71 protein-coding genes and 1 riboswitch (2 of these 72 running past the window's edge) are annotated in these 56700 nt (G+C 27.2%); of the genes, 43 read left to right on the top strand and 28 right to left on the bottom strand.

Annotated features, from left to right (window positions below; all coding sequences use genetic code 11):
- Nucleotides 1-263, top strand: partial view of a hemolysin family protein gene (locus tag KXZ80_RS16745; protein ID WP_021431888.1) — the 3' portion only. Its footprint begins 1066 nt before the window's first position; the window shows 263 of its 1329 coding nt (coding positions 1067-1329); its start codon lies off the left edge, out of view; it ends in the stop codon at nt 261-263.
- Nucleotides 264-338: 75 nt separating this feature from the next.
- Here KXZ80_RS16745 and KXZ80_RS16740 read toward each other — a convergent pair whose 3' ends face one another.
- Nucleotides 339-1766, bottom strand: coding sequence for a pyridoxal phosphate-dependent decarboxylase family protein (locus KXZ80_RS16740; protein WP_021431887.1), 1428 nt, complete (start codon nt 1764-1766; stop codon nt 339-341).
- A gap of 583 nt (nt 1767-2349) precedes the next feature.
- Between KXZ80_RS16740 and KXZ80_RS16735 the strand changes: the two genes are divergently transcribed.
- From KXZ80_RS16735 to KXZ80_RS16700, 8 genes are all read left to right on the top strand, one after another.
- Nucleotides 2350-3108, top strand: coding sequence for a SagB/ThcOx family dehydrogenase (locus KXZ80_RS16735; protein WP_021431886.1), 759 nt, complete (start codon nt 2350-2352; stop codon nt 3106-3108).
- Nucleotides 3109-3298: 190 nt separating this feature from the next.
- Entirely contained in the window at nt 3299-3973 is a 675-nt protein-coding gene (locus tag KXZ80_RS16730; RefSeq protein WP_021431885.1) for a Crp/Fnr family transcriptional regulator, read from the top strand.
- 145 nt (nt 3974-4118) lie between these two features.
- Nucleotides 4119-5129, top strand: a complete 1011-nt coding sequence (gene asrA / locus KXZ80_RS16725; protein ID WP_021431884.1) for an anaerobic sulfite reductase subunit AsrA — start codon at nt 4119-4121, stop codon at nt 5127-5129.
- A complete protein-coding gene (gene asrB / locus KXZ80_RS16720) occupies nt 5130-5921 on the top strand; it encodes an anaerobic sulfite reductase subunit AsrB (RefSeq protein WP_021431883.1) in 792 nt (263 codons plus the stop codon). It abuts the gene before it with no gap.
- Between the two features lie 11 nt (nt 5922-5932).
- Nucleotides 5933-6901, top strand: coding sequence for a sulfite reductase subunit C (gene asrC / locus KXZ80_RS16715; RefSeq protein ID WP_021431882.1), 969 nt, complete (start codon nt 5933-5935; stop codon nt 6899-6901).
- Nucleotides 6902-6920: 19 nt separating this feature from the next.
- Nucleotides 6921-7691, top strand: a complete 771-nt coding sequence (locus tag KXZ80_RS16710; RefSeq protein WP_021431881.1) for a formate/nitrite transporter family protein — start codon at nt 6921-6923, stop codon at nt 7689-7691.
- Nucleotides 7692-8200: 509 nt separating this feature from the next.
- Nucleotides 8201-8389, top strand: coding sequence for a hypothetical protein (locus tag KXZ80_RS16705; protein ID WP_021431880.1), 189 nt, complete (start codon nt 8201-8203; stop codon nt 8387-8389).
- 617 nt (nt 8390-9006) lie between these two features.
- On the top strand, nt 9007-9996 hold the full coding sequence (locus KXZ80_RS16700) for a CPBP family intramembrane glutamic endopeptidase (protein ID WP_021431879.1): 990 nt from the start codon (nt 9007-9009) through the stop codon (nt 9994-9996).
- Between the two features lie 82 nt (nt 9997-10078).
- Here the strand turns inward: KXZ80_RS16700 and KXZ80_RS16695 are convergent, their stop codons facing one another.
- Nucleotides 10079-10309, bottom strand: coding sequence for a hypothetical protein (locus tag KXZ80_RS16695; protein WP_021431878.1), 231 nt, complete (start codon nt 10307-10309; stop codon nt 10079-10081).
- Nucleotides 10310-10609: 300 nt separating this feature from the next.
- Between KXZ80_RS16695 and KXZ80_RS16690 the strand changes: the two genes are divergently transcribed.
- Together KXZ80_RS16690 and KXZ80_RS16685 are read left to right on the top strand one after the other, a co-directional pair.
- Nucleotides 10610-10795: a hypothetical protein gene (locus tag KXZ80_RS16690; protein WP_021431877.1), complete on the top strand. Its 186-nt coding sequence runs from the start codon at nt 10610-10612 to the stop codon at nt 10793-10795.
- A 39-nt stretch (nt 10796-10834) separates the two neighbouring features.
- Nucleotides 10835-11068, top strand: a complete 234-nt coding sequence (locus KXZ80_RS16685; RefSeq protein ID WP_038284892.1) for a BhlA/UviB family holin-like peptide — start codon at nt 10835-10837, stop codon at nt 11066-11068.
- Nucleotides 11069-11122: 54 nt separating this feature from the next.
- Here KXZ80_RS16685 and KXZ80_RS16680 read toward each other — a convergent pair whose 3' ends face one another.
- Entirely contained in the window at nt 11123-11326 is a 204-nt protein-coding gene (locus KXZ80_RS16680; protein ID WP_021431875.1) for a hypothetical protein, read from the bottom strand.
- A gap of 99 nt (nt 11327-11425) precedes the next feature.
- Here KXZ80_RS16680 and KXZ80_RS16675 point away from each other — a divergent pair, with 99 nt between their 5' ends.
- The 7 genes from KXZ80_RS16675 to KXZ80_RS16645 all read left to right on the top strand — a co-directional run bounded on the left by KXZ80_RS16675 (nt 11426) and on the right by KXZ80_RS16645 (nt 16294).
- A complete protein-coding gene (locus tag KXZ80_RS16675) occupies nt 11426-12085 on the top strand; it encodes a VanZ family protein (protein WP_021431874.1) in 660 nt (219 codons plus the stop codon).
- A 170-nt stretch (nt 12086-12255) separates the two neighbouring features.
- Entirely contained in the window at nt 12256-12549 is a 294-nt protein-coding gene (locus KXZ80_RS16670; RefSeq protein WP_021431873.1) for a YciI family protein, read from the top strand.
- A 129-nt stretch (nt 12550-12678) separates the two neighbouring features.
- Nucleotides 12679-12852 carry a hypothetical protein gene (locus KXZ80_RS16665; protein ID WP_021431872.1) on the top strand — a complete coding sequence of 58 codons (174 nt, stop codon included), beginning with the start codon at nt 12679-12681 and terminating at the stop codon, nt 12850-12852.
- Between the two features lie 73 nt (nt 12853-12925).
- The gene (locus KXZ80_RS16660; protein WP_038284889.1) at nt 12926-13573 is read left to right on the top strand and encodes a hypothetical protein; all 648 of its coding nucleotides are present in this window, start codon (nt 12926-12928) and stop codon (nt 13571-13573) included.
- A gap of 112 nt (nt 13574-13685) precedes the next feature.
- Complete coding sequence (locus tag KXZ80_RS16655) at nt 13686-14195, top strand: GNAT family N-acetyltransferase (protein WP_021431870.1); 510 nt, start codon at nt 13686-13688, stop codon at nt 14193-14195.
- Nucleotides 14196-14355: 160 nt separating this feature from the next.
- Nucleotides 14356-14655: a hypothetical protein gene (locus tag KXZ80_RS16650; protein ID WP_021431869.1), complete on the top strand. Its 300-nt coding sequence runs from the start codon at nt 14356-14358 to the stop codon at nt 14653-14655.
- Between the two features lie 472 nt (nt 14656-15127).
- Entirely contained in the window at nt 15128-16294 is a 1167-nt protein-coding gene (locus KXZ80_RS16645) for a YkvI family membrane protein (protein WP_021431868.1), read from the top strand.
- 237 nt (nt 16295-16531) lie between these two features.
- On the opposite strand, the gene KXZ80_RS16640 is transcribed toward KXZ80_RS16645, so the two are convergent.
- The 5 genes from KXZ80_RS16640 to asrA (KXZ80_RS16620) all read right to left on the bottom strand — a co-directional run bounded on the left by KXZ80_RS16640 (nt 16532) and on the right by asrA (KXZ80_RS16620) (nt 21151).
- Nucleotides 16532-16771, bottom strand: a complete 240-nt coding sequence (locus KXZ80_RS16640; protein ID WP_021431867.1) for a hypothetical protein — start codon at nt 16769-16771, stop codon at nt 16532-16534.
- Between the two features lie 22 nt (nt 16772-16793).
- Nucleotides 16794-18044 (bottom strand): Glu/Leu/Phe/Val family dehydrogenase, encoded by a 1251-nt coding sequence (locus KXZ80_RS16635; protein ID WP_021431866.1) that lies wholly within the window; start codon nt 18042-18044, stop codon nt 16794-16796.
- Between the two features lie 218 nt (nt 18045-18262).
- Complete coding sequence (gene asrC, locus KXZ80_RS16630; RefSeq protein ID WP_021431865.1) at nt 18263-19312, bottom strand: sulfite reductase subunit C; 1050 nt, start codon at nt 19310-19312, stop codon at nt 18263-18265.
- A 12-nt stretch (nt 19313-19324) separates the two neighbouring features.
- Nucleotides 19325-20119 carry an anaerobic sulfite reductase subunit AsrB gene (gene asrB / locus KXZ80_RS16625; RefSeq protein WP_021431864.1) on the bottom strand — a complete coding sequence of 265 codons (795 nt, stop codon included), beginning with the start codon at nt 20117-20119 and terminating at the stop codon, nt 19325-19327.
- Entirely contained in the window at nt 20120-21151 is a 1032-nt protein-coding gene (asrA, locus tag KXZ80_RS16620) for an anaerobic sulfite reductase subunit AsrA (RefSeq protein WP_021431863.1), read from the bottom strand.
- A gap of 287 nt (nt 21152-21438) precedes the next feature.
- Here asrA (KXZ80_RS16620) and KXZ80_RS16615 point away from each other — a divergent pair, with 287 nt between their 5' ends.
- Entirely contained in the window at nt 21439-21942 is a 504-nt protein-coding gene (locus KXZ80_RS16615) for a site-2 protease family protein (protein WP_021431862.1), read from the top strand.
- A gap of 521 nt (nt 21943-22463) precedes the next feature.
- Here the strand turns inward: KXZ80_RS16615 and KXZ80_RS16610 are convergent.
- Nucleotides 22464-22781 (bottom strand): hypothetical protein, encoded by a 318-nt coding sequence (locus KXZ80_RS16610; RefSeq protein WP_021431861.1) that lies wholly within the window; start codon nt 22779-22781, stop codon nt 22464-22466.
- Nucleotides 22782-22982: 201 nt separating this feature from the next.
- Here KXZ80_RS16610 and KXZ80_RS16605 point away from each other — a divergent pair, with 201 nt between their 5' ends.
- On the top strand, nt 22983-23303 hold the full coding sequence (locus tag KXZ80_RS16605; RefSeq protein ID WP_021431860.1) for a DUF3784 domain-containing protein: 321 nt from the start codon (nt 22983-22985) through the stop codon (nt 23301-23303).
- Between the two features lie 123 nt (nt 23304-23426).
- On the opposite strand, the gene KXZ80_RS16600 is transcribed toward KXZ80_RS16605, so the two are convergent.
- Nucleotides 23427-23963, bottom strand: coding sequence for a GNAT family N-acetyltransferase (locus KXZ80_RS16600; protein WP_021431859.1), 537 nt, complete (start codon nt 23961-23963; stop codon nt 23427-23429).
- Between the two features lie 304 nt (nt 23964-24267).
- Between KXZ80_RS16600 and KXZ80_RS16595 the strand changes: the two genes are divergently transcribed.
- The 3 genes from KXZ80_RS16595 to KXZ80_RS16585 are packed head-to-tail and all read left to right on the top strand — an operon-like array spanning nt 24268 to nt 25673.
- Entirely contained in the window at nt 24268-24708 is a 441-nt protein-coding gene (locus KXZ80_RS16595) for a LytTR family DNA-binding domain-containing protein (protein ID WP_021431858.1), read from the top strand.
- Complete coding sequence (locus KXZ80_RS16590) at nt 24705-25118, top strand: hypothetical protein (RefSeq protein ID WP_021431857.1); 414 nt, start codon at nt 24705-24707, stop codon at nt 25116-25118. Before KXZ80_RS16595 ends, KXZ80_RS16590 begins: the two co-directional genes overlap by 4 nt.
- Before the next feature lie 30 nt (nt 25119-25148).
- Nucleotides 25149-25673, top strand: a complete 525-nt coding sequence (locus tag KXZ80_RS16585) for a GNAT family N-acetyltransferase (RefSeq protein ID WP_021431856.1) — start codon at nt 25149-25151, stop codon at nt 25671-25673.
- 219 nt (nt 25674-25892) lie between these two features.
- On the opposite strand, the gene KXZ80_RS16580 is transcribed toward KXZ80_RS16585, so the two are convergent.
- From KXZ80_RS16580 to KXZ80_RS16565, 4 genes are all read right to left on the bottom strand, one after another.
- Nucleotides 25893-27017: a C40 family peptidase gene (locus KXZ80_RS16580; RefSeq protein WP_021431855.1), complete on the bottom strand. Its 1125-nt coding sequence runs from the start codon at nt 27015-27017 to the stop codon at nt 25893-25895.
- 258 nt (nt 27018-27275) lie between these two features.
- Nucleotides 27276-28685: a sensor histidine kinase gene (locus KXZ80_RS16575; RefSeq protein WP_021431854.1), complete on the bottom strand. Its 1410-nt coding sequence runs from the start codon at nt 28683-28685 to the stop codon at nt 27276-27278.
- On the bottom strand, nt 28675-29349 hold the full coding sequence (locus KXZ80_RS16570) for a response regulator transcription factor (protein WP_021431853.1): 675 nt from the start codon (nt 29347-29349) through the stop codon (nt 28675-28677). The genes KXZ80_RS16575 and KXZ80_RS16570 overlap by 11 nt, the downstream gene beginning before the upstream one ends.
- Before the next feature lie 141 nt (nt 29350-29490).
- Nucleotides 29491-29802, bottom strand: a complete 312-nt coding sequence (locus KXZ80_RS16565; RefSeq protein WP_021431852.1) for a hypothetical protein — start codon at nt 29800-29802, stop codon at nt 29491-29493.
- Nucleotides 29803-29995: 193 nt separating this feature from the next.
- On the opposite strand from KXZ80_RS16565, the gene KXZ80_RS16560 reads away from it, so the two are divergent.
- Genes KXZ80_RS16560 through arsM form a run of 4 tightly spaced genes read left to right on the top strand, consistent with a single transcriptional unit; the run spans nt 29996 to nt 33005 of the window.
- Entirely contained in the window at nt 29996-30376 is a 381-nt protein-coding gene (locus KXZ80_RS16560; RefSeq protein WP_021431851.1) for an ArsR/SmtB family transcription factor, read from the top strand.
- A gap of 23 nt (nt 30377-30399) precedes the next feature.
- Nucleotides 30400-31143, top strand: a complete 744-nt coding sequence (locus KXZ80_RS16555; RefSeq protein ID WP_021431850.1) for a metallophosphoesterase family protein — start codon at nt 30400-30402, stop codon at nt 31141-31143.
- A 19-nt stretch (nt 31144-31162) separates the two neighbouring features.
- Nucleotides 31163-32215: an ACR3 family arsenite efflux transporter gene (arsB, locus tag KXZ80_RS16550; RefSeq protein ID WP_021431849.1), complete on the top strand. Its 1053-nt coding sequence runs from the start codon at nt 31163-31165 to the stop codon at nt 32213-32215.
- A gap of 31 nt (nt 32216-32246) precedes the next feature.
- Nucleotides 32247-33005: an arsenite methyltransferase gene (gene arsM / locus KXZ80_RS16545; protein WP_156344330.1), complete on the top strand. Its 759-nt coding sequence runs from the start codon at nt 32247-32249 to the stop codon at nt 33003-33005.
- 61 nt (nt 33006-33066) lie between these two features.
- Here the strand turns inward: arsM and KXZ80_RS16540 are convergent, their stop codons facing one another.
- The 4 genes from KXZ80_RS16540 to KXZ80_RS16530 all read right to left on the bottom strand — a co-directional run bounded on the left by KXZ80_RS16540 (nt 33067) and on the right by KXZ80_RS16530 (nt 36379).
- Nucleotides 33067-33789 (bottom strand): DUF5714 domain-containing protein, encoded by a 723-nt coding sequence (locus KXZ80_RS16540; protein WP_021431847.1) that lies wholly within the window; start codon nt 33787-33789, stop codon nt 33067-33069.
- A gap of 397 nt (nt 33790-34186) precedes the next feature.
- Entirely contained in the window at nt 34187-34321 is a 135-nt protein-coding gene (locus KXZ80_RS17790) for a hypothetical protein (protein ID WP_021431845.1), read from the bottom strand.
- Nucleotides 34322-34420: 99 nt separating this feature from the next.
- Nucleotides 34421-34621, bottom strand: coding sequence for a cold-shock protein (locus KXZ80_RS16535; RefSeq protein WP_021428710.1), 201 nt, complete (start codon nt 34619-34621; stop codon nt 34421-34423).
- Between the two features lie 132 nt (nt 34622-34753).
- A complete protein-coding gene (locus KXZ80_RS16530) occupies nt 34754-36379 on the bottom strand; it encodes an EAL domain-containing protein (RefSeq protein ID WP_021431844.1) in 1626 nt (541 codons plus the stop codon).
- Nucleotides 36380-36623: 244 nt separating this feature from the next.
- On the opposite strand from KXZ80_RS16530, the gene KXZ80_RS16525 reads away from it, so the two are divergent.
- Complete coding sequence (locus KXZ80_RS16525) at nt 36624-36962, top strand: cupin domain-containing protein (protein ID WP_021431843.1); 339 nt, start codon at nt 36624-36626, stop codon at nt 36960-36962.
- 3 nt (nt 36963-36965) lie between these two features.
- Nucleotides 36966-37301, top strand: a complete 336-nt coding sequence (locus KXZ80_RS16520) for a cupin domain-containing protein (protein WP_021431842.1) — start codon at nt 36966-36968, stop codon at nt 37299-37301.
- Nucleotides 37302-37343: 42 nt separating this feature from the next.
- Here the strand turns inward: KXZ80_RS16520 and KXZ80_RS16515 are convergent, their stop codons facing one another.
- The gene (locus tag KXZ80_RS16515; RefSeq protein ID WP_021431841.1) at nt 37344-38054 is read right to left on the bottom strand and encodes a Crp/Fnr family transcriptional regulator; all 711 of its coding nucleotides are present in this window, start codon (nt 38052-38054) and stop codon (nt 37344-37346) included.
- 668 nt (nt 38055-38722) lie between these two features.
- On the opposite strand from KXZ80_RS16515, the gene hisS reads away from it, so the two are divergent.
- Nucleotides 38723-40018 carry a histidine--tRNA ligase gene (hisS, locus tag KXZ80_RS16510; protein ID WP_038284921.1) on the top strand — a complete coding sequence of 432 codons (1296 nt, stop codon included), beginning with the start codon at nt 38723-38725 and terminating at the stop codon, nt 40016-40018.
- A 113-nt stretch (nt 40019-40131) separates the two neighbouring features.
- Here hisS and KXZ80_RS16505 read toward each other — a convergent pair whose 3' ends face one another.
- Both KXZ80_RS16505 and KXZ80_RS16500 read right to left on the bottom strand, forming a co-directional pair.
- On the bottom strand, nt 40132-40284 hold the full coding sequence (locus tag KXZ80_RS16505) for a hypothetical protein (RefSeq protein WP_156344284.1): 153 nt from the start codon (nt 40282-40284) through the stop codon (nt 40132-40134).
- A 111-nt stretch (nt 40285-40395) separates the two neighbouring features.
- Nucleotides 40396-40791 (bottom strand): DUF1648 domain-containing protein, encoded by a 396-nt coding sequence (locus KXZ80_RS16500; protein ID WP_082435270.1) that lies wholly within the window; start codon nt 40789-40791, stop codon nt 40396-40398.
- 292 nt (nt 40792-41083) lie between these two features.
- On the opposite strand from KXZ80_RS16500, the gene KXZ80_RS16495 reads away from it, so the two are divergent.
- The 3 genes from KXZ80_RS16495 to bsh all read left to right on the top strand — a co-directional run bounded on the left by KXZ80_RS16495 (nt 41084) and on the right by bsh (nt 42886).
- Nucleotides 41084-41362: a hypothetical protein gene (locus KXZ80_RS16495; RefSeq protein WP_038284917.1), complete on the top strand. Its 279-nt coding sequence runs from the start codon at nt 41084-41086 to the stop codon at nt 41360-41362.
- Between the two features lie 254 nt (nt 41363-41616).
- Nucleotides 41617-41769 (top strand): hypothetical protein, encoded by a 153-nt coding sequence (locus KXZ80_RS16490; RefSeq protein WP_021431994.1) that lies wholly within the window; start codon nt 41617-41619, stop codon nt 41767-41769.
- 127 nt (nt 41770-41896) lie between these two features.
- Nucleotides 41897-42886 carry a choloylglycine hydrolase gene (bsh, locus tag KXZ80_RS16485; RefSeq protein ID WP_021431993.1) on the top strand — a complete coding sequence of 330 codons (990 nt, stop codon included), beginning with the start codon at nt 41897-41899 and terminating at the stop codon, nt 42884-42886.
- 133 nt (nt 42887-43019) lie between these two features.
- Here the strand turns inward: bsh and KXZ80_RS16480 are convergent, their stop codons facing one another.
- The 3 genes from KXZ80_RS16480 to KXZ80_RS16470 form a co-directional block, all read right to left on the bottom strand.
- Complete coding sequence (locus KXZ80_RS16480) at nt 43020-43532, bottom strand: DNA topology modulation protein (protein WP_021431992.1); 513 nt, start codon at nt 43530-43532, stop codon at nt 43020-43022.
- 234 nt (nt 43533-43766) lie between these two features.
- On the bottom strand, nt 43767-43952 hold the full coding sequence (locus KXZ80_RS16475; RefSeq protein WP_021431991.1) for a hypothetical protein: 186 nt from the start codon (nt 43950-43952) through the stop codon (nt 43767-43769).
- Nucleotides 43953-44145: 193 nt separating this feature from the next.
- A complete protein-coding gene (locus tag KXZ80_RS16470; RefSeq protein WP_021431990.1) occupies nt 44146-44391 on the bottom strand; it encodes a hypothetical protein in 246 nt (81 codons plus the stop codon).
- 205 nt (nt 44392-44596) lie between these two features.
- Here KXZ80_RS16470 and KXZ80_RS16465 point away from each other — a divergent pair, with 205 nt between their 5' ends.
- The 5 genes from KXZ80_RS16465 to helD all read left to right on the top strand — a co-directional run bounded on the left by KXZ80_RS16465 (nt 44597) and on the right by helD (nt 48440).
- Nucleotides 44597-44821, top strand: coding sequence for a hypothetical protein (locus KXZ80_RS16465; RefSeq protein ID WP_021431989.1), 225 nt, complete (start codon nt 44597-44599; stop codon nt 44819-44821).
- A 17-nt stretch (nt 44822-44838) separates the two neighbouring features.
- Complete coding sequence (locus KXZ80_RS16460; RefSeq protein ID WP_021431988.1) at nt 44839-45021, top strand: PspC domain-containing protein; 183 nt, start codon at nt 44839-44841, stop codon at nt 45019-45021.
- A 355-nt stretch (nt 45022-45376) separates the two neighbouring features.
- Complete coding sequence (locus KXZ80_RS16455; protein WP_021431986.1) at nt 45377-45739, top strand: DUF3796 domain-containing protein; 363 nt, start codon at nt 45377-45379, stop codon at nt 45737-45739.
- A 4-nt stretch (nt 45740-45743) separates the two neighbouring features.
- Nucleotides 45744-45953, top strand: a complete 210-nt coding sequence (locus KXZ80_RS16450; RefSeq protein ID WP_021431985.1) for a helix-turn-helix transcriptional regulator — start codon at nt 45744-45746, stop codon at nt 45951-45953.
- 249 nt (nt 45954-46202) lie between these two features.
- Nucleotides 46203-48440 carry an RNA polymerase recycling motor HelD gene (gene helD, locus KXZ80_RS16445; RefSeq protein WP_021431984.1) on the top strand — a complete coding sequence of 746 codons (2238 nt, stop codon included), beginning with the start codon at nt 46203-46205 and terminating at the stop codon, nt 48438-48440.
- A 117-nt stretch (nt 48441-48557) separates the two neighbouring features.
- Here helD and sugE read toward each other — a convergent pair whose 3' ends face one another.
- Complete coding sequence (gene sugE, locus KXZ80_RS16440; protein WP_021431983.1) at nt 48558-48878, bottom strand: quaternary ammonium compound efflux SMR transporter SugE; 321 nt, start codon at nt 48876-48878, stop codon at nt 48558-48560.
- A gap of 75 nt (nt 48879-48953) precedes the next feature.
- A riboswitch (guanidine-I (ykkC/yxkD leader) is annotated at nt 48954-49056 on the bottom strand.
- 250 nt (nt 49057-49306) lie between these two features.
- Here sugE and KXZ80_RS16435 point away from each other — a divergent pair.
- Nucleotides 49307-49876 (top strand): HD domain-containing protein, encoded by a 570-nt coding sequence (locus KXZ80_RS16435; RefSeq protein ID WP_021431982.1) that lies wholly within the window; start codon nt 49307-49309, stop codon nt 49874-49876.
- 286 nt (nt 49877-50162) lie between these two features.
- Nucleotides 50163-50954, top strand: a complete 792-nt coding sequence (gene modA / locus KXZ80_RS16430; RefSeq protein ID WP_021431981.1) for a molybdate ABC transporter substrate-binding protein — start codon at nt 50163-50165, stop codon at nt 50952-50954.
- Between the two features lie 98 nt (nt 50955-51052).
- On the opposite strand, the gene KXZ80_RS16425 is transcribed toward modA, so the two are convergent.
- Complete coding sequence (locus KXZ80_RS16425; RefSeq protein ID WP_021431980.1) at nt 51053-51598, bottom strand: helix-turn-helix domain-containing protein; 546 nt, start codon at nt 51596-51598, stop codon at nt 51053-51055.
- A gap of 188 nt (nt 51599-51786) precedes the next feature.
- Between KXZ80_RS16425 and KXZ80_RS16420 the strand changes: the two genes are divergently transcribed.
- Complete coding sequence (locus tag KXZ80_RS16420; protein ID WP_021431979.1) at nt 51787-53043, top strand: GntP family permease; 1257 nt, start codon at nt 51787-51789, stop codon at nt 53041-53043.
- A gap of 102 nt (nt 53044-53145) precedes the next feature.
- On the opposite strand, the gene KXZ80_RS16415 is transcribed toward KXZ80_RS16420, so the two are convergent.
- Nucleotides 53146-53814 carry a P-II family nitrogen regulator gene (locus KXZ80_RS16415; RefSeq protein ID WP_021431978.1) on the bottom strand — a complete coding sequence of 223 codons (669 nt, stop codon included), beginning with the start codon at nt 53812-53814 and terminating at the stop codon, nt 53146-53148.
- Nucleotides 53795-55297 (bottom strand): DUF1538 domain-containing protein, encoded by a 1503-nt coding sequence (locus tag KXZ80_RS16410; protein WP_021431977.1) that lies wholly within the window; start codon nt 55295-55297, stop codon nt 53795-53797. The genes KXZ80_RS16415 and KXZ80_RS16410 overlap by 20 nt, the downstream gene beginning before the upstream one ends.
- 376 nt (nt 55298-55673) lie before the next feature.
- On the opposite strand from KXZ80_RS16410, the gene KXZ80_RS16405 reads away from it, so the two are divergent.
- Nucleotides 55674-56204, top strand: a complete 531-nt coding sequence (locus KXZ80_RS16405; protein WP_021431976.1) for a sigma-70 family RNA polymerase sigma factor — start codon at nt 55674-55676, stop codon at nt 56202-56204.
- 4 nt (nt 56205-56208) lie between these two features.
- Nucleotides 56209-56700: the beginning of a DUF4179 domain-containing protein gene (locus tag KXZ80_RS16400; RefSeq protein ID WP_021431975.1), read on the top strand. The gene runs 540 nt beyond the window's last position; only the first 492 of its 1032 coding nucleotides appear in the window; its start codon is at nt 56209-56211; its stop codon lies beyond the right edge, outside the window.

The raw sequence follows: 56700 nt of genomic DNA, 5'->3' as shown, positions 1-56700 counted from the left end.
CTATAACACAAATTGATGCTAGTAATTTTATTGTAAAAGGATATTTGACAATAAGTGAATTTAACAATAAATTTGATATAGATATAGAGCAAGGTGACTATGACACTTTAAATGGATATATACTTACATTGTTAGGTGATTTTCCAGAAGAAGGTCGAGAAATTGAATTAGACAATTTTACATTTTTAATTGAGAATGTAAATAAAAGAAGAATTGAAGATATAAGAGTAAGTATAAAAAACAGATGTGCGCAAATATCATAATGAGTTTTTATACACTTGAAATTTAAACAAAAATGAGTAAATCCCTATATTTAAGGGTTTACTCATTTTTTTATATTATACAGCACTTAAACTAAAGTTATTAGTTAATAAGTGTTTTGCAAATTCATCTAGTTTGCTTATTGTTTGTTTTATATCATTTTCTGTTGTTTCATGATTAATAGCACACATTCTTAAAACAACTTTACCATTTAAAACTGTTGTAAATATTCCTGCATAGTTTTCTTGAAGTGCTAAATGTGAAATATTATTATTAAGTGTATCTATATCTTGTTCAGACATTCCAGATGGAGCATATCTAAAATTGATAATTGCTAATTTAGGATCAGATATTATTTCCCAATTCTCAAATCCTAATAATGTATTCTTAATATATTCTGCAAGATGAATACCATATTCAATTCTTCTGCTCATTTCACTAGTTCCTAGAGTTTGTAATGTAAACCAAAGTTTAAGCCCCCTAGTCGGTCTTGTTAATTCAATACCTACGTTTCCATAGTTTATTTCATCGTCATTTATATCTAAGTCTCTTAAATACTCTGGATTTTCACTAAAACTTCTTGCTAAATCATTTTTGTCTTTTACAAGAACCATTGCACAACTATATGTTTGGAATAACCATTTATGTGCATCCCAACTTAAACTGTCAGCATTTTCTATTCCTTTTAATAGATGATTATAGTTTTCAGATAATAATATCGATGCTCCATAAGCTCCATCAACATGCATCCATAAACCATATTTTGAACATATATCAGATATTTCTGGTATTGGATCAATACTTCCAGTATTTGTAGTTCCCGCACTAGCTATAACAACAAAAGGATGTAACCCGTTTGTTATATCATTTCTTATTGCTTTTTCTAGTTCATCTATCTTCATTCTATAATTTGAATCTGAAGGTATTTTTCTGATATTCTTAGGAGATATTCCTGATATTTTAAGTGCCTTTTTAATTGAACTATGAGTTTGATCAGATACATAAGCAGTTCCTAAATGTAATTTATCAAATGAAAGTTTGTTATCTCTTGCAGCTACCATTGCTGTAAGATTTGCCATAGATCCTCCTGAAACAAATAGTCCACTCGATTGTTCTGTGTTATATCCAGCTTTTTCAGATAGCCATTTAATTAATGTTTTTTCAATGAAACTAGCAGCTGATGTTGTCATCCAGCATCCTGCATGCAAGTTATAAGCACTTGACATAACATCTCCGATCCAAGAATTCAAATCTGCTGGCCCAGGTATAAATCCAAAAAATCTTGGATGGTTTACTCTTGCTCCATACTCATAAACCTCTTTCATCATTTCTTCCATAACTTCTTGTACCTGTCTCCCCTGACTAGGTATATTTATGTTTCTAAGTTTATTTATTTGATTAGAATCAGCTACTTTTACTACTTCATTAGATTCTAACGATTCAAGTCCTTTAAAGTATTGATCAATAAAATAATTTAAAGAATCTTTAAGTTCTAAATTGTTCATGTTGCTTTACCCCCATTTCTACGCAATTGTCCTTATCTTTTTTAAGCCACGTTCATGATATCATCAAAATATATATTAATCAAACTACGGTTTCTGTATTATAATTAAATTACGCGCTTGCAAATCGTAAAATTTAAGCTTATATAACCAAAAATTGGAATAAATTAATTAAAATTAAATTTAATAATTGCATAAATAGTTCAAAAGATTAAGAAAATAATAAAAAAATAGTTAAAAAATAAAGTAACTGTATGTTTATTTCGATAAATAATTTAATTTACTTTAGATTATTTGAACTTACATATATATGCTAAAGGTATATATAATTTAAAATAAGTACATTTTTTGAGCTATGGTTATATAGGTAAAGTAGAAAAAGCATATATTTGAATAACCTATTTAATTTAAATATAAATTTTAAAGTGTAACATATGTTACAGTGTATTTGATAAATTTTAGGTATAATTTTTATTGTTCTAATCATAAAAATTCAAGAACAAATAAAAACTTAATTTACAATCTATATAATTATAAAACATTAATTTTAATATATAAATATATAGATGTTAGTAAGGGGACACCTATGGATAAAATTAAAAGAAATCGTGAATTTTTTAAAGCTGACTTCGAAATATTAAAACAAATAAGAACTGATAAACAAAAAGGTATTTTACCCTTACCTTTTCAAAAAGAATATGATAAAAATTCTGAATTAATAGATTTACCATCTATAAATAAAAGTATTTTAGTCAAATCTAATGTATTAGACTGCATACAAGATAGAAGAAGCATTCGTAAATATAGTAATAAAAAAATAACTTTAGATGAGCTTTCATATCTACTTTGGGCTACTCAAGGTATACAGAGTGTAAAAAATAATTTCAGTGCATTAAGGACAGTACCTTCTGCTGGATGTACTCATCCTTTTGAGACATATTTAATAATCAATAATGTTAATGATTTAAATCCTGGAATTTATAGATACTTACCATTAGAGCATAAACTTTTATTTATAAAAAACTTAAATAATATAACTGATGAAATAAATAAGGCTACTCCAAATCAACCTTTTGTACAAGATTTTGTATCTAAAAGTGCTGTTGTTTTCGCTTGGAGTTGTATTCCCTATAGAAGTGAGCATAGATTTAGTATAACTGCTCATAAAAAAATACTTATAGATATTGGTCATGTTTGTCAAAATCTTTATATAGCATCAGAATCTCTTAATTGTGGTACTTGTGCTATTGGAATTTATGATCAAAATATCATTGATGATATGCTAGATTTGGATGGAGAAGATGAATTTATAATTTATATGGCTTCTCTGGGGAAAAAGCTTTAGCATTATCAAAATCTAATTAATATCGTTAGTAATAATCTAATTATATATAAAAAGGTCACTCTTATTGCCATTTGAGTGATCTTTTTTCATAAAACAAACAAATACAATGGTTAATATATTTTTGATGTAGTAAAATAAATTGTAAAGATTGAAATTCAATAAAAATTAAGTATATAAGGATTTGTAAAATATGATGAAAATAAATAGCATATCAATATTTGATAATATAAAACCAGAAAGTAAAGAACAGTTAGAGAAGATAATGACAAGTTTTCAAGCACAAAGAAGAGAAACCTTATTCTTAGAAAAAGAATTTATTGATAATTTGTATTTTATAGAAAAAGGAAAAGTATCTATATACAAAATAAATGAAAATGGTGAGAGAAAAGTAATATTCATATTTAAAAACGGTGATGTAATAAATGATCTTTCCTTAGATCAAGAGAAAAACACTATTTTTGCTTGTGAAGTATTTGAAAAGTCAACTATATTGAAGTGCCCTGCGTCTGAATTCATAAAAATAATGGAAAATGACTTTAATTTAATGAAAAATATATTAATCCATACTCAAAATATTAATAGAAGGTTGTACAGACAACTAAAAAACTCTTCTTCTCTAAATATAGATAAAAAACTTGCAGCAAAACTATATAGAATGGGAAAAGAATTTGGAGCAGAACAGGGAGAATGGACTCTTATTAAGGCAAACATAAGTATTACATATATAGCCGAAATGCTTGGGTGCAAAAGGGAAAGCTTATCAAGAACAATGAAACAATTGCAAGACTATGGATTAGTTAAAATAGTGAATAAAAATATTTATGTAAAAAAAGAGGGTTTATCTAAATACTTTAAAGGTAATTAATAGAAAATACACATAACATTTTAATTAGTGTTATGTGTATTTTTTTATTAATTAGATAAAAAGATATCAATATTGTTATATATATCACAGACATGTAAAAAATCCTATGCTACTATATCTTTAATAAAATATAGGAGGAGAGATTATGAAGATAAAATTGAATAGAGAAAACTTCGACAAAGGTCTTAAATTATTGAAATCGGAATATAAAATTTTTGCACCTGTAACGACCCCTTTTAAAGGCGTTTACTCTGATACAGATTTAACTAAATATGAGGAAATAAGTAGTATAGAGGATATAGAGTTTAATAAAAAATCTAACTTTTCACCAAAAGAAGTTATACTGCCTATAACTCAAACATTATTTTATTTTACAGAAAAAGAATATAAAGCTAGTTATATAGATGATAAAAAATTGATTATATTTTTAAGAGCTTGTGATATAAATGGAATAAAAAGATTAGATGAGATTTACCTTAATAACGGTATTGAAAAAGATTATTTTTATGAAAGATTAAGAGAGAAAGTAAAGTTTGTTTTAATTGGATGTAAAGAAAGTTTTAGAAATTGTTTTTGTGTAAGTATGGAGTCTAACAAAACTGATAATTACTCAATGGCATTAAATTTAGATAATGATGAAGTTTACTTAGATATAAAAGATGCTGATCTAAATGTATTTAGAGGGGAAGATACTGAGTTTGAAGTTAACTACGTTAAGGAAAACCTTATCTCTTTAGAATTACCTAAAAATATAAATTCTCTAGAACTCTCAAAACATGAAATGTGGAATGATTATGATTCTAGATGTATAGGATGTGGACGATGTAATTTTGTCTGTCCAACTTGTACTTGCTTTACTATGCAAGATATATACTACAAAGAAAATGAAAATGTAGGAGAAAGAAGAAGAGTATGGGCGTCTTGTCAGGTAGATGGATACACAGATATGGCAGGTGGTCATTCTTTTAGAAAAAAACAAGGTGAAAGAATGAGATTTAAAGTGATGCATAAGATATACGACTTTGATAAAAGATTCGGATACAAAATGTGCGTAGGATGTGGAAGATGCGATGATGCATGTCCACAATATATATCTTTTTCACAATGCGTAGAAAAAATAAAAGGCATAGTAGATATCAATGAGGAGGTAAAGTAAATGAATCCATACATACCAGTTAATTCAAAAATTATAGATATAATTAAACATACAGATATAGAATGGACGTTTAGAGTTTCTAGTAAAACTGAAGGAGTCTTGCCAGGAAAGTTTTATGAAATTTCAATTCCTAAATTCGGAGAAAGTCCAATATCAGTATCAGGATACGGAAAAGATTATATAGATTTTACTATAAGAAATGTAGGTAAGGTAACTAGTGAATTATTTAATTTTACAGTTGGAGATAGCTTTTTTATAAGAGGCCCTTATGGAAATGGATTTGATGTAAGTTTATACGAAGGAAGAGAAATTGTTATTGTAGCAGGAGGAAGTGGTCTAGCTCCTGTACGAGGCATCGTAGAGCATTTTTACAACAATCCTGATAGATGTACAAGCTTTAAGTTAATAGTTGGATTTAAAAGTCCTCAAGATATATTATTCAAAGATGATTTAAATAAATGGAGCGAAAAACTAGACATATTAGTAACAGTAGATAATGCTGATAATGATTATGATGGAAATATAGGATTAGTGACAAAGTATATTCCAGAGTTGAAAATAGATGATATAAATAACATGTCTGCAGTAGTTGTTGGACCTCCTATGATGATGAAATTTACAGTGGCAGAGTTTTTAAAAAGAAATCTATCCGAGCACAACATATGGGTATCTTACGAAAGAAAAATGTGCTGTGGTGTAGGTAAATGTGGACACTGTAAAATGGATGATACTTATATTTGTATAGATGGACCTGTATTTGATTATTCTTACGCAAAGAATTTAATAGATTAGGAGGTATAACTATGATAAGAGATCTAAAAACTAAGAAAGTAATGAAAAATGCTTTTAGAATAACTAAAACTAAATATGAAACTTCTCTTAGAGTGAGAATACCAGGTGGAAGTATAGATCCAGAAAGTTTGATGATAGTTTCTAAGATAGCTACAGAGTATGGAAATGGCGAAATACATATTACCACTAGACAAGGTTTTGAAATACTTGGTATAAAGATGGAAGATATGGAAGCAGTAAACAAACTTATACAACCAGTAATTGAAAAAATGGATATAAATCAGGCAGAAAAAGAAGGAGGGTATCCAGCCGCAGGTACTAGAAATATATCTGCATGTATAGGAAACAAAGTCTGTCCAAAAGCTCAATATCACACAACAAACTTTGCAAAGAGAATAGAAAAAGCTATCTATCCAAACGATTTACATTTTAAGGTAGCGCTAACTGGCTGTCCAAATGACTGTATAAAGGCAAGAACCCATGACTTTGGAATAATAGGTATGACACGTCCCTTATATGAAAAAGAGCGATGTATATCATGTGGAGCTTGTGTTAAAAAATGTGAAAAACTATCCACTAAAGCTTTAAAAATGGAAAACTATAAAATCGTAAGAGATCACGATAAATGCATAGGATGTGGAGAGTGTACTTTAAACTGTCCTACTTCAGCATGGACTAGAGATGAAAAGAAATACTACAGACTAGCAATCATGGGTAGAACAGGTAAGAAAAACCCAAGACTAGCGGAAGATTTTTTATTATGGGCAGATGAAGAATCTATAATAAAAATAATACTTAATACTTATAAATATGTAGAGCAATATATATCTAAAGATGCTCCAGGAGGAAAAGAGCATATAGGATATATAGTTGATAGAACAGGATTTATGGAATTTAAAAAGTGGGCATTAGAAGGTGTAAATTTAGATGATATAGTAAAATTAAATGAAAATATTTACTGGAGCGGAATCAAATATTAACTTAAACTAGGGGGTAATTATGCATAACGAAACACTTGAAAAACTGACAGTCGCTGCTAAAAACAAAGTTAATTTATTAAATAGTAGTAGATTAAAATACATTGTATCATCAGCTTTTGCGGGACTTTATGTTGGAATAGGAATATTATTAATTTTTACAATAGGTGGACTTTTAACATCAACTAATTCCCCTATGACAAAAATTATGATGGGTGTATCATTCGCCATAGCATTAAGTTTAGTTGTAATGACTGGTAGTGAACTATTTACAGGCAACAACATGGTAATGACAGCTGGTACGTTAAACAAAGGGACTAGTACCAAAGACTTACTTAGAGTATGGGCTTACAGCTTTGTAGGTAATTTGATTGGATCTCTTTTGGTTGCTGGATTATTTGTAGGTGCAGGACTTGTTAATAAAGGAGCTGTAATGGAGTTTTTCGCTACAACATCCTTAGCTAAAGCATCACTTCCATTTATGGACCTTTTCTTTAGAGGAGTGCTTTGTAACATACTAGTATGCGTGGCTGTAATGTGCTCATTTAGAACAAATGATGATACTGCAAAGTTAATAATAATATTTATGTGTTTATTTGCTTTCATAACTAGTGGGTTTGAACATAGTGTAGCTAATATGACTATATTTGGAGTAGCTTTATTTTCAAGTGCTATCAAAGGAGCTACTCTTATGGGCGCAATATATAATTTATTTGTAGTTACATTAGGAAACATAGCAGGTGGAGCACTAGTAATGGGTGCTGGTGCATATATATTAGGTAAGAAAGATTAATCAATGAATAGCATTTAGTAAGGTGTATTGGGTTAAAATAAAATTAGTAATGCAATTTTAAAAAAGAGTATCTATTGAAATTGTTCACTTTCAATAGATACTCTTTTTATTTTAAGTATGTTGTTATATAGCTAATTAACAACATATTTATCTATATAAAAACTTATTGTTGATTTGAAACTTCTAACTCATCACTTAATAATGCAGCTCCTACTGCTAGTATAAATGGAGCTATTATTAAACTTCCTAATAGTATTGTCATGTATAACTCCTCCTCTTTCTTATCTTTATTTGATAAGTCTATTATACATGTACAACTTTAAAATAGCCTGACGTAAAGCTTAACTAAATCTTACATTTTTGATAGTTAATATTCTATATATTTTTTTGAGGATAGTTATATTTTAGTCCCTAATTTATAGATTTCAGTCCATTTTTAAATTAAAAGTTATGATTTATGGTAGTCTATAATAAATTAATCTTAAAGTTTAAGCTCAGGAGGGTTATATATGTTAAATTATTCAGAAAATCAGGCTAGTGTAAACAAGTATGCATTAAAAACTTTAAAAGTTTTTAACATTTTTGATAGTCCAAAGTTTACATTGGGATTATCAAATATATCTAAAGTTTTTAGAAGTATTCTTTTGGCATTATTAGGATTTGTAGAACCTCCTATTAGCCATAAATACAACCTATAAAATTATTAATCATAAAAAATATGAACGCAATAAATACATCAATTTCTTTAATCAATATATTTATTGCGTTCTGTAGCTATATGTATATGATAAATGATGACAACCCCCTTATGAAGAGGAGTGTTAATTAAGAGATTCTAACATGTATATATACATGTTAGGTACAAATATATTATAACATCTGTTTCTAATATGTTTTAATTTAAATGTTTAATAGCACTTATTAAATATCTAAATATACATCATTAACATTTATATATAAGTTAGTAGAAGTCATACGTTAATAAAAAAATAAATAATTAATTTGATTTTTTATCAAATTAATTGTATTATTAAAACCTAAATAAAATTTTAGACTTTTAATAAAATACCGATTAAAAATGCCTCCAAACTATAAATTTAGTTATGGAGGTATTTTTTACGCTTAAAGAAACTATATTTAACTATTATTTATAGATAACATTTTGAGTAACGGGACACGAGTTTACCGAGTGGACGTTGACGACATGAAATTTGAGCGACATGAGCGAAGCGAATTTTATATATTTATTGTGATTTTTTTCCATTTAAACTGTGCTATACTTTTATCATAAAATTTTAAAACTTGGGGGATTAAAATGTGTATTGATATTAAGGTTATAAAAAAAGAAGTAAGGGACTTCTTGATAATTAACTTTAGCTTAATTACTTTTATATCTATTTTCATATTTATTCGCGCTGCAAAACCAAACATCATTTCATTTTTATCAAGCTTTGCAGGATTATTTATGTACATTCCCGCATTTTCAGCAATTACAGTTTTAAATAGAAGTTCTTATTATGCTTTTCCCTCGTCAATATATAGATTTTTTAATATCTTTTCTATTGCCACAATTACAAAGATACTTTTATGTATAATTGAATCTTTGTTTATAAACAACCTAAGGATATCTTTTTTAGTAGATGTTCTAGTATCTTGTTATCTTATAACTAGCATTTTCATGAATTCATCTGATTTTGAAATTCTAAATTTATGCTTTAATAAAAGCTTAAAAAAAGTTATGTTTGTAATATTGCTTTCTTTGATCATAACTACAATTAGCAATTTCTCACAATTAGAATCTATGCAAATTAACCATATAAATATTTTTGATTCCATTATGAAAGTTTTATTTATAGTAGGTCTAAACGTAGTCTTTGGATGTAACCTATTTTTTGGAGAGGAGTTCGGATGGAGATATTTCTTACAGCCTCGCTTACAAGTTCTTTATGGAAAAAGATTAGGAGTGTTAATATTAGGCCCTATATGGGGTATTTGGCACTTACCGCTTTGTATTACTTTGTATAGCCCTGAAAGCCCAATTTACTGTGTTATTACACATATAGTTGCCTGTACTACCCTCGGAGTATTTTTAGGATATACTTACATGAAAACCGAAAACCTCTGGGCTCCTATGCTAATACATTTATTAAATAATTCAATTGCGCCTATAATTGGTAATTCATATGGTAAAATTTATACACTAAAAGCTCTTTCGTATGGGATTTTATTGTATTCCATAGTATTCTTACCATTTTTACTTGCAAAAGAATATCGATCTAATAAAAAATTTTATATTGATAATTAACATATATATTGAATTTTATAAAATAAAACCCAACTCTAAAATTTAGACTTGGGTGTTGTTTTATCTCTATTATAATCAATACCTATAACTGTTCCTTCTTTAGTTTTAGGTATTCTATTCTTTCTAACTTGTGTTTAGTATCTTTTAAAACTGTTTTTTCTACTAAAGGATCTTTTTTCAGATACTCATAAACTGCTTTAACAATAACTGTATTTAGATTATCTCCATCTCGTTCTGCCTTTAAATCAAGCTCTTTTTTTAAATCCATACTTACAGTTACCATAGTTCTTGTATTCGCTTTACTTACTGCCATTTTTACCTCCTAAAATCAATTTTTAAATATAGTGTAAATTTAAATACGTCTTTTAATTTATTTTCAAATAGTGTTATCACTTTAATAAGTAAATTTTATCATATGTTTATTATATCAATCAATTTAAATATTAATATATATCTCTAAATTTAGTTATTTACATAATTATATTTAATACTTAAAAATCTAAAACTTAATATTTAATACAAAAGTGCAATCACTTTTTTTTATAAAATAGGTTGAAAATCGAACATATGTTCTATATAATATTGCTATAGAATCTAATTTTGGAGGGGTTCAATGAAACAACTTTCTACTTATGAAAAACTAATTATATTAGGGTATATAGAGGAGATGCTAGATATATTTGATACTATTTTAATTGAAGAATTTGAAGATGGGGAGGAACCAAACATCATTTGTAATGATAGAAAATTTTTTAAAAGAGATTTTGAATCTCTAAAAATAAAAATTCAAAATTCATAGCATGCAAAACAGATATTTTATGAAAGGTAGTGATTTATATTGATCAGTGAAATTATCAATGTCGTTGGTAAAGAAGGTTCTTGGGCTTTGCTTTCATTTGTATTGATACTTTACATACTAAAAGCTCAAGAAAAAAGAGATATCCTACAAGAACAAAGAGAAGAAAAATATCAAGAGATAATAGAAACTATGACATGTAAATTAGATATACTGACTCGTCTTTCAGATGACATAACTGATATTAAGAGTAAGTTAGAAAACACAGTACACTAGTTGTTTACATAAAAAAAGATTGCTATTATAAATTAATATAATAGCAATCCTTTTTCACTCAATAAAGATTTCATATATTCCCATAAACCCTTCAGCAACAACTAAGTTTCTATAATTACCTTTTTTCAAATCAAATCCTCTACCCATCTGCTCCACTGTATATCCATCGGATTCCATATACTCTGTAAAATCATTGTAAGACCTACTTATATATCTTAATGGTTCATCTGAAATTTTTTCTACATTCTTCTTATTCATATATAAATTTAAGAAAATCTTAAGATTTATAATCCTAAAATAATGTTAGTATTTATATTAGTTAACAAATTTAATTTTGAAGGGAGAAGTTTTAAAGTTATGTATATGATTTACCCACTTCTTTGTGTGATAATACCTTGTTTTATATATCAAATAATTACTATAAAATCTAGAAAAATTAAAGATAAAGTAAACTTAATACCACATTTAATAAAAGTTTATGTTTTCTTACTTTATGTTTCTTTAGCAATTATCGTAGCCGGAATAGGAAGTATATGGGATATAGGTCAGTTTGGAAATATAGTCCGAATAGAAGAAATAAACTTAGTTCCATTTAGTTCATCAGGGGCTACTACATATATCTTAAATATTATAATGTTTATGCCTCTAGGTTTTTTACTTCCTTTTATTTGGAGTAAGTTTAGGAATCTTAGTAAAGTGTTTTGCGTTGGACTATGTTTTTCGTTAGCAATTGAATTTTGTCAACTATTTAATCATAGGGTTTCAGATATTGATGATTTAATGATGAACTCATTGGGAGCTGTTTTTGGATATTTAATATGGTTATGTGTAACTAAATTATTTAAATACATAATTAAGTTACCTATATTTGTGTCTATATCTAATATAGATAATCAAAATAAATTTAGCGTATATATAAGTAAAAAGTCTATATCTAAAAATGAAGCCGTTATGTACCTTTCATTAGCTATTTTAGGAGAATTCCTGTTTTATAACTGGTCTTTTTTATACATATAATATTAGAAATTTATTTATTTTAGATATTATCCTTTAATTCCAATCAGAAATCCTAATTAAGTATTACCTATTGTTTATTTGATAAGCATAAGGGTATTTATTATTTAAATTGAAACTAGTAATAATCACGTTTATTTATATATAATACAACTTAATTAGGAGGATAAAAAATGAAATATTTTATGGTTGAAGGAATACTAAAAAATCCAAATAAAATTGATGATACTATTATGAAAGAGCATATGGATTACACTCAAAAAGCAATGGACAAAGGATTGATCTTAATGTCTGCACTTAAATCAGATATGAGTGGAGGTCTATTTGTTATGAAATCAGAGTCTATTGAAAGATTGAATGAGTATTTATCAAATGAACCTTTTAAAACTTATGGTATACAAGATTATAAAATAGTAGAATTTGATGCTCATTATTTCAATCAATCACCTTCTGAATGGTTTGAATAATTATAGTCTATAAATTACATTTTAATATTTCACTCCAAATTAAAGCTATTTTATTCCTGATTCGGAATCATTTATATCTTAAATGTTAAAATAACTTTAAACATATTAAATTCATAAGGGGTGAATGGAATGCAAAATAAAAAGTTTATAATATTAAGCTCACTTATACCAATTCTAATGCTATTCAATATAACGGTTTTTAAAGGCATTTTAATAGCTAATATACTAATAGCTTTAATTTTAGTACTTATTTCTGGAAAACTAGTATCTGAGATTATAAAGTTAAGAAATAGAAAAATCTAGATTATATAACACTATGGTATAATTTAGATGATTAATTTTTAATATTTAATTTTTGGAAGGTAAAATATATACTATGAAAATAGCAAATATAACAAATGGAGAGGTTTTTAATAAATACTTTGAAAGAACATTTTGTACAAAAGGAATTCCTTTTAATGAAGCAATTATGGTAGGAAATTCTACATCAAATGTATTTTCTAATGAATTTTGTATAAATCGCGCATCTCAACTTAATGTTTCTATAGAAGAATACTATAAAAAGTCACATGCTTTTTTTAAGTTTACAAAAGAATTAGAACAATATGAAGAAATTATTTTATGGTTCGGATCAGATACATTCTGCCAATTGAATTTATTAACTATTCTTTGCTTTCTAGAAACTCAAAATTATAAAGGCAATGTATTTACAGTTATAATTGACGATGAAAGTTTTAATATCGTTCGAGAAAAAACATATATCGCTCTTGGGAGTTATCAAGCATTATATGAAAAAATCTTATTGCATAAAGAATACGTGCAAGGTAATGATTCCATTATGGATAAAGCTATATCATTGTATTTTGATTATTTATCAGATAAAGGAAAACTTGCTATGATTATAAAAAATAATAATACATTATCTGAAAATCAACTAATTGAAAAGCTATTACTTGAAGGTACAGATTACGGTATTAGTGATTTACAAGCCTATCATTTAATAAAAAAGTACTTACTGAAATAGTAAGTACTTTTTAGATTTTAATTCTTCAATTTAAACTTTATATACCTATTTAAAAATTAATTGATATCATAACAAAAATAACATACCATTAATTTTAAAAAGGAGTAATGCTATGCTACAAAATTTAGAGTTAAAACCACCAAATATGATTTATATGAATAGCTTTCTAGAAAATATAAACGACTACAAAACAAATGGTGATTCAGAATATTTTAATATGTATAAAGTAGCAATACATAATTTCGAACAATACGTAACTAAATTAAATAATAATGCTAAAGGCTTTGATTTACCTAAAGGTTATATTCCTTCATCAACTTTTTGGCTGGTAAATGAGTATAACAATGTCTTAGGTGTAGTTAGAATTAGACATCAAGCAATTCCTTTACATGGTCATATCGGATATGATATAGCTCCACGATATAGAGGTAATGGCTATGGTAATAAAATATTAGAATTGGCATTACCTTTAGCAAAGCAACTTGGTATTAATCAAGTTATATTAAATTGTGAATCTACAAATATACGCTCCCAAAAGGTTATAAAATTAAATAATGGTGTATTGTTTAAAACTATAGTAGAAGATGGTAATGTTTATAATCAATTTATTATTGAAATATAAGTATCTTACTCCAAAATATCTATATATTAATCCAAATATAAAAATTATAAATAACTCTATGGTAAAATTCATTTAAAATTGTACCTCTGTTTTAATTAAATGATACAACTTGATTTTCAATAAGATATGAATTGAATAAAACTTAAAAAGGGAGACAGCTTTGAAAAAATTTTTAAAATATAGTATTTCTATTATGTTATTTTTAGCTACATTATTGTATTTATTTTGTACACCTATTGGATCTTTAAGATTAGCTGTATTAAAACATGGATATCCTATAAATGCTTTAAATATGTCAGTATCAATTGCTTCATATAAACAACCTAATGATATCAAAAAAAATCAGACTATGTACACTATAAATAACCCTCCAATCGAATCATCAACTCAAACATCTTTAGAAAATTGGATTATATCAAAGTATGGGCCATTATACATTGGAGAATATTTTGGATATTAAAAGTAAATACCATTAAAATTTAGGGCTATAGGTCTAAGATATATATACTATAGCCTTCTTAATTATTTTTAAATAATATTTGTTAATTCTCTTTATTTATTACTTCAAGCTTAAACATCTATATTTTTTTATAATAAATTTCCGAGTCAAAACCATATAAATTCGCCATCTTATTTATCCTTTATAACTGTTGTTAATCAGCTTGTTAACAATATAAAATGCTAATTAAGTCTATTTGAATAAATAGTAATCAAAAATAATTTTAAATTTTTTGTAGAAGGAAATCGGAAATCTTTATCAAATACTTATATTGCAGGAATTCTTGCATTCATATATTTCTCAACCCATTCAACTATCCTGCTTATTTGATTTCAAGAACTTTCAAATATACAATTCTAAAAAATTCACACAAACATTTGTTGTTATAATAACAACAAACGTGAATACAATTATACCAAAGGAGATGTTTAAGATGAAAAGCAATAACTTAGATCCATTAAATTCTAAACCTAACTTTAAGGGAATTTTGGGTGTTGCTTCAGTTTGGTTTGCCGCTCACGTCGGGGGAGGCTTTGCTACAGGTAATCAGACAATGAATTTCTTTGTTGAAGATGGATGGTACACATTCTGGATACCAATCCTAATTATCGGTATTATAGCTTTAGTTTATAGGGAAACAATGATTATGGCTAAAAATCACCAAGCTTATGACTACAGAACAATAGCTAAAAAACTTTATGAACCATATGATAAGGTATTACCTATCGTATTTGAAATTTGTTATTTAATAATAGTTTTACTTGCTACAGGAGGTTCTATCGCTGGGGCAGCTGCATTATTTGCTGAATTTGGACTTAGCTACAATCTTGGAGTAGTGGCAACAGGATTAGTATTATTTATACTAACAATATTTGGTGCTAACCTAATTAGAAGTGCCTCTTCATTTATGACTGTCATAATAGTCGTTTGTCTTACTCTAATATGTTATATAGGAATATCTGCAAATGCTGATAATTTTACTCAATTAGCAACAACTGGATATGCAACTTCATCAGTTTGGGAGGCCTTATGGTCAGGCCTTCAATATGCTGGATTCCAAGCTATAGTGTGGTCAATAGTTGTAAGTGTCTGTCAACCTCTTAAAACAGATAAGGAAATCAATTTAACAACTATAATAGGGTTTGTATTAAACAGTGTAATGATCGTACTGAGTTGTATGATGTTATTTGCATGGCTTCCAGGGACTTCTGGAGAAACTCTTCCTATTCTTTATATTTGTAAGCAAATAGGTAAAGGATGGCTTATAGTATTGTACTCAATTGTACTTTTACTTGCATTTATATCTACTGGTATAGGATGTGTATTCGGTGCAATTGCAAGATTTGAAAATATTATTAAAGTTCCAGCAAACATAACAGTTAGAAGAGGAGTTCTTTCTCTATGCTGTATGATTCTATCTATGGCTATATCTCTTTTCGGTCTTACAAACATAGTTAAGATTGGATACGGATATACTGGTATAATTGGTATTTTCGTTGTAATAATACCAGTACTTACTGTTGGTCATATTAAAAATAAAAAATTCAAATTAAATCAACAAACTCAAAATTCACAAGAAAATGTAATTGTAGAAGAGTAGAGTTAATTATAAATTATTTTGCAAGTTCATAGCTAATTGCTAAAAATAAATAAAAGGACTTAGAATCTTAATAACCTAGATTCTAAGTCCTTTTTTACGCTTAATAAAATTATATTTCACTAATATTTGTGGATAACTTTTAAAACCTAGTGATCCCATTATTTTGGTGAAAGTAAAAAATGACATTTTGAGCAACGGACGAAGTCGTTGGCGACATGAGCAAAGCGAATTTTTATTTTAAAATATAGAAAGTATTTTTACATGGTTTTCTTCTATAAGATTTTTAAGGCATTTATTATCTATACTCATTTTTTCTAGAACTTCTTCAATGCTATAAACATCTGGTAAAAAATACTCATTTTTTACTATATGTTTTTGATTATTTATATCTTTTACAATGTATATATCATCTTGATGCATAAATTCTATATCACATTCTGTGTTTATAAAATCCATCCAAATATTTAATTCACTCATATATACAGCCCCTTATATAGAATTATTTTAATATTCCTCTTAGATTCATAACTTCTTGAATTCTTTTTATAGACTTCATGTAAGTAGCAGTTCTCATATCAACAGAATATTTTTTCATTATATCCCATATCTCTTCAAATGCTGTTATCATTGTTTCTTTTTGTTTTACTTGAACTTTCTCAAAACTCCAAATTACTCTTTCTAAATTTTGTACCCATTCAAAGTAAGAAACTGTAACACCCCCACTATTTGCAAGTATATCTGGTATAACTACAACATCTTTTTCATATAAAATTTTGTCTGCTTCAGGAGTAGTTGGTCCGTTTCCTCCTTCACATATAATTTTAGCTTTTACTTCATTGGCATTTTCTTGTGTAATTTGCTTTTCTAACGCACAAGGGAAAAGTATATCTATATCCATTGTTATTACACTTTGAGATACTTGTATAGCTCCTGGGAATCCTTTAATGCATCTGTTTTCCATATTATATTTAATAAGTTCTTTTACATTGATGCCATCTTTATTATATATACATCCTGTATGATCTTCTACGGCTATAATTTTTGCTCCAACTTCATCCATATATTTGGCAGTATAACTACCTACATTCCCAAATCCTTGTATTCCTACAGTAGTACTATTTAAGTCCATATGTTTTTTCTTAGCAGCTTCAATAGCCATATTAGCTACTCCAAATCCTGTGGCCTCTGTTCTTGCTAATGATCCATAAAACTCTACTGGTTTACCTGTGTACGCACCTGGTGAAAATTTACCTGTTGCCTTTGTATGTTCATCTAGCATCCATACCATAATTTCTCCATTTGTGTTAAGATCTGGAGCAGGAATATCTTCATACTCGCCAACTATAGGTGCTATCGATTTAGCAAACCCCCTTGATATTCTTTCTAACTCTGACTTTGAGTAATCTCTAGGATCGATATTAATTCCACCTTTTCCCCCTCCATAAGGTAATCCTACTACACTACATTTAAATGTCATCCAAGTAGATAAAGCCTTTACCTCATCTAAGCATACTGCAGGATGGAATCGTAACCCCCCTTTGAAAGGACCACAAACATTATTATGTTGAGCTCTGTAACCTGTAAATAATTTTATACTTCCATCATCCATTGTTACTGGAAATGATACCTCTAAAACCCTCATAGGACTTTTTAAAACTTCATAAACAGATGAATCTAATTCTAACTTATCGCATGCATTTTTAATTTGTGTTCTTGCAATTTCTAATAATCCAAAATTTTTAGTTTCCATAATAAAACCCCCTTGAAATATTAGAAAACGTTTTCTATTTATTTATATATTACCATCTAATTCCATAGTTGGCTAATTGCAATTATAAATGAATACAATTAGATTTTTTTATAGTTACAATAGATTCAAGATACTTGATGTGTCTATATTGTATAGATTATTCACAAGTTTTTATTTAATGAAAAAAAGACATACTTAAGTATGTCTTTTTCTAAAATTTATTTTCTAATTTCTCTATCTGATTCAACTACATTGTGTTTATTAATTGGCTTAACATTAAAGTTTGATCTATATTCAGTTTCCGCCCAGAATATATTCTCAGCCACTAAAGCCTCAGGATTTAACTCTACACCATCTAAAATTATCTCTTTAAACTTATGATATCCTGCTCTATCAATTAAATGTCCACCATGTAAATACTGTGGCTTATAATCTAGAGCCCATGCAGAGAACTTTTGCCAGTTTCCAAAGATGCCTAAAACAACTTCCTCAGTTGCAAAATTTATAAAAGTTTTACCCATTCTAGGAGTTTGTTTCCCTGATCTTCCTCCTATAACTATTCTATAAAATTTCTCAGGCTTTCTTGTCCATGCACTTGCAGGACATGCTAATACGCATTCTCCACACCCAACACAACAGCATATATCTTTATCTACTAACCCTTTGTTATTTAAGCTTAGAACCCTTGTGGCATGGTGCTCACATGCTTTAACACAAGCTCCGCACCCTATACATCTTTCAGGATGATATTCCATTCTAGCTTGACCTATAACTCCAAAATCTTGAAAATGTCCTTTAGCGCAATCATTTGGACAACCTGCTACAGATACTTTTATATGATAGTGAGAAGGGAATACTAATTTTTCTATTTTATTGGCCATATCTTTTGTGTTAACATTTCCTTTTATACAATGAGTATTGCCTATACAAGCCATTACATTTCTAGCTCCTATTGTAGGATATCCATTTTCCGTAATCTCCATATCGCAGTTGCACTCATCAACTTCAACTTCTTTTAGATAGTCTTTTATAAATTCATTAACTTCATCAATATTTTCATACTTTATTCCTGGAATATTAAATGTTTGTCTCATCCCCATGTGGAATGTTCCATTTCCCCATCTTTGAGCAATCTCTTGAATATCATTTAGGTATTTAGCATTTACAGTTCCACCTGGAACACGCATTTGAAGCATAAATTCACCTGGAACTTTTGATTGACGAAAGCAATTTAATCTAACTTTTTTTATATCTATATCATGATTCATAGTTAACCCCTCCTAGTCTAATAATGTCTTAGCCTTTGTATAGTTAAATACCGGTCCTTCAAGGCATACATAAGTTTCGTTTATTCTGCAATGTCCACATTTACCTACTGCACAAGACATTTTTCTTTCAAAAGAAACCCATATTTTTCCCTCTGGAACTCCCAGTTTTAAGAACTCTAAAGCTGTAAAATGCATCATCACCGGTGGTCCAACTATTATAACCTCATAATTATCTTCGAATTTTTCTAAAGGTAATTTGTTTAGATGCGTAGTTACAAGACCTTTTTTCCATCCACACTTTGTATCATTGTCTAAAGTATATATGGTATTAAACTTTTCACTCCATCTTTCTAAATCATTCTCAAAAAGTATACCTTCTGAATTTTTAAATCCAAACACAAGGTTTACACTTTTAGAAAATTCAGGTTCATTATAGAATTTATTTATTAAACTTCTTACTGGTGCGACTCCTGTACCTCCAGCTACTATAATTAAATTCTTTCCTTTAAATTGATCTACTGGCCATCCTTTACCATATGCACCTCTAAGAGCTATTTTATCTCCAGGGCTTAATTTAAATATTTCATCCGTTACTTTTCCTACTGCTCTTATCGTAAATTCTAAATATCCATTATCAAATCCACTTACTGATATAGGTGCTTCTCCAACTTTTGGAAGAGATAATTGTAAAAACTGACCATGTTCAGGAACAACATCACTTGCTATTCTAAATGTCCATTCGTTATCAGTTTCTTTAAATAGGTCTATTATCTCACATGACTTAGGTGTTAAAATATTTTCTCCCATTTACTTCTCCTCCTTTAGTTCTTTAACAGCTTTTGAAACCTTGTTTATAGTAGCTGTAATAGATATATTCTCTGGGCATCGATCTGTACATCTACCACATCCTACACACATATGTTCATTTCCAAATTCAGCTTTGTAATCGTGTATTTTATGCATTACTTTATATCTCATCTTATCTCCAGCTGTTTTTCTAAATACATGACCTCCTGCCATTTCATCAAATCCATCTACATGACAAGATGCTTGAATTCTTTTTCTTTCTCCAATGTTACTTTCTGCGTCATGAACTATATCTGTTGTTGTAAAGCATGTACATGTACTACAAGCTATGGTGCAACTTCCGCATTGAATACATCTTTTATTGTACTCTTCCCACATTTTATGAGTTTTTAATTTATTTAAAATTTCTATATTATCTATTTCTGGAATTTCTACTTTTATTTTATTTTCTTTAATAAATTGAAGTTCAAATTCATCTTTTTTCTTATCTTCAAAATATTTACTAAAAGAATTGTCTTTAACATTAAACAGTAGATTATCATCATTAAATCTTACTGCTAAACTATAGTCATCTACTGTATTGCTATTCATTGATACACAGAAACAAGTATCCCATCCTTCAGTACACTCCATACATATAAACTTAACTTTATCTCTTACTCTTTTATAGAATATATCTTCAAAGTTTCCATTTTTAAGGTATATATTGTCTTGTCTTTTTTGAGCATTTATATCACAAGGTCTTGCAAAGATTAAAATTTTCTTTTGACTTTTCATAGTACTTTCTCTAAATTCATTTTCTATAAAATAATATAGAGTTTGTGATATAGGAGTAATAACTTCCTTTGCAGGATAAGTTGATTTTTCTTTAAATACAATTTCTTCAACAGAATTTATTTCATCATACTTAATTATATCTGTATCTGAGTATCTTCCTTGCTTCTCAAATCTCTTTGGAGCATAAATTATGTACTCTTTTTTTAATTCATTAAATAAATCATTAACCTCTTGTAATTTTAATTTGTAGCTCATGTTAATTTCCTCCAAGTATTAAAATAACTTATGATTGAAAGTCTCATAAATTTTTGGATACTTCTCGTCTATATTGGTAAAAAGTTTTCTAATTTAATTTAAAATTTTAAAAGTTCGAAAGCGCTTTCTGTTTATAAATATACTATCATCAAATTTTGCATATTAAAAATTGCAATTTTCAATACATATAATTAAATTTCTTAATAGTTAGTTAGATTTTTATCAATGTATATTTTCCGGAATAGTATTTGAATGGTTGATAATATAATTATCTAAGGGGTGGAAATATGAGTTTACGTTGCTTAGATTTTTTAATTTATCCAATCATATATATTTTATCAATGCCAATTTTAGTTTTATTTCATGAGTTAGGTCATGCAATTTCCGCATTAATACTTACAGATGATGTTGTAAGTATTTATATAGGAACAGCTAGTTTAAATAAAAAGTTTAGATTTGGTAGGTTAACTATTTATTTTAATGGTTATTCATCCTTAATTGATATATCGTATGGTTGTGTAAATTGGAATCCAATGTATAATAATTTAAAATCAATTTTAATGAATGCCGCTGGACCCCTTATATCTTTATTAATTGCTTTTCGATTTTTTATAATTTTAGATAATTATCATCTATCGTACTTTTTAATGAAGGTTTATAATGGAATATTTATTTTTAGTTTTAGCCAATTTTTATTTACAATTTTTCCAATTAAATACACTTATAGACCCTATGTCGGGTTTTCAAGTGATGGATATAAAATCTTACAACACTTGAAAATACTACATTAGAGTATTTAATTTTAATTAATCTAATTGCAAAAACAGGAAAATACGATGTTTTTGTCGTTAATTTTAAATTTGTGTAACATTTTGTTTCCTTTACTTGTACATAGATTTAAAATAAAATATATAATTATATATTTTATTGAGGTGGTAAAATGAGTGCAAAACAATTAATCTTATTAGTTTTCGCTATTTTGTTAAGTATTTATAATGTTTATACCCTTTATCAAAAGGATAGATAATTTAATGTACATTGCTTAAGTTCTAAATTTATAGTCTGACTATCTAAAAAAGAGTATATATATCTAAATTGATTTTATTAATTTAGATATATATACTCTTTTTTAATGCTCTTATTAATATTAGTTAATTAAACTTGTAAAGTTCATAAATTTTATGAATCAATAATAAAATTTATGAATATGTTAATATGTATAACTAAGGTTTATTTATATGTGACTTAGTTATACATTATATTTAATCCAGTACTTTTACTCTCATTTGTGCTGGATTATTTTTTATGCTATTCATAGCTCTCCATAATCTATATATTCTTGACTACATACATACTTAAGCATACAAACTCTTTCTAAATTTCTGTTTGCACACTCTAGTGTTTGATTTAAACATATAGATGCCCTATAATGCTTTCTAGCCAACCCTAAATTACCTTGTAATTCATAGTAAATGCCAAATAAATTATGTGGTTCAGCAGCATTAAAATTTGCCATAATAGCTGAAAGTATATGTTCCTTTGCATTGTTAAAATCATTATTTTGTAGACTATTTACTGCATTTCTTATATTTAATTTAAATGAGTCTAACCTAGTTTCTTTGGATAACATATTGATATCCCCCCCTTATATTTTATTTAATAATATTTTATTAAAATCCATATAAATTTGTTGTTAAGATATATACTTTTATATAAAAACACTATTAAGATTTCTTAATATATTTAATACTCTATTTCTTATTTAAAATCGCTATAATCATTGTATATACTATTTCGAAAAATTTTAATGTACAAAAGGGGAGAATTTAGAATGTTTTATAGTTCTTTATCTATGGCAGGAATATTTTTTATAATATCATTTATATTTTTTATATTTAAAGATAAAGCGTGTATTTTGATCGGTGGATATAATTTAATTTCTAAAGATAAAAGAAAATATTATGATGAAGTAAAATTAAGTAAAGATTTTAGAAATACATTTTTTAACTATGGCCTAATATTTTTGATAGGAGGAATTGGATGTTTATTTATATCTAATTGGTGTTTTTGGATAGCATTTTTAGTTTGGTTAATTTACTTTTCTAAAAATGTTAGTTTTAGTAATAAGATATTTGATAAATATAAGATTTAAAGGTTCAAGGAAGTAAAATTGGATAAAATTTTAATTATTAAACATCATTCATATTATATAAATCAAAATAAATATCTTAATATGAATGATGTAATATACATTATTTTATATACCTTAAAGTATCTACCTTAATTTCATCGAATAAATAACTCTAACTTTATTTTTGTCCTTATCATCACTTGATAATTCTTTAAATTTAAAGCCTAATTTTTCTGCTAGCTTTATAGATGCTGTATTTTGAGGATATATATGGGCTTCGATTGTTTGAACAGGTGTACTTTCACTTACATGGTTAATTAATAATGGAGCGGCTTCACTCATGATTCCTTTGTTCCAGTGAGCTTTCTTTAACATATAGCCAATTTGAACTTTATTTTCATTTTCATCAAAATGGTGTAGAGCAAGATCTCCTAAATATTTATTAGTACTTTTTTCAATTACTCCCCATCTTATAAACCACTTTTTTTCAAATCCCTTATCTATAATGTCAATAAGCTTTATAATGTCTTCTATATAACTAATTTTTTGACCTGAGTTAAACTTCATAACATCCTCATCTGAATACATTTCCAAGATATCTCTTGAATCTGAATATGCTATCTTTCTCAAAAGGTACTTATCAGACTCTATTTCTTTAAATTCATTAAATAAACTATACATATACCATCACCCCAACCTTTTATAAAATAATATTAGTATACTTTACTACCCTATATTTCTATAAATAATCAAAATACCTTCTCACACTCTCTAATTTAAATTTTTCTATTTAGCTAATTTATAACTTCGCTATATTACTCCTATATTCATTTATTTCACTCCAATTTAATTATTTAAAATGTATTATTCTCTATATAAAAATTATTATTGTATGTAACTGTGTTATTAAAAAGTGCACCAAAACACAAATCTGTAGATAATTAAACTTTTTGATAGTATATTTAAATCAAGAAAGGAGTTAAATATGAAAATTAATATTTTGATAGATAAGATTTTAAGCAGAGATGAAGTAGAAATTAAGGTTTGTCCTGAAAATGTAAACCTTGGACATGATTTAGAAAGCTACATAAGACAAATTTCAAAAATAACAGTTATAAATACTAAAAATAATAGCAAAACCAAAGTAAATATCAACGATATATTAGAATTTCAGTCAGAAGGTAATATGTGTTGTGTAAAAATGAAATCTAAAGAACTTTATTTGATAAATAAACGACTAAAAGAAATAGAAAGTCTAAACTATAAAAGTTTTGTGAAAATCAACAATCAAACAATTATTAATCTAAATGAAGTTAAAGAGTTTTCATCTGCCCCAAATGCAAGATTAGAAGTAATACTTAGTGATGGCTCATTTCACTTTGTAAATAGACATTATGTAAAAATAATAAAGGAGAGACTATTATGATTAAACAATTTAAATCATCTTTTTTTCAAATATTTTCACTAACATTTATATGGGTCTTGTTATTAATTTCTATATTTTTAGGAGATGTATCATTATCCGTTAAATATACCTGGAACTTAGTTTGTATATGTGCTATTTCTGCAATTATATTTGGAGTAATGTATCCTGCTTTATGGAATTTCTCATCACTTAAAGCTTTTAATAAGATTGCTATATCATCTATTATAAATACACTTGGAGGAATTATAACTGTATGGTTATTTTCACCAGATATGTTTATTTTTATAAAACCATGGATATTATATATTTTTATACTTACAATAATAGGTCATGTTATTGGTTTTTATTTTTACTCAAAGTGGGATAATGCAAAAACATCTGAAGAACTAAATAATTTATTAAAAAAATAATTATAACTTTAAAAGGGGGAATTCTACATTATGAACAAGTTGATTTTACATGTTCCATCATTTGAAGAACTTAAGTACAGACAACTAATTTTATCTCAGGAAGATACCATGTCTTACAATAAAGGTTATAATCTTGGAATTGAAAACTATAATAACGAAACAGGTTGTATTGATTTTTCTAAAAAGTATTGGAGTGAATGGTATTCTAAGTGGATATCTGAAAGAGTAAATATGTACTATGCTTATATTTTAAATATCAAAACTGATGAGTTTGTAGGTGATGTATGCTTTTACTATGATCCCTCAAATGATTTACACCGCATAGGAATAGTTATAGAGAGTAAGCATAGATGTAGAGGATATTGCACTAAAGGTTTATTAAAACTTGCAGCTACTGCATTCAATGACTTTGATGTGAGGGTTTTAAGAAATGTAATTCCTTTAGATAGAAAAAGTGCTATAAAGGGTCATAAAAGTGCTGGTTTTAAAGAAGTTGATATTGATAGTAATTTCATTACACTAGATTTATTAAAATCAGAATATTTATCTAATTAATAATAAAAAATTTTATTTGAATAATACCACATAAAAATAGTTAAGGAATATTTAGTTACAAATACTCCTTAACTATTTTCTAATATTTATATAACTTTAAAAAATTTAATGAGGTTACAATATAGAACAAAATTTTAAGGTTTATCTATAGTATTGTTTATATTTTAAAATTTATGTATGAATAAATTTTAATTCTTCATAAAATACATCAATTGCAAATTATATAACTCTTTTTGCCCATAAATAAGCACCATTCCAATAACTTGTATTTATATTGCTTTTCTTTACAACATCTCCTGGTTTAGGTGCATGTATCATTTCTCCATTACCAACATATACTCCAACATGGCTCACTCCGCCACTTCCATCAGTACTCGAGAATATTAAATCTCCTGGCTGTAGATCAGATCTGCTTACAGTCGTTCCAAAGTTAGATTGTTGACTAGATGTTCTAGGTAAATTTATACCTCCAGCATTTTTAAATATGTAAGTCATAAGACCTGAACAGTCAAAAGAATTAGGACCTTCAGCTCCCCATACATAAGGTTTACCTAACTGCGAATAAGCTAAGTCTACTATTGCAGATTGCTTACTAGAGTTACTCGCTGGAGGGGTTTGTGATTCTTCAGGCTTACTATTTTCTGCTCCAGCATTTATATCTTGTTCAGGTTTATCAGTATTTGCTGATGGATTTTGAATTACATCAGTTTCATTATTTTCATTGTTTTGTTCAATATTGCCATTCTCTTGTGGTTTACTAATTTGTTGAGTAGTGTTTCCATTTACACTTGAGCTTGTAACTCCTTTTACTACTTCCTCTTTTATTTTTATAACTGGCTTTTCATTTGTTATGTACTTGCTATATATATATCCTTCTTCATTATTGTACTTAACCTTTATCCAATCTCCATTATCTTCTAAAAATTCTACTTTTGTATCCTTCTCTAAAACTTCATATACTTTAGAATGTAAATTTTTCTCTTCTCTAAAATTTACATTGTTAGCACTTATATATAATGAGTCGTTTTTTACATCTACATAATTTGAATTTATCCATCCTGATTGTTCATTTTCTAGTTCAACTTTGTACCAATCATTGTCTTTACCTAATATTTCAAGTTCCGTTCCTTTTGGAACTGCATATATTTTATTCTTATCTTCTACTTTAGGTGTATTTCTTATATTAAGCCCTTTTTTAGCGTTAACTTTAGCCGTCTTATATGTTATTTTTTTATATTCATCTTTACTTTTTGAACTTCCTTTATCCTCATTTGCAAATGCACTCATGCTTGATGATACTATCATAATTGCAGTAATAGGTATTAAAACTTTTCTCTTTAGCATAATTAATCTTCCTCCATTTATTTGTAACTTTTTTGTAACTTATTAAAGAATATCAAACAATTATGAATAAATTATGAATAAATTGTAAAATTTTTTTAATACCACTATATTTTTATAAAAAATAGGTAAATCCTTTTTAAGAATTTACCTATTTTTAAAAATTATATCTATGTTAAAGAGGAGAATATCTTATGGAATTATAATAGAGTAAAAGTATGAATAAATTGTGAATTTGATGTTAAATTTACTTTAATTATTTTAATTACTTATAATTGGTAGTGTAATTATAAATTCACTTCCTTTATTTTTCTTGCTTTTAACCTCTATTTTACCTTTGTGTAGATCAATTATTGATTTTACAATAGTAAGTCCAACCCCAATACCTCCTGTTTCTTTGCTTCTAGACTCATCAACTCTGTAAAACCTTTCAAAGATATACTTTAAACTTTCCTTTGGAATACCTACCCCATCATCTTTAAAATGTATTTTAATATTTTCTTTTTCTTCATATGCATTAATATATATATTTCCCCCATTGTTTGTATATCTTATTGCATTCGAAAGTAAATTCACAACAACTTGTGAAATTTTATCTTTGTCCAAATATGCATTTATATTTTCTAAATTCATCATTATATTTATGTTTTTTTCTAGTGCACACCCTTGATTGTTGTAAACTATATTTTTGATAAGTTTCTCTATATTAACTTCAGTTAAATTAAGTTTATTTTTTTCACTATCAAACTTAGCTAAGTTTTTTAATTGATTGACTAAATTAGTAAGTCTTATTACTTCTTCATTTACACTATTTAGTCTTTCTATACTTGGGTCCCAAACTCCATCTATCATTGCTTCTAAATGAGTTTGTACATTTGTAAGCGGAGTTCTGAGTTCATGAGATATATCTGTAGTTAATCTTTTCCTCAAGTTTTCTTGTTCTTCTAATTTTAATGATAAATTATTTATGGATGATATAAGAGTATCAATTTCGTATATATTGCTTTGATAATCAATTTTGCTATCAAAACCGCCCTCTCCCATTAAATTTGCCATATTAGATACAACTTCTATTGGTTTAGAGATATTGTTAGAAATTAGTATAGCTATAAATACTGTTACTAAAGTCATTAAAATACCGATTATTGTAATTACCTTGTTTATTTCTTCTAAAAAATCAACATCATTATCCATGTAATAAAGAGTACCATATGTTCCAATTTTTACAGATCCAATAACTTCATCACTAGAATTTTTTAAACTAAATGTTTGTTCCGTATACTTCCCATGCCAATTTGACCTTGTATGATTCATGTTGTTTTCTATGTTTCCCATAATTTTGTTGCATCTATCTTGGCTATATGTCGTAGCCCCCCAAATTAGTGTTTGATCTGTATCATATAAATCTATAAATATACCCTTGTTTATGGCATTTTCTCCTATTTTTTCTATACTATATAAGTTCCATCTCCCATCCATATATTCTGATTGAATCGAGTTTATTAAGTTAGAAACCTCATTTTTATTATTTTTAATTATATATTCTTCAAACTTCTTCTCAAAAACACTATTTATAGATACAGCTATGGTTATCACGACTAGAATTATTAATGATACTAAAGATAGAATTAATTTTTTATTAAGTCTTTGCTTTCTTAATTTATAACCCAAATTTATAACCTACCCCATATACAGTTTGAATAATTTTAGCCTTTTTTGTATCTAATTCTATTTTTTGTCTAAGATTTTTTATATGAGCATCTATAATTCTATCAACTTTTTCATAATGTTCCTCTATTGCTAACTCTAGTAATTGTTCTCTGCTAAATATCCGATTTGGATTTTTTGCAAATAATAAAAGTATCTTATATTCGGTATTAGTTAATATAATTTTTTCACCTCTCACTTTTACATCATGTGACGACATGTTTATTTCAAGTTTATCTGAAAATTTTAATACATCTTTATTTTCTACGTCTAATTTTCTAAAAACTGCTTTTACCCTTAAAACTAACTCTTTAACATTAAAAGGCTTGCATACGTAGTCATCACACCCTGTGTTAAATCCTTCTATACGGTCTTCATCTTCAGTTTTCGCGGTTAGCATTATTATGTGAACCATAGAAGTCTCTCTTACTTTTTTGCAAATATTTTCTCCACTTATATCTGGTAGCATTCTATCTAAAATTATTAAATCTAAGTTGTTATTAGTAATATATTTAAGCGCTTGCTCTCCATTATTAGCTACTATACAGTTATATCCTTCTTTTTCTAAATATGCTTTAATAACTTGTGTTATCTTCTTCTCATCATCTACTATCAATATATTAAACATTTATACGTCTCCCTTTTCTATCTTGCTATATAAATTAATTACAATATACCATAAAATTATTAATTTTATAGTATATTGTAATTAATCTTCGCAGGGAAAAAGCTAATCTCTATTTTGAGATTAGCTTTTTCTATGTAAAAATTAGTTTATACTTCCATTTCCATAGTTCCCATATGAACAACAATTTCTGTAATTTGAATTAGAATCTGAATTTGAGTTCTTGTATTGAGTTCCATCTAACTTTTCAATTTGATTTGTTTCTTGACTTAGTTCTTTAAACTGAGTATTCACTTGGTTAAAATCATTTTGATCTACATTTGATACTGCTGGAGTTACCCCATTTGAAAATGTCTGAGTAGCAACATCTTTTTCATTTGCAAATATTGTTACTCCCATTGTTCCTGCCCCTATTACTAGCCCTAATGCTAATGCCCCTACTAATGATTTTTTCATATAATCACTACCTTTTCTTATTATTTTTATCCTAATAATAAGAAAAAAATATGAATAAATTATGAATAAATATTAATTTCTAAAAGATTTAAAATAAAAACATCAAATTTTTTTGATTTATTTGTTTACAAATCATTTTATTTAACATATCATATGATTATAAGTGAATATGTTAATATGAAAAGGAGTTATTATGGAACTTATACAAATGTTAAAAGCTTTAAGCGATGAAACTAGATTAAGAATACTTAATATTTTAAGAGATGGACCTTTATGTGTTTGTGAAATAGAAGCAATACTTGAAATATCACAGTCTAATGCATCTAGACATTTAAGTAAGCTTACTAATGCTAATTTGGTTAATTATTACAAAGAGGCAAAGTTTATTTATTATAAATTAGATGATGAGACTTTAAATGAATATAATTTTATTCAAAATATTTTAGACAATGAGTTAGATAAAGATACACATCTAAGATATGATTATGAAATTTTAAAAGCATACAAAAAAGCTAATTTAAATTGTGATACTGTTTCACAGGTTAAAAATGTAATCTCACAGATAACAAAATAAATCAAATTTAGGAGGTAACGTACATGAAAATAGCAGTAATATCGGATATACATAGCAACATATATGCACTAGATTCAGTATTAGCTGATATTGAAACTAAAGGTGTAGATATGACAGTATGCACAGGTGATTTAGTAGGCTATGGAACGAGACCAAATGAAGTTATTGAAACTTTAAAGAAAGATAAGATACTTACTATAATGGGTAATTATGATGATGCTATAGGAAACTTAAAAATAGTTTGTGGATGTGATTACCCAGATCCTAAAGATGCTGAAAAAGCAGGTCTTTCAATGCACTTTACAGGTCAAACTACAACCAAAGGAAACAAAGAATATCTAAAAAATTTACCAAAAGAATTAATCTTTACGTTTGATAGTAAAACTATAAGATTTGTTCATGGAAGTACAAGACTTATAAATGAGTATTTAAAGGAAAACTCAAAAGAAGCAGATGAGGTTATGAGTGAGTTAGTAGAGGATATATTAATTTGTGGTCATACTCATATTCCATATGCCAAGTTTTATGGAAAAAAGCTACTTATTAATGCTGGAAGTGTTGGTAAACCTAAAACAGGTAACCCAAATGCAAACTATATAATTATAGATATAAAAAATGAAGATGAAATAACTAAAACTCCATCAAGTGTTGAAGCAGAAATTATAGAAGTCAAATATGATTTTGAAAAAATGGCAAATGAGATAGAAGAAAATGAAATACTTCCAAATGACTTTGCAAGACTTATAAGAGAAGGAAGTTCTAAATAAAAATATAGGAGGAAAAATAGTGAGCAATAAAAAAGAAAAAAGTGGAGGACTGGGTGTATTTGAAAAATATTTAACAGTTTGGGTAGCACTTTGTATAGTGGTTGGGGTTTTAATAGGAGTTTATTTACCTCAAATACCTAAAACTCTAGATAAATTCACTTACGCTCAAGTTTCTATACCTGTAGCTATACTTATATGGCTAATGATTTATCCAATGATGCTTAAGATAGATTTTACATCTATAAAAAATGCTGCAAAACAAAAGAAAGGCTTAGTTGTTACTTGCGGAACAAACTGGTTAATAAAGCCATTTACAATGTATGCGATATCATATTTCTTCTTAGTTATAGTATTTAAGAACTTTATACCAGCTGATTTAGCAAAAGAATATTTAGCAGGAGCAGTGTTACTTGGAGCAGCACCATGTACAGCTATGGTATTTGTTTGGAGTCACTTAACAGATGGAGATCCAGCATACACACTAGTTCAAGTTGCAGTAAATGACCTTATATTACTAATAGGCTTTGCTCCCATTGTAGCTTTATTATTAGGTGTAACTAATGTAGTTGTTCCAATGGATACTCTGTTATTATCAGTTGTATTATTTGTTATAATTCCATTTGTTGCAGGATACTTATCAAGAACTATGATAATAAAAAACAAAGGATTAGATTTTTTTGAAAATGAGTTTTTGCCTAAGTTTAATGGGATAACTGTAGTTGGATTATTACTAACATTAATAATATTATTTGCTTTCCAAGGACAGAAGATTATAGATAACCCAACACATATACTATTAATTGCAATACCACTTACAATACAAACATTCTTTATATTCTTCCTAGCTTATCTTTGGTGTAAAGCATGGAATTTACCTCATAATGTAGCAGCACCAGCAGGTATGATAGGTGCTAGTAACTTCTTTGAACTTGCAGTAGCAGTTGCAATAGCTTTATTTGGATTAAATTCAGGAGCGGCACTTGCTACAGTAGTTGGAGTACTTGTTGAAGTTCCAGTTATGCTTGCATTAGTTGCAATAGCAAATAAAACTAAACATTGGTTTAATAAATAATAAAATTTTATAAAAAGGTGGTGCTTGTAATATGAAAGATATTACTACTGGAGAGATAAAAAATATAGTTAGAGATAGCTATAAAAAAATTGTAACAAATGAGTCTAATCTAAGCTGTTGCGGAGAAGACATATCTAAAAGTATAGGGTATTCTAATGAAGATATGGATATAGTTCCAAAAGATTCTAACTTAGGTTTAGGATGTGGAAACCCTCACTTAATTGCAGATATAAAAGAAGGTGAAACTGTGCTTGATTTAGGTAGTGGAGCTGGATTTGACTGTTTCTTAGCATCTAAAAAAGTTGGAAATAATGGACTTGTTATAGGTGTTGATATGACTCCAGAAATGTTAAGTCAAGCGAGAAGTAATGGCTTAACTAACAATTATAAAAATGTAGACTTTAGACTAGGTGAAATTGAAAACCTACCTGTAGCAAATGACTTAGTTGATGTTATAATATCAAACTGTGTTATAAATCTATCTCCTAATAAGCAAAGAGTCTATGATGAGGCTTATCGTGTTCTTAAAAATGGCGGTAGATTATCTATATCAGACATAGTTCTTATGAAAGATTTAACTCAGGAAATGAAACAAGATGAAAAACTATATTGTGGCTGAGTCACAGGAGCCTCTTCAGTTGAAGAGTTAGAAGTTTACTTAGAAAATTCAGGATTTAAAAATATAAAAATAGATGTCAAACCTGTTTCTAAAGAGTATGAAGAAAAGTGGGGTCATAACTTAAACGTAGGTGAATATATTATGTCTGCTTCAGTTACAGCTATTAAATAGAAACATATAAATAAAAAAGTATATCCTTTGGGATATACTTTTTTATTTATATGTTAATAGTCTAATTCAACTCTAAGACTAATTCATCGTCAGTATAAAATTTGCATTTTGAATTTAAGCATTCTTTATTTAAACTATTGAAATTACACTTTAAATCTAAAGTTTTATCTAAATCCACTTTTAAATGTTCTTTAGTAAAATCTATAGCTGTTTCTATAGCTGTAAAAGAATCTCTTTTGCAACATCTTGGCCCTCCATACTTACTTATATTTTCAAGCGCCTTTGATGTCATTAAATTACAAAGCCCCCATTCCTCTTTATTCATAGGACCTGACTCTTGTATTAAACTAGTATAAATTCCACAACCTACTCCAGCTCCACATGCTCCGTAAAATCCACAGAATCCCCCTAATACATTCTTAGCTCTTTTTTGGCACTCGTCTAATAAACTTTCTAACTTTGCTTTTTCATTAGTTTTGTTTAAAAATGCAGTGCTTAATACTGCTGGAACTAAATAATGATGCTCTGGTCCATGCATTTTAATAGCTGGATGCTTCATCAAATCTACTGCCATTTCTAATGGATTTATACTATCACTATTTAAACAATAGTTAGTTATAGCCGTAAGTGCATCACTACTATGACATGAATCACATACATAGTGTCCATTTTTGCATACTATAGCTGATTCGTAAGTTTTTTTACAGAAATAACATACTCTTTCCTTACTCTCATTTTCATAAAGTACTTCTTCATTACAAATTAAACAATTAAACTTATTCATTTTTTATTCCCCCATTAATCTATAAAGTCATATCCTAGTATTCCCAATTATAATTATACATTTTAGAAATTAATACTAATAGTACTTTTATAAAAATTTTTATTAGCAGGATCTTTAATATAACGTTTTTCCAGATGCTGAGATTAAAGGTATTTAGAATAAAATTTAATTTACAAATATAAATATTTTGGATAGTAAAAATTTTGAATCTGAACATATTGATAGTAAATAGAAATTACAAGTTTATTGTTTTAACTGAAATTAATTAATAAATTTAAATCATAATAGAACTGTTAATTTAGAAATGTATGAAGATATTATATATGAATTCTCAAATCCTATGTTATATGTTAATTTCAATGCTCAATATCTAAATGATACTATGGAAAAGTTTAATTTATATATATTTTTCTATAAGTAGAGTTATTTTTTTTTCAATATAACAGACTAATTTATATCCAATAAATAAAACTCCAACTAAAAAAAATGTATTTAATGTTTTTAAAATTAATTCGTTTGTAAAATTAATCATTAAGTTCACCACCTAATAGATTATATATTGTATAATCTAAAAATTTTTATAAAAAAAAGACACTTTTTTGTGTCTTTTTAATTAACATGAATATATATATTATAATATAGTTATGTTTTCTGCTTGAAGACCTCTAGCACCTTTAACTATATTAAAGCTTACTTTTTGACCTTCTTCTAATGATTTAAACCCATCAGTTTGTATAGCTGAGAAATGAGCGAATACATCTTCTCCTCCATCTACTGTTATGAAACCAAATCCTTTTTCATTGTTAAACCATTTTACTATTCCATTTTCCATTGAAATGTACTCCTATTAACCATATCAAGACCTAATCTTGATTTACTTTTGTATCTCTACAAATACTATTATAACATATATAATTAATAATAGATAGTCTTTTCTGTCAATTATAATTAAGTTCACTTATTATCAACTCTGTTTTATAGTAAAGTGCTCTAATTCTTCAATATCAATTGGCTTAGAATAGAAAAATCCTTGTATATAAATTTTTTCATAATCTATATTCTTTATAATCTCTAATTGGTCATCATTTTCTACACCTTCACATACAATTGATTTATCTGAAACTTTACATATTTCACTTACAAACTCAATGATTTTTCTTTTTAATAAAGTAGTTTTTATATCACTAATAAAATATCTATCTAACTTTATTATATTAGCATCTATTTGACTTAATAAATCTAAGTTAGAATATTCTATACCAAAATCATCAATAGCTATAGTAAAACCATGCTTTTTCAGTATTAATATGGATTTTTGTATTTTAGATAAATCACTAGATTTAAATTTTTCTACAATTTCTAAACATATTAAATCCTTAATAAAATCAGGACTTTTACTAATTTCTATAAGTTTTTCTATAAATTCTTCATCTTCAATTTCTATACATGATATATTAACTGAAATATAAAACTTACTGTTTTTACAAATTTCATAGGTTTTAATTTTATCATAGTCTTCTAAGACTTTCTTTATTATCCATATAGATATATCAAATATCATATTACTTTTTTCTATGTCTTCTAGAAAATAATTTGGTGTTAAGATCCCTTTTTCACTTTTCATTCTTAAAAGAGACTCTAATCCTACTATGTTATTAGTTTTAGGATTTATTATTGGCTGATAATACATTACATACTTATCATTTCTTAAGTTTTCACTGATTTCTTTTCTCTTACGTATTGTTTTTGTTTTTCTAAAGATAATGTAATATATAAATAATAATATAAATAAAATTAATACTAAAATAATCTTATTTTTAAAAACATTCTTTGAAAAGTACTCGTTATAATACTTATTATAAATTAAAATTCCATATTTGCTTTCTGATAAAACTTCATCAATTTGATTTATAAGTGATTCATTGCCTTTAGACCCCGCTATATATACTGGCTCGCAAGAAAACTCTAAAATTCTATTAAACTTCTGATTTTCTAAATCCTTATTTATAGGAGCTACTATAAAGTCTACTTTAGACTCCTTTAAATCAGTTTGCGCTTCTTCATATGAGCTTTCATTTATAAATTCTGTTTGTATATTCTTTTTTCTTAGCATATTTGAAACATATTTATTATTTTGCTCGTTTTTTATATATCCAAACTTTAGACCATTAAGCCCTTTTAAGTCATTATATTTTTCATTCCGATTTGCATATATAGCATAATTTTCATCTGCTATATAATGATCTGTAAATATGTAATTTTGTTCTCTATCAGAAGTTTTACTTAATCCAAACAATAAATCGATTTTTCCACTTTTTAAATAATCTAATCCTTCTTGAGTTTTACAGTTAACATAAGTATATTTAAATCCTAATTTTTTAGAAATAAACTTTAATAAATCATTATAATACCCACTAGGCTTTGATCCTTTATCTAAAGAATAATAAGATCCATAGTCATAAAGGCCTACTTTAACTTCTTTTTTATTTTTATTACCATCAATATCTATATTTAAAAATAAAAAAAAGAAAACACTAATTACAATTGTAATTTGGATTATATAAATTAAATATTTTTTTAATTTTTTCATATATAGTTCCCCTTAATATATAACAATTTAGTTATTATATAATTTTTCTTAGCTTTAATAAAGTACCTAAGTTTATAGTATTGCTATAACCCATGTGTACACCTTACTCTTATACTTTATACCATTTTCCTATACGACTTACACTTTAAATAAAATCTAAAACTTTGATTATAATCACATTTTTATTTTAAGGATTCAAATATAATGTACCTATAAAATAAATACATTAAAAGGAGATTATGATATGAGTGAATTAATAAAGAACATTGTAAAAGGACAAAGCATAGATTTTGATAGTTTAGTAAGTTGTAAAGATGGTCAAATAGAAACAGTTACTATAGCTCAGAAAAAAGGTGTAGGCATCACAGTTCTAGCCTTTGGAAAAGGTGAGGGGGTTGGTCCTCATGCAGCAAAAGGTGATGCTTTAATTTATATACATGAAGGGGTCGCAACTGTAAAAATAGGAGATAACTCAATGGAAGCCACTAAGGGTCAATTTGTTGTAATGCCTGCAAATATACCTCATCAAGTAACAGCAAAAGAAGATATGAAAATGCTTTTAGTTGTAGTTAAGGAGGATTAGCATATGAAATACTTAAGAAATATTGAACCTTTTAAAAAAATAGCATTAAATGAAATGATAAGTCACACGGGAAACAAAATTGCTAGCAAAGCTTTAATAGATAACGATAATACAGAAATAAGATTCTTCTCATTTGCAAAAGGTGAAAGCATAGATAAAGAATATTATGAAATGGAAACTTTATTTGTAATGATAGAAGGTAGTTGTAAAATTTTATACAATGAAGATGAAGAAGTAGTATTAAATGAAGGAGACATAGTCGCAATGGAGGCAGATATAAATTACGGAGTACAGGCTCTAAGTGATGTGAAATTATTTAATATTTTAGTAAAATCGTAGATATATAAAAAAGCTATAGTTATACAACTATAGCTTTTTTTATTAGTAAATAAATTCTTTCAACTGATTTAAATTTTTTATTATTATAGTTTTATTTCCTTTTAATTTTATCGCTCCTATATCTTCAAACATAGGAAGTTTTCTACTTATAGTTTCTCTTGTAATCCCGCAGTAATTTCCCATACCTTCTCTACTGATAGGCATCCTAACTATAATACCTTCATTAGATTTAACTCCGTATTTTTCACTAAAATCTAAAAGCATGTTTGCTATCCTTGAATGAACATCATTTGTAGCTAAATTTAGTGCTATATTCTCCGTCTCTACTAACCTTTTACTAAGCTGGTTTATTATCTTAAAAGCTATATTTGGGTTCTTGCTTAAAACTTCTTCAAAGTTATCTTTAGACATTATACATACGTTAGTTTTTTCTAAAATAGTTGCTGTAAAATTACTAATAGCTCTATTATCAAATAGATTCGATTCTCCAAAAAATTCACCTTCATTTAAAATATGTACTATTTGTTCTTTACCTTCATTAGTAAGCTTTGAAAGCTTTACAGACCCGCTACTTAAAATAAATAACTTAGACGATTCTTCCCCTTCTGTGCAAAGTATATCTCCCTTATTAAAGGTAATGTGATCCATATTAGTAGCTATTTTATTCATCTCATCTTTTTCTAAGGAAGAAAATATTGGAACTTCTCTTGCATATAATTTACTTTTACAATTTTCACATGTAAATTTCTTCAAGAAATCATCTCCTTTATAGGATATTTAATCCAACATATATTAATTATCAATAATATTATATACTACCCAATATTTATAGAAAATAAATCTAGTATGTCCTTTATAAAATAAAGGTTGTTATATGTTATGATTTACTTATATATACATTATATAAAGGTTGAAATTTAGCCATGTAAAATAATTTTGACATTGTAAAACATACTATGTAAAGGTATTTTGATAGGCAAAAAGAAGTATTTGTCTCATATGAGTGATACAGATAAACAAATAATTGAATCTAGGAAAAAGAAAGCTGGAGTTTCTTTAATCTTTTTTGCACTATCAACAATAGTTATGTTCTCAGTTTTTGTTTTAGAATTTTAAAGTTTGCATGTTAATGAAAATAGATTCTAAAAATTACTATTGACTTTTCTTATTTATTGGACTATTATCTTTATAAATTATTTTTTAGGAGGATTATTATGAATACACTTATTAGATTAAATTTAATACATCAACATTTCTAGAGACTTGGTCTGTTTAAGCAGATACAAGTCTGTTCGCGTAGGCTTGTATCTCTAGGAATGATAAATTAAGTGTATTTATAATTTATTAAGCCATGTGGGATATATGCCTACATGGCTTTTTTTAATATTAAAAATAATTTATTCAAATAGGAGCGATATTATATGAAAAACAACTATATAAAACCAAGTATTTTACCAGGATTCATGGAGTTATTACCTAATGACCAATCAATTTTTAACGATATAGTAAACAAAATAACAAATATATATGAAAATAACGGATGTTTAGCCATTGATACACCTATAATAGAAAAATCAAGTGTATTACTTGCTAAAAGTGGTGGTGAAACAGAAAAGCAAGTATATAGATTTGAAAAAGGAAAAAATGATTTATCTTTACGATTTGATTTAACAGTGCCTTTTGCAAGATATGTAGCACAAAACTATAACGATCTAGTATTTCCTTTCAAAAAATATCAGCTAGGTAAAGTATATAGAGGCGAAAGAAATCAAAGGGGTAGATACAGAGAGTTTTACCAGTTAGATGTAGATGTCATTGGAAAAGATAAACTAAGTGTCTACAATGATGCATGGGTAATTAGTCTAGCATCTAAAGCATTTAAGTCTATTGGTTTAAACGATTATAAGTTTAAAATTAGTAATAGAAAAATTTTAAAAGGAGTGTTATCTCAATTACAAATATACGATGTTCAAGAGGTTGTAACTCTTATAGATAAATATGATAAAATAGGTAAAGACGCTTTTAATAAAAGTTTACGTGATATTATCGGAGATGAAAAAAGTATTTACTTAACTAACTTACTAAATCTTAATGAGTCAAATGACATTCTACTAGATAAGTTAGTGAATTTAAACATCCAAAATGAATGTTTCTCTGAAGGATTAGATGAATTAAAAAAAGTTGTATCTACATTGAAAATTTTAGGTGTAAAAGATAATGAATTTGAAGTTGATTTAAAGATAATCAGAGGATTAGATTATTACACAGGAAGTGTGTTTGAAACATTCCTTATAGGCAATGAACAGTTTGGATCTATTTGCTCTGGTGGTAGATATGATAATTTAGCCGAGAATTATACAAATAATATATTACCTGGAGTTGGAATATCTATTGGATTAACAAGATTATTCTTTGTTTTAAAAGAAATTGGATTCATAGATAGATATAATATAAAGTCTAGTTCTGATTATTTAATAATACCAATAGGTAATACACTTGAATATAGCGGAAAGGTTATGTCAGACTTAAATGAAAAAGGATACAACGTAAGTATTTATTTTGAAGATGATAGTTTAAAGAAAAAATTAAATTACGCAAATAAATTAAATATAAATAATGTAATATTTATTGGGGAAAATGAAGTTGATAATAATGAAATAAAGATTAAAAATATGATATCTGGAGAGGAAAAAGTTATAAATTATAAAGATCTTTAAATCCTGATTATCTATTTTAAAAATTAAGTTTAAAAGATGTTGAATTGTGATATAATATAAATATAAAAAAGGAATTGAAGTCTATTCGCAGTAGAGTGATATTCCAAATTAATTTATTTGAAATGCTTGAATTTGATTTTTATATCAAGTTCTATACCACTCTTAGTTGGGCGACTAGAGTGGTTTTTTAATTTGTCATATATGTAATTAGTCAAAAGACCAATACATACAGTGCTTATAGCACTAACAATTATCTTTAGTTCCATACTTCTCACCTCCTTCCAATTAAGAAGTAGGCTAGAAAGTTTAATGGAACACCACTCTATAGATTTCAATTCCTGATTTTTATTATACCATAAAATGTTAAAGTATTTTTTCTATAATTTTCTTATTTTTATATAATATATAAATATTGGCATAAATATTACGGTCAAAAAAATTGCTAAAAACCAAGTGCCTAAAGGCTTACAATTTGCTGACATAATAGTCATATATAAAAATGAAATATTAATTGCTATCTTAGTAAAATTCATCAAATCTCTCGTTAACTCATAAACTTTAACATAATTTTCTTCAGTGAGTTTTATAGGTATATCTAGCGCTTGTGGGAAAAATAATACCCCACTCATAGATGCATTTACTATCATTGTAATTATAGGGAGTACTATTAAACTACTCTTACTTCCCCACGAATCAATCTGACCAACTGAATTATAATGGGATGCTACATTATCACCTATATTATTCCAGTTAATAATTAAATATGCTATCATAAAAATTAATAATGATAAGTTTATAATTTCTATTATTTTTTGCTTAGTATCAAATTTAAATTTATAGTTATTTATAAGTATCCCCCCTTAAGATTTCCCTAAAATGCTAAAAAAACATTTAGTTATATATTTAAAATTATAAATCTCACTCCAAAATAAATCTATATTAATCCAATTTTATTTTATCTGTCTACTGTTCTTGTATAATTGTTCTTAAGCTGATTAACAATGTTATTTTTAATTTACGTAAGCAATTTAATTTTGTTATTAATTCGAATGGAGTGATTTAAAAATGAGTAAATACAGAAAACTAATTGATTGGATTATAGGATTAATTGTAACTATCTTTTTTTTATACGGACCATCCTATTTTTTTGTTATTAATCCTTATGTTAATCCATATAAAATTCCTATGATAGTTCTAGGGGCATTTTTATCTTATTGTATTTTATCTATTATTTATTGGACTACAAATAAAAATATTAAGTTAGCCGTCCATTACATTTTAATGTTTGTAGTAGATATAGTATCAATAATTTCTATAATAGTTATTGCTGCATATATGGGGTAATTTCAATTTTGTTGAACATGTATCAATTTATAAATCTGATATAATTAAGTTAAACTTAAATTTATTAAGGAAGAGAACTATATATATTAATATAAATTTATAGAAGTCCCAATTAATAGAGGTTTCAAGGTAAAAACTGGTCTGCCAGATTCAAGTGTGTCATGTCCATATTGTTATCAAATTGTTTTTGAAAAACAAATAGATTTATTCTAAAAATGTAAAAAATTTTTTTATTTAGTAATGGAGATGTTCTTATGAGTGGAAATGGTAATAATAAAAATAGTAATAATTATTTATTACTTTGCATGTGTATAGGTATTACATTTGGTATGATATATGACAAATTAGCTTTATGCTTATGTATAGGCATTGCTATTGGAGCTGCACTAGATAGTAGCAAGAAATAAGCCCTTAAAATCCGAATTGATAAATTTTAAGGGCTTTCCCTTTATTCTAGGTTTATTTATTTACCAATCGGGTAAAAAATATAAATATATTTAAACTAGTTTATACGATAAAAAGGAAGTGTAAAAAATGTGTACAGCACTAACATTAAAAACAAAAGACGGGCAACATTTATTTGGAAGAAATATGGATATAGAATACAACTTTAATCAAGCTGTTCATCTTGTTCCTAGAAATTTTGAATATAAAAACGTAGCAACTAATGAAACTAAATCTACAAAATATGCAGTTATGGGTATGGCAACTATAATAGATAATCATCCGTTATTTGCTGAAGCAATGAATGAAAAAGGATTAGCTTGCGCAGGTTTAAATTTTCCTGGATTTGCATATCATTCAAATGATTTACTAGAAGGAAAAAATAATTTACCTCCATACGATTTGATATTATGGATACTATCAAACTTTGAAACTATAGAAGAGTTAAAACCAGAACTAGAAAATATAAATCTAGTAAATAGACAATTAAACAAATTTACCCCTTTGCCAACACTTCATTGGATTGTATCTGATAAAAATGGTAAATGCTTGGTTATTGAAAATACAAAAGAAAAATTAAGCATTTATGATAATGAAGTGGGGGTCTTAACAAATGCACCAACTTTTAATTGGCATACAACAAACCTAATTCAATATATGGGTGTAACCGCTGACCAACCTCAGAATACTAAATGGAGTAGATTAAATTTAACTCCTCAATCTCAAGGTCTGGGTATGTTTGGAATCCCTGGTGATTTTTCATCTGCATCTAGATTTATAAGAGCTGCTTTCTATAAATCTAGCTTAGAGTCTTCAGATATAGAATTTTGTGGGGTAAGTGAGTTTTTCCATATATTAAATAATGTCGCTATGCTAAATGGCGCTGTAAAAACTCCAGAAGGTAAATATGATCTAACTCAATATACTTCTTGTATGAACCAAGATAAATGCATCTATTATTACAATACATACAATAATAATCAGATAAACGCTATAGATATGAATAAGGAAGATTTAAATTCTACAGAAATAAAGATTTTTCCTTATAGAGATACTTTAGTTATAAATAACGAGAACTAAAATATATAAAATTTTAGATTTTTCTCCAAATATTATTAAATAGTTCACTATAGTTTAAGTTGTAAAAATTAAGTCATGAAAACCTAATCAACTAGGATATTCATGACTTTTTTATAATACGTTTTATATAATTTTAAATCTTAGTTATATTTTCTAAAAATGATCTAACTTCTTTTGGACTTTTTAAAACTATAACTTTATCTTTAAATTCTTTTTCTATTTTCTTGTATCTATTAACTATTTCTTTTGTTCTTCCTTTATGAATAATCCACCATCCAAACTCTAAATCGAATTTTTCTTCGCATCCTTCTGCCCTGTCTTCACGTGTTTTATTTCTATTATTTAAATATCTTTTATACGCTCTAAAAAAGCATATCCTACGAGGAAAATTTAGAAAAATTATTTTATCCGCTTGTTCTAATCTTTCTCTTTGATAAAAACCTCTATAGTTACCATCTATAACCCAAGATTCATTCTTCATAAATTCTTTAGTTAGGGCGCGCCCCTCGTCCTTGTCTCTCTCAACCCAACCTGGTGTAAATTGAATTGTATCAAGGTGTAAAACAGGAGTATTATAATAACTTGATAGTTGCTTAGCCATTGTAGATTTTCCACTTCCACTATATCCCACTATTGCAATTTTCATCTTATTCCCCCTTTTATAATTTGTATTCACTGTATATTTTTATTATAGTCTAATCGTATGAATTCCTTTCTATTAAAGATAAAAGTTAATCATACTCATTTTAGTAGGGTTTCACATGTTACTATAACAATTTAAGTTATGCATATATTAATCTAATTTTATAATTAAAAACCTTAATGATACTTTAATATCTGTAGAAGGTATTAAAATATTATTAAGGTTTTCTACTCCCATTTATTTCTTAAATTTATGAGGGTTATTTACTTTCATATTTAAAACATTCCCACATTCTGTACATACTTCTAAAACTAGTTTATTTCCACCTGAAAACAACTTGTTTTCTGGAGTTAGATAAGCTCCTGTCAATATTCCTCTTCCAAATTCAGAACTGCCACACTTTGGACATACTTCATTAGACATAAAAAAAACTCCTTTTTATTTATATTCTATAATTTTAAATTTTTCACTTATCTAATCTTACCATAATCATATTTATAGTTTTTTATTATGGAATCAAATCTATAAATTATGGACTAAAATAATAAATACCATTAACATCTATGTATCTAAATTTTAAAGGTATTTATTCTATATAGTTATTGTTCTAATAAAACTATTTTTTTCTCTTTTTATTAACTTTGCAAATTAAGTAAACTATTATTAAAACTAAAGTTGAAATATTAGTCACAATAAAGACTTTTATCCCTATAGCAATTGTAAAAGATTGAAGTGAAAACAATAACGAATTTACAAAAGTTATAATAGGCAAAACTAGTCCTAATAATTTATTGTCTTTATTAGATAAAAATATCTGTAAACATATCCCCATTGTTAAAAATACTATAAACCCAAAATTCATTTTTATTCCCCCTTATCTTGCAACCTGCATACATCAATTAATATATAATAAACTTTATAGCTAATTTAAGTATATTTCAAATAACTTTGCGATATCAAGTAATTTAAAAATCTAATTATTTAATGTTTTTTTAAGGTTGTTTTTATATTCAATTAATGTTCTATGTTTATAATAGTGTTTGTAAAGCATAGAGAGAGGTGAGTATATGACAATTATTCTTTTAATAATACTGAGTATAATCTTTTTAATACTTACTATAGGTTGGAAATTATTTAAAACTACATTTAGATTTGGTTTGTTCATACTAATTTCTATATTTTTAATTGCAGTAACTTCAAAAAGTTTAATTATAGATCATAGTTTAAATCAAGATACATTTTTAAATAATGCTCGTAGCATATTAAAACCAATATTTTATTTTGTAAATTAAAAAAGGAGGCGTTAATTTTGGGTAAATGTAAATTATATAGGTCAGAAAATAATCGTATGATAGGTGGTGTTTGTGGGGGTATAGGAGAATTAACAGGCATTAGCCCTACACTAATTAGAGTTTTATTCGTACTAGGTGGTGTCAGTATAATAATATATATAATTCTATGTTTAGTACTTCCATCTGGAGAAAACTTTTAATTGCATAAATTAAATTTATAGCAGTTTTAAGTTTATAAATAACAATAACATATGTATCTCAATATAAAAGGCAATAGAATCGATTCTATTGCCTTTTATGTTTATTGTAAATAGTAATCTTACTTGAAAAATTCATTTTTAAACTCTAAGTAAGTTTCTTAACTTTATAATATAGTTCATAATTGTTTTATATGTATTAAAATTGCATATATCTATAAAATTAAAAGTTGAAATATCTTTATTTAATTTCATAGTTAGTTATATTTTTCAGTTTTAAGTAATAATCTCAAAGTTAACGTGATATATATGTAATATAAAGATATAAATATATCACACTATCAAGGGGGATTAATTTATGAAATTTATAAATAAATATTCATTTCTATTTTGTTTATTTGGATTACAAGGATTTAATGGATTACATGGAGATCCTTCAGATTTTTTATATTTTGCATTCTTTGCAAACTTAGGGAATATTTGGTGGTATAAGTTAGGTGATTGTGAAGATGAGCGATTTACTTGTAACAAACATAAAGCCGGTTATATATCTCTTAGAATATGTCTTCCTTTTGCAGTTATCTTAAGTATATTAATTAATCTATATACAGTAGATTTAATAACACTTTACAGATTTCAAATTTTAATCTTATCTCTTACTTTTGCAATAGCAATGAATTTATGGGCATTTTTAACTTACAAATTTGATGTTGGGGTTTAAATCTATGACAAAGTTTATTAGTAATTTAAAAAAGTATCGTCAATTTAATGAATTAACCCAAGAAGAACTAGCTAATAAAGTTAGTGTTAGGCGAGAGACTATAGCTCGTTTAGAAAATGCTAAATACAATCCTTCTCTTGAACTTGCAATGAGGATATCAAAAGAATTAAATACTCCAATTGAAAAGTTGTTTATATTTGAATTTAATAATTAATAGAATAAATTTAAAGCCATTATAATCCTAATGAAGGATTATAATGGCTTTTTTACTAGACATTTTTGAGTGTGTTTTTTATAATGATTTAAACTACATTTTCATTATCAAAGAGGCTAGTATCACTCTCTCTACTATAATTATACCATAAATAACTAATTTTTTTAAGACTATGATTATCTCCTAATTCCTATATAATTTATAGAGCAAATTAAACAAGCTAATTTATATAATCAAGGAGGGTATATTATGAGTCTAAATAATTATGAGTTAAATCTTGAAAATGAATGGTTACAAAGAGTTCTTACCGAGGCTAATAAACAGCTTGATGAAAAGCGTAGTGCTAAAGATAGATTTAAAAAAGATGCTATAGAAACACAAAGAGAACTCTGGAGTGATTTAGGATCTGTTTCTATAGAAAATGGATTAGATCAACTTTCAGATTTTATGTCATTTATGGATATTATGAAAAATCAAAAAAGAAGTCATGAATTTACCCAAAAACTTGAAGAAAAGTATGAAAGAATGCTTGAATCTCCTTATTTCGGTCGAATCGACTTTGTTGAAGATAACCAATCAGATGCCCAAAAGTGTTATATTGGATTATCAAATCTTGTTGATGAGGATTATGATTTTCTTGTGTATGACTGGAGAGCACCTATTTCAAGTATGTTTTATGACTATGAAACTGGACAAGCCAGTTATGAATGTCCAGAAGGTACAATATCTGGAGAAATCACTGGTAAAAGACAGTATAAAATCAATAATGGTAAAATTGAGTATATGTTCGATAGTAACCTAAGTATTGATGATGAAATGTTGCAAGAACTTCTGAGTAAGAATGCTGATGATAAGATGAAAGGTATAGTTACAACTATTCAGAGAGAGCAAAATCAAGTAATTCGTAACGAAAATTATAAAAACCTAATTGTTCAAGGAGCTGCTGGAAGTGGAAAAACTTCTGTTGCACTTCATAGAATTGCATATCTATTATATAAACATAGAGATAAAGTAACACCTCAAAATATAATAATATTTTCTCCAAATAATATCTTCAATGATTATATTTCAAATGTATTACCTCAACTTGGTGAAGATAATATGTACCAAACAACCTTTAAAGATTATATGCATAAAGAATTAGGGCCTGAATTTAAGAAAGAGTCACCTTCAGAAATGATGGAGTATATACTTGGTTCTAATGAAAAATTAACATATCAAGATAGAATCAAAAATATAAAATTTAAAACATCTGTAGAATTTGTTGAAATTCTAAAACAGTATATAAGTTACGTAGAGACAGTAGATAGAAGTTTTAAAGATATTGTTGTAAGGGGTAAGTTAATAATTTCTTCTGAAGATATAAAAAACCTATTTTTTAATGATTATTCAAATCTTCCAATTAAAAGAAGATTAGAAAAAATTAAATCAAGAATCATATTCCTTATTGAACCATATGAACAATCTTGGATTGACGAAATATATCAAGAACTTTTTAAATCTGGAGACTTTATTCAAAAGGAAGAAATGATAGAAAAAAGTACGCTAATTGTAAAAGAAAATTTAAGAGATGTATATGATTCTATTTCTAAAATGACAGAATTTAAATTAATTGAAATTTACAAAGATCTATTTAAAAATTTAAATACATTTTTAAATGAAATAAATGTTGAATATGATGATAGTTTTATAAGTCATATAAAAACTTACACAATAGATAATTTAAATGCAAAGATACTTAATTATGAAGATCAAGTTGCACTTTTATACTTAAAAGGAGCACTTGGTGATATCCCAACTACTTCTCAAATTAAGTATGTAATTATAGATGAAGCACAAGATTACACTCCATTGCAGTATGAAATTTTTTATCAACTTTTTAAATCTGCTAACATGACTATATTAGGGGATATAAATCAGTCAATTAATCCATTTATGAATGTTGGAAACTATAACAACATTTATAATATATCCCAAAATGACACTTGCATAATAAACCTAACAAAGAGCTATCGTTCAACTATGGAAATCACTAAATTTTCAAGAAATCTTCTAAGTGAACATATAGATGATGAGTGCGTTGAAAGACACGGTGATGAACCTACTGTTGCTGCTTTCTCAGATAAACTTTATATGAACGAAAAACTGGTTGAAGATATAAAGTCTTATTCAGAAAAAAATTATAAATCTATAGGAATTATTACTAAAACAGCTCGTGAAACCAAAGATTTATATAACTTTTTAAAAGAAAGTAGTATCGATGTAAGTTCTGTAGAAAAAGATGATGATTATTATACAAACGGAGTAACAGTAATCCCTTCATATCTGGCTAAAGGGCTTGAGTTTGATGTTGTTTTTATATATGATGCTAGTAATATAAATTATAATAGTGAAAATGAAAGATTGCTTCTTTACACTTGTTGTACAAGAGCTCTTCATGTATTAAATGTATATCATTTAGGAGAAATAACAAATTTATTTAAATAATTCTACTAGAATCTAAAGTAAGTTTAAAGGCATAATAGTCTAATCAAATAGGCTATTATGCCTTTTTTTAATAAATCACATCTCATTAATGCTCTAATAGCTTATTTTATTACTTTATTAATGTTGAGATACTAGTTTTAGGCCTATTATTCCTGCTACTATAAACCCAATACAAACTAGTCTAACTAAATCAATAGGCTCTTTAAATAAAAACACACCTAAAATAACAGTACCAATAGTTCCTATCCCTGTCCAAATAGCATAAGCGGTTCCTAGTGGCAGCTCTTTTAACGCTAATGATAAGAAGTAAAAACTAGCTATCATACCTATTACAGTTAAAACACTTGGAACTAACTTTGTAAACCCTTCTGAATATTTAAGTCCTACAGCCCACCATACTTCAAATATACCTGCAATTACTAACACTAACCATTTCATAATTATCACTCTCCTTAAAGTTTTAAATAAAAGTTTATTAGTAAAACGTAAAAAAGCCCGGGCGATATAAAAAATATCTCCCAGGCTTTTGTCCTTCCGTGAACACAGAATACTGTGCGTTTTATCTCGGACCAGACCAGTTATAAATTTTAACTGCGGAACCCTATAAAACTAAATTTATTAAACTTTTATTATAGTTTATTACTATATCAAAAAATATGTACTTAATCAATACAAATTAATCTATCTATTTTTTAATTAATAATACAATTGATACTATTTTTTTAAAGGTAAATACCTAGTTTATATAGAACAAGTTACTATTATGATATCGTGAAATTCAGAGTTTCTATGGAGTTAATTAAAGATTTTATCCAATCTATAAAATCTTTACAAATAAAATAAACAATATAAAGGAGATAGAATCTATGAGAGAAAAAAGTATGGATATATTGACTAAGAATTTAAAATCTGAGCACTTAATAAAACATTCGTATGCAGTTGAGGCTGTTATGAGATCTTTAGCTAAAAAGTTAGATCCTAAAAATGAGGAAGATTGGGCAATAGCAGGACTATTACATGATATTGATTCAGATTTACTAGACTGCAAAAACAATCCAGATGATATGAAAAAACATGGAATTCTTGCTATAGATATATTAAAACAAGAAAATATAGGTAATCAAGATATCCATCATGCTATTATGGCTCACAATAACGATAATGGTACAGAAAGAATTTCATTAATGGATAAAGCAATTTACGCAGCAGACCCAATAACAGGATTTATAACAGCTATAACATTAGTTTATCCAGATAAAAAAATATCTAGTGTAAAAGTAAAGTCTATAACTAAAAGAATGAAAGAACTAAGATTTGCTGCTGGAGCTAATAGAGAAGCAATGAAAAGTATAGAGGAACTTGGAATCCCATTTCCAGAGTTTGCAGAATTATCGCTTAATGCCATGAGAGACATAAGCGATGATTTAGGTCTTTAAAAATAATAAGAGCACTTACATATGTAAGTGCTCTTAAATCATAATAAAAATGTTATTAAGTGAGTACAGTATTTTTTCAAGTACCTGTATTCTGGCGTTAATGTTTCTTTTGTGTGGACAAGTTTAGTATAATCCCTAAACCTTAAAATAAACTTAAAGTTTTAATATTTTAAATACATATATATTTCTTAGAATACTTTGCAGAAAATCTAAAATAATCGAATCAAGTTCCTTTTTGTGGTAAAATACCAGTGTTGATCTATTGTTTAAGTATTGGGAGGATATTATGAGATTAAGTAAAAAATTATTATCATTATGTTTAGTAAGTAGTTTATTTTTAGTTGGGTGTAGTTCAAACCCTCCTAAAAAAGAAGACTCTTCTGAAAAGGTAACTTTAAGTATTTCTGCAGCTGCTAGTTTAAAAGAAGCGATGGAAAAGATAGAAAAAGACTATGAAAAAAGTAATCCAAATGTTGATTTAGTCGTTAACTTCGGTGGATCTGGATCGTTACAAAAGCAAATAGAACAAGGTGCTCCTTGTGATGTATTTATATCTGCAGGTGAAAAACAAATTAAAGAACTAGACGAAAAAAAATTACTAGAAGAAAATACATATAAAAACTTAGTAAAAAATGACTTGGTTTTAATAGCTCCAAAAAACAGTGATATATCATCTATAAATGATTTAAAAACTGATAAAGTACAAAAGCTAGGCGTTGGCGAGCCAGAAAGTGTTCCTGCTGGAAAATATGCATACGAAGTGTTAACTAACTTAAATTTAGAAGATAAGTTAAAAGATAAGTTAGTCTTTGCAAAAGATGTTAAACAAGTTTTAGCATGGACTCAATCTGAAAATACACAAGCAGGTTTTGTTTACTATAGTGATACTCTAGGTGTAGATAATATAAAAATTGTAGAAACAACAAAGGAAGATGCTCATTCCCCTATAGTGTATCCTGTAGCGGTTATAAAAGCTAGTAAAGTTCCTGATGAGGCTAAAAAATTTGAAGATTATCTTTTTAGTGAAAAAGGACAAAATATTTTAGTCAATTGCGGATATAAACCTATTAAAAATTAATTAGCGATTATATTAAACTATTATTTATATTTATACTTAAATATAATAAAAGACAACTACACTATCATGGAGTTGTCTTTTTTCATATTATAAAAAAATTAAAGTATAACAGCAAAAATTACTTTTGCATTTGAATTTGATTTGTTCTCCCAACGATGCTTTACACCTGCTGGAGTCTTAACACTATCACCTTGATATAATGTAAACTTTTCATCATCTAAATATAAATCTACTTCACCCTCTAGCAAGTATGCAATTTCATACCCTTTGTGTTGAATATTTTCACTACTAGATACCGACCCAGGAGATAAACTCATAATTGCAAACTCCAAGTCACTAGTAAGGTCTGGAGCTAATACATCATAAACAACATCATCACTTCCAGGAAGTATTACTTTTTTTCTATTTTCTTTTCTAACTATCATATCTTTTTTAGAAACTTCTGATGTAAAAAATGTAAATAATGGCACGTTAAGTGCAGATGCAATAGATTTTAAAGAGTTCACAGATGGATTTGCGATTCCTCTTTCTATCTGACTTAGCATAGAAGCAGTAACTCCACATAATTTTGATAAATCCCTTACACTTAGGTCTTTACTTTTTCTTATCTGTGATATTTTTTCACCTATATTTATTTCAGACATTAATACCTCCAAAAAATTTATTTCAAATAATTATAATTTTTAACTTAATGATTTTAATTATAACATAGAAATATTTCACAAACAAAGTTAAATCACATTTAATTAATTAAATTATATTTGACACATTTGTTTAAATTATATACAATCAATATAAACATCAAGAGGTGTAAACATTATAGAGGGGAGTGATGGTTGTGCCAATAACAACTACTGGAGCAATCATTGGGTTATTAGTTGCAATTATACTCATTATAAAAAGGTTTGAGCCATTTTACTGTTTGGTATTTGGAGCTTTAGTCGGGGGCTTAATAGGTGGCTCAAATTTAGTGGACACCATAACGTATATGGCTGATGGTGGGAAGTCTATGGCTCCTGCAATACTTAGAGTTATGACATCAGGATTCTTAGCAGCAACACTTATAAAAACAGGCGCAGTTGATAAAATTTCAGAAGAGATTATTAGATTACTAGGATTAAAAAAAGCAATACTTGGAATAGTCCTATCTTCTATGATCTTGGCAGGCGTTGGTGTTGACTTAGACGTAGTAGTCCTTACTGTAGGGCCAATAGGAATGGCTATGGGAAATAAACTTGGATACTCTAAACTAGCAATACTACTTGCAGCACTTGGGGGAGGTAAAGCTGGTAATATTATATCTCCTAACCCAAATACATTGGCAGCAGCAAGTAATTTTAACGTTGACTTATCTAGTGTTATGCTTGCAAATGTAATACCAGCTATATTTGGAGTAATTATTACTACTATACTTGCAAATATGTTGATTAACAAAGGTAGTAAAGTTGAAATAGAGATAAAATTAGATGAAGATGAGAATTTGCCTAGTTTGTTTGCTTCACTAATAGGTCCTATTGTATCAATAATATTACTATTTTTAGGGAATGTATCTACTATAGTTGTAGATCCACTTGTAGCTTTGCCTGCAGGAGCTGTTGTCAGTATATTGGCTACTAAGAATGTACATAAAACAAAAGAGTATCTATCATATGGAGTTAAAAAAATGCAAGGTGTATGTATTTTGTTACTAGGTACAGGAACATTAGTTGGTATTATACAGATGTCAAACTTACAACATAGTACAACAGAACTCCTTGCTATGCTTAGTATACCTCAGGTTTTACTTGCACCTATTTCTGGAGTTGTGATGTCACTAGCTACAGCATCTACTACTGGAGGTGCAACAGTAGCATCATCTACATTTTCTAGTGCAATCCTAAGTTCTGGATTATCTGGAGTAGCAGGCGCTGCAATGGTTAATGCAGGTGCTTGTGTATTTGAACATTTACCTCATGGTGCATTATTTCACGCAAGCTCAAAAAGTGTTTCTATGGAAATTAAAGAAAGATTTAAGTTATTGCCATATGAAATAATTATAGGCCTTGTCATAGTAACATCTTCAACTGTAATACAATTACTTCTTAAGTAAAAATATAATTACCATCCATATACTATTTATATTAAACTTTACAAAAAAGCCCTTGCTAATTTAATAGTCAGGGCTTTTTTGTAAAGCTTTTGAACTTAAAAACTAATATAAGCCATATGCTTTATTTACATCTTGAACAAAAATTATACCATTGCCTGGTTCATCAATTTTAAGTTCATCTCTAATTGAGGATACTATAGACTCTGTTAAATTACTTGGTGATATTATTAATACAATTTCTTTTTCCGGTTCTATTTCCATAGCAAACACTTTACTAGTTTCATGTATGCCCGATCCTCTACCATTTATAATCGTAGCTCCCCTAGACCCTGCCTTATTTGCAGCTTTCACTACAAACTCACCTTTTCCTCTGTCTACGACAGTGTAAATAAGATTATACATTGGACTTTCACCACCTCTACTTTCTTCGGTTTTTTTATAGCTATTTGAATAATGAGAATCTATTATATCAGTTAGAGATGTGCTGAAGGCTATTCCATGATTTTGCTTCTGAAAACAAAACTTTTTATTGAGTTGTTCTAAAGCATAGTTAGCTGTATTCTTCTCCGATGCCATCAATATAATTTCTTTTCTAGATTCAGCCAACTCCAAAAACTCTAAGATAGGATTTTTAATAGTTCCTTTCCCTAAAAAAATAGTACCACCTGTTATTCCATTTTGTTTCGCATGTTTTAAAACTTTACTTCCTAAGTTAAAATTTACTATTACACAAATTAGCTCAAGTTCAATGCTATTGAATTTGTTGCTCATTTTCTAGGCTCCCTCCTTTTTTAGATTTAAACCTAAAAATTAATCCTAATATCTGCAATGTTATTATTGGAGTCATAGCTACCATTGCTATCATACCAAAACCATCTATTAATACATTTGCACCTTCAATTGATTCAGCAACTCCGTGAGTAAATGCTAAAATAAATGTTGCAGTCATTGGCCCTGTAGCAACTCCGCCTGCATCAAATGCCATTCCAACAAATAATTTAGGAACAAAATAAGTCATAGCAATACAAATTACATATCCTGGCAAAATATAATGCCATAGCTGTATTTGTGGAATCAAAATTCTTAACATAGAAAGAGCTATCGCTACCCCAACCCCTAAAGAAAGAGCTATTAATACTGATTTTCTATTCACATACCCACTTGTAACATCTTCAATTTGATGCGTTAGTACATAGACAGCAGGCTCTGCTAAGATTGTAACTAATCCAAGAACAAATCCAACTGCTATAATATAAAAATTATTATTTAAAGATCCAATATTATATCCAATTGTATTTCCTACATCCATAAATCCAGCATTTACTCCAACCAAAAACAATACTAAACCAATTAAACTGTAAATGAATCCTTTCAATATCTTGTTAAAAGCTTTTATGCTTAATTTAAATGATATTTTCTGTAATATCAAAAATATGATAACTAATGGTAATAGGGCTATAAAACTCTCCTTTAAAGTGTGTGGAATCGAATTTATAAATGGACCTAATATAGATGTTGTTTCAGATATATCTAAACTAATATCCGATGAAAATCCACTATTTTTAGTAAAAATACTTAAAATTATAACAGAGAGTATAGCTCCAATAGATGCTATAGCAACTAATCCAAAGCTATCTTTTTCAGAAGACTTACTGTCTTTTTTTAATGCAGAAACTCCTGTAGAAAGAGCTAAAATGAATGGAACTGCAAGCGCACCGGTAGTTGCACCTGAAGCATCGAACGCTATTGCTAAAAATGCCGGTTCTGTAAATAATGCAAGAAGAAAAATAATTAAATATAATGCTGTTAAAATCTTGTATAGAGGAATGTTGTAAACAATTCTTGCTAATCCAAATGAAATCATTATTGCTAACCCTATAGATACGGCTATAACAATAGTTGAACTAGATACTTGCCCCGATGTGACTAAATCAACTTGATTTGAAAAAACTAATAAATCCGGCTCTGCAATACATATAAAAAATCCAAGTATTAGTCCGGCTATGATTACTAACCATAATTTATTTACCTTTGCAATGCTTGATCCTATAAGATTTGATAAAGGCGTAATACCTATTTCAACTCCAATTAAAAAAACTGCTAATCCTAAAATTATAAAGATTGATCCAATTCCAAACCTAAATAAAAGTGGAGTTTCCAAAGGAGTTAGAGTGAAATTTAATAACATTACTATAATGATAATTGGGATAACTGAAAGTAAAACCTCTTTTAATTTTTCAGTGAATACATTCAAATACATCACTTCCTTTCGTTAAGCTTATTAAATATAATGCACAAAATTATATATTCATAATAAGTAATTTTGTTCACTGTAATGTTAGGAATGAAACTTATTTTCATATAGTCCTTATAAAAATATTAACACGAAAATTATTAAAATTCAATCAATTCAAATAATTTAGCAATCACTTTACAAAGAAATTTGATTTTTAAAATAAAGATTGCTATCCCTTATATTTTTTGATTTACTGAAATAGATTTTAACTTTATTATTAGAAAGTATGAAAAGTTTTTTTTATAAAAGTGCAAGGTTTTTATAATTTAAATTGTATATAAGAAGTGTAAAAGCTTTTACGGATGTATTGTAAGAATAAAAGGGAGGAAATAACTTGCAAGCTGAATTAATTATTAAATATATAAAAAAGAAAAAACAAAAGGGGTTAGAAATGCTTATAGATGAATATAGTGGTCTTGTTGCATCTGTTGTTAGAAAAAATCTAGGTAAATTAATAAACTATGAGGAAGAATGCATAAGTGATGTATTTCTAGCTATTTGGGATAACATAGATAGTTTTGATAAAGACAAAAACTCTTTTAAAAACTGGATTTGTGTTATAGCAAAATATAAAGCAATTAACTACAAGAAAAAATATTTAGATAAAATAGAAACTTCTGAGATTGATGACGGTATCTATTACATAGATAAAAACTTACTTGATCTTGAGATTAAAGAAGGAATAGATGATATTGTTAAATACTTACCCGATAAAGATAGAGATATATTTATCAGTTATTACTTGGATGGAGCCGATGCTCCTCAAATAGCTAAAGATAATAATTTAAGTATATCTAACCTTTACAGTCGTTTATCCAGGGGAAGAAAAAAAATCAGAGAATCACTTATAAATAGGGAGGTTTAATGTTATGAATGAATATAAATCTTTTAATAATGTAGAGTTTGATATAGAAAACTATGAAGAAGTTAGTGTAAATAAAGAATTAATAACATCTAAGGTGAAATCTAAATTGAATAAAAGAAAAAATAAATCAAAGAAAATATTGGGCGCTAGTATTTCTGGATTACTTTTAATTGGTGGAGTATTTGTATTTTGTGAACCTGTTTATGCAAATATGTACAAAGTAATGTATGATATAAAAAATGCTTTAGGTTTAGAATCAAACTTAGAAGATTATAAAACTGTTGTTGGCCAATCTATAACGAAAAATGGGCTTACAATAACTTTAAATGAAGTTGTATTAGATAAAGATGTTTTAATTGTATCTACAACATATAAGTTTAAAGAAGAACTTGAAGATGGTAATATTACGTCCTTTGGAAATGTTTATATAAATGGTAAGTCTATAAGTTCAGGTGGTGGGGGTAGCGGCACTATAATTGATAAAAATACAGTTGAA

Origin of the sequence: Paraclostridium bifermentans, from assembly GCF_019916025.1 — a bacterium.
Lineage (GTDB): Bacteria > Bacillota > Clostridia > Peptostreptococcales > Peptostreptococcaceae > Paraclostridium > Paraclostridium bifermentans.
This window is presented reverse-complemented; position numbering and strand designations above follow the sequence as displayed.

Bases quoted from the DNA above. Each gene is read 5' to 3' on its own strand.
- KXZ80_RS16740 (WP_021431887.1), bottom strand. From the start codon at position 1,766: ATGAACAATTTAGAACTTAAAGATTCTTTAAATTATTTTATTGATCAA.
- KXZ80_RS16735 (WP_021431886.1), top strand. From the start codon at position 2,350: ATGGATAAAATTAAAAGAAATCGTGAATTTTTTAAAGCTGACTTCGAA.
- KXZ80_RS16730 (WP_021431885.1), top strand. From the start codon at position 3,299: ATGATGAAAATAAATAGCATATCAATATTTGATAATATAAAACCAGAA.
- asrA (WP_021431884.1), top strand. From the start codon at position 4,119: ATGAAGATAAAATTGAATAGAGAAAACTTCGACAAAGGTCTTAAATTA.
- asrB (WP_021431883.1), top strand. From the start codon at position 5,130: ATGAATCCATACATACCAGTTAATTCAAAAATTATAGATATAATTAAA.
- asrC (WP_021431882.1), top strand. From the start codon at position 5,933: ATGATAAGAGATCTAAAAACTAAGAAAGTAATGAAAAATGCTTTTAGA.
- KXZ80_RS16710 (WP_021431881.1), top strand. From the start codon at position 6,921: ATGCATAACGAAACACTTGAAAAACTGACAGTCGCTGCTAAAAACAAA.
- KXZ80_RS16705 (WP_021431880.1), top strand. From the start codon at position 8,201: ATGTTAAATTATTCAGAAAATCAGGCTAGTGTAAACAAGTATGCATTA.
- KXZ80_RS16700 (WP_021431879.1), top strand. From the start codon at position 9,007: ATGTGTATTGATATTAAGGTTATAAAAAAAGAAGTAAGGGACTTCTTG.
- KXZ80_RS16695 (WP_021431878.1), bottom strand. From the start codon at position 10,309: ATGGCAGTAAGTAAAGCGAATACAAGAACTATGGTAACTGTAAGTATG.
- KXZ80_RS16690 (WP_021431877.1), top strand. From the start codon at position 10,610: ATGAAACAACTTTCTACTTATGAAAAACTAATTATATTAGGGTATATA.
- KXZ80_RS16680 (WP_021431875.1), bottom strand. From the start codon at position 11,326: ATGAATAAGAAGAATGTAGAAAAAATTTCAGATGAACCATTAAGATAT.
- KXZ80_RS16675 (WP_021431874.1), top strand. From the start codon at position 11,426: ATGTATATGATTTACCCACTTCTTTGTGTGATAATACCTTGTTTTATA.
- KXZ80_RS16670 (WP_021431873.1), top strand. From the start codon at position 12,256: ATGAAATATTTTATGGTTGAAGGAATACTAAAAAATCCAAATAAAATT.
- KXZ80_RS16665 (WP_021431872.1), top strand. From the start codon at position 12,679: ATGCAAAATAAAAAGTTTATAATATTAAGCTCACTTATACCAATTCTA.
- KXZ80_RS16660 (WP_038284889.1), top strand. From the start codon at position 12,926: ATGAAAATAGCAAATATAACAAATGGAGAGGTTTTTAATAAATACTTT.
- KXZ80_RS16655 (WP_021431870.1), top strand. From the start codon at position 13,686: ATGCTACAAAATTTAGAGTTAAAACCACCAAATATGATTTATATGAAT.
- KXZ80_RS16645 (WP_021431868.1), top strand. From the start codon at position 15,128: ATGAAAAGCAATAACTTAGATCCATTAAATTCTAAACCTAACTTTAAG.
- KXZ80_RS16640 (WP_021431867.1), bottom strand. From the start codon at position 16,771: ATGAGTGAATTAAATATTTGGATGGATTTTATAAACACAGAATGTGAT.
- KXZ80_RS16635 (WP_021431866.1), bottom strand. From the start codon at position 18,044: ATGGAAACTAAAAATTTTGGATTATTAGAAATTGCAAGAACACAAATT.
- asrC (WP_021431865.1), bottom strand. From the start codon at position 19,312: ATGAATCATGATATAGATATAAAAAAAGTTAGATTAAATTGCTTTCGT.
- asrB (WP_021431864.1), bottom strand. From the start codon at position 20,119: ATGGGAGAAAATATTTTAACACCTAAGTCATGTGAGATAATAGACCTA.
- asrA (WP_021431863.1), bottom strand. From the start codon at position 21,151: ATGAGCTACAAATTAAAATTACAAGAGGTTAATGATTTATTTAATGAA.
- KXZ80_RS16615 (WP_021431862.1), top strand. From the start codon at position 21,439: ATGAGTTTACGTTGCTTAGATTTTTTAATTTATCCAATCATATATATT.
- KXZ80_RS16610 (WP_021431861.1), bottom strand. From the start codon at position 22,781: ATGTTATCCAAAGAAACTAGGTTAGACTCATTTAAATTAAATATAAGA.
- KXZ80_RS16605 (WP_021431860.1), top strand. From the start codon at position 22,983: ATGTTTTATAGTTCTTTATCTATGGCAGGAATATTTTTTATAATATCA.
- KXZ80_RS16600 (WP_021431859.1), bottom strand. From the start codon at position 23,963: ATGTATAGTTTATTTAATGAATTTAAAGAAATAGAGTCTGATAAGTAC.
- KXZ80_RS16595 (WP_021431858.1), top strand. From the start codon at position 24,268: ATGAAAATTAATATTTTGATAGATAAGATTTTAAGCAGAGATGAAGTA.
- KXZ80_RS16590 (WP_021431857.1), top strand. From the start codon at position 24,705: ATGATTAAACAATTTAAATCATCTTTTTTTCAAATATTTTCACTAACA.
- KXZ80_RS16585 (WP_021431856.1), top strand. From the start codon at position 25,149: ATGAACAAGTTGATTTTACATGTTCCATCATTTGAAGAACTTAAGTAC.
- KXZ80_RS16580 (WP_021431855.1), bottom strand. From the start codon at position 27,017: ATGCTAAAGAGAAAAGTTTTAATACCTATTACTGCAATTATGATAGTA.
- KXZ80_RS16570 (WP_021431853.1), bottom strand. From the start codon at position 29,349: ATGTTTAATATATTGATAGTAGATGATGAGAAGAAGATAACACAAGTT.
- KXZ80_RS16565 (WP_021431852.1), bottom strand. From the start codon at position 29,802: ATGAAAAAATCATTAGTAGGGGCATTAGCATTAGGGCTAGTAATAGGG.
- KXZ80_RS16560 (WP_021431851.1), top strand. From the start codon at position 29,996: ATGGAACTTATACAAATGTTAAAAGCTTTAAGCGATGAAACTAGATTA.
- KXZ80_RS16555 (WP_021431850.1), top strand. From the start codon at position 30,400: ATGAAAATAGCAGTAATATCGGATATACATAGCAACATATATGCACTA.
- KXZ80_RS16540 (WP_021431847.1), bottom strand. From the start codon at position 33,789: ATGAATAAGTTTAATTGTTTAATTTGTAATGAAGAAGTACTTTATGAA.
- KXZ80_RS17790 (WP_021431845.1), bottom strand. From the start codon at position 34,321: ATGATTAATTTTACAAACGAATTAATTTTAAAAACATTAAATACATTT.
- KXZ80_RS16535 (WP_021428710.1), bottom strand. From the start codon at position 34,621: ATGGAAAATGGAATAGTAAAATGGTTTAACAATGAAAAAGGATTTGGT.
- KXZ80_RS16530 (WP_021431844.1), bottom strand. From the start codon at position 36,379: ATGAAAAAATTAAAAAAATATTTAATTTATATAATCCAAATTACAATT.
- KXZ80_RS16525 (WP_021431843.1), top strand. From the start codon at position 36,624: ATGAGTGAATTAATAAAGAACATTGTAAAAGGACAAAGCATAGATTTT.
- KXZ80_RS16520 (WP_021431842.1), top strand. From the start codon at position 36,966: ATGAAATACTTAAGAAATATTGAACCTTTTAAAAAAATAGCATTAAAT.
- hisS (WP_038284921.1), top strand. From the start codon at position 38,723: ATGAAAAACAACTATATAAAACCAAGTATTTTACCAGGATTCATGGAG.
- KXZ80_RS16505 (WP_156344284.1), bottom strand. From the start codon at position 40,284: ATGGAACTAAAGATAATTGTTAGTGCTATAAGCACTGTATGTATTGGT.
- KXZ80_RS16500 (WP_082435270.1), bottom strand. From the start codon at position 40,791: ATGATAGCATATTTAATTATTAACTGGAATAATATAGGTGATAATGTA.
- KXZ80_RS16495 (WP_038284917.1), top strand. From the start codon at position 41,084: ATGAGTAAATACAGAAAACTAATTGATTGGATTATAGGATTAATTGTA.
- KXZ80_RS16490 (WP_021431994.1), top strand. From the start codon at position 41,617: ATGAGTGGAAATGGTAATAATAAAAATAGTAATAATTATTTATTACTT.
- bsh (WP_021431993.1), top strand. From the start codon at position 41,897: ATGTGTACAGCACTAACATTAAAAACAAAAGACGGGCAACATTTATTT.
- KXZ80_RS16480 (WP_021431992.1), bottom strand. From the start codon at position 43,532: ATGAAAATTGCAATAGTGGGATATAGTGGAAGTGGAAAATCTACAATG.
- KXZ80_RS16475 (WP_021431991.1), bottom strand. From the start codon at position 43,952: ATGTCTAATGAAGTATGTCCAAAGTGTGGCAGTTCTGAATTTGGAAGA.
- KXZ80_RS16470 (WP_021431990.1), bottom strand. From the start codon at position 44,391: ATGAATTTTGGGTTTATAGTATTTTTAACAATGGGGATATGTTTACAG.
- KXZ80_RS16465 (WP_021431989.1), top strand. From the start codon at position 44,597: ATGACAATTATTCTTTTAATAATACTGAGTATAATCTTTTTAATACTT.
- KXZ80_RS16455 (WP_021431986.1), top strand. From the start codon at position 45,377: ATGAAATTTATAAATAAATATTCATTTCTATTTTGTTTATTTGGATTA.
- KXZ80_RS16450 (WP_021431985.1), top strand. From the start codon at position 45,744: ATGACAAAGTTTATTAGTAATTTAAAAAAGTATCGTCAATTTAATGAA.
- helD (WP_021431984.1), top strand. From the start codon at position 46,203: ATGAGTCTAAATAATTATGAGTTAAATCTTGAAAATGAATGGTTACAA.
- sugE (WP_021431983.1), bottom strand. From the start codon at position 48,878: ATGAAATGGTTAGTGTTAGTAATTGCAGGTATATTTGAAGTATGGTGG.
- KXZ80_RS16435 (WP_021431982.1), top strand. From the start codon at position 49,307: ATGAGAGAAAAAAGTATGGATATATTGACTAAGAATTTAAAATCTGAG.
- modA (WP_021431981.1), top strand. From the start codon at position 50,163: ATGAGATTAAGTAAAAAATTATTATCATTATGTTTAGTAAGTAGTTTA.
- KXZ80_RS16425 (WP_021431980.1), bottom strand. From the start codon at position 51,598: ATGTCTGAAATAAATATAGGTGAAAAAATATCACAGATAAGAAAAAGT.
- KXZ80_RS16420 (WP_021431979.1), top strand. From the start codon at position 51,787: ATGGTTGTGCCAATAACAACTACTGGAGCAATCATTGGGTTATTAGTT.
- KXZ80_RS16415 (WP_021431978.1), bottom strand. From the start codon at position 53,814: ATGAGCAACAAATTCAATAGCATTGAACTTGAGCTAATTTGTGTAATA.